The 57192-nt window shown below is 72.8% G+C and carries 46 protein-coding genes (1 of these 46 only partly in view); 30 read left to right on the forward strand and 16 right to left on the reverse strand.

All coding sequences use genetic code 11. The features are described from left to right. Positions 1-1105, reverse strand: a 1105-nt coding sequence (locus tag ABTZ54_RS08220) for a PucR family transcriptional regulator ligand-binding domain-containing protein (RefSeq protein WP_351658599.1), incomplete at its 3' end; no start/stop codon positions are given. A gap of 182 nt (positions 1106-1287) precedes the next feature. Between ABTZ54_RS08220 and ABTZ54_RS08225 the strand changes: the two genes are divergently transcribed. The 8 genes from ABTZ54_RS08225 (at position 1288) to ABTZ54_RS08260 (ending at position 12378) form a co-directional block, all read left to right on the forward strand. Next, entirely contained in the window at positions 1288-2760 is a 1473-nt protein-coding gene (locus tag ABTZ54_RS08225; RefSeq protein ID WP_351658601.1) for a sodium:solute symporter family protein, read from the forward strand. Between the two features lie 83 nt (positions 2761-2843). Beyond that, positions 2844-3821, forward strand: a complete 978-nt coding sequence (gene speB, locus ABTZ54_RS08230; protein WP_351658603.1) for an agmatinase — start codon at positions 2844-2846, stop codon at positions 3819-3821. A gap of 116 nt (positions 3822-3937) precedes the next feature. Further along, complete coding sequence (locus ABTZ54_RS08235) at positions 3938-5620, forward strand: thiamine pyrophosphate-binding protein (RefSeq protein WP_351658604.1); 1683 nt, start codon at positions 3938-3940, stop codon at positions 5618-5620. Positions 5621-5714: 94 nt separating this feature from the next. Further along, positions 5715-6008 (forward strand): lysine transporter LysE, encoded by a 294-nt coding sequence (locus ABTZ54_RS08240; RefSeq protein ID WP_351658606.1) that lies wholly within the window; start codon positions 5715-5717, stop codon positions 6006-6008. A gap of 120 nt (positions 6009-6128) precedes the next feature. Continuing rightward, positions 6129-9887: an ABC transporter ATP-binding protein gene (locus tag ABTZ54_RS08245; protein ID WP_351658608.1), complete on the forward strand. Its 3759-nt coding sequence runs from the start codon at positions 6129-6131 to the stop codon at positions 9885-9887. Positions 9888-9982: 95 nt separating this feature from the next. Continuing rightward, a complete protein-coding gene (locus ABTZ54_RS08250; RefSeq protein WP_351658610.1) occupies positions 9983-10312 on the forward strand; it encodes a hypothetical protein in 330 nt (109 codons plus the stop codon). An 89-nt stretch (positions 10313-10401) separates the two neighbouring features. Continuing rightward, the gene (locus ABTZ54_RS08255) at positions 10402-10845 is read left to right on the forward strand and encodes a hypothetical protein (RefSeq protein WP_351658612.1); all 444 of its coding nucleotides are present in this window, start codon (positions 10402-10404) and stop codon (positions 10843-10845) included. Between the two features lie 87 nt (positions 10846-10932). Next, positions 10933-12378 (forward strand): serine protease, encoded by a 1446-nt coding sequence (locus tag ABTZ54_RS08260; protein ID WP_351658613.1) that lies wholly within the window; start codon positions 10933-10935, stop codon positions 12376-12378. Between the two features lie 69 nt (positions 12379-12447). Here the strand turns inward: ABTZ54_RS08260 and ABTZ54_RS08265 are convergent, their stop codons facing one another. Then, positions 12448-14277 (reverse strand): glycoside hydrolase family 3 protein, encoded by a 1830-nt coding sequence (locus ABTZ54_RS08265; protein ID WP_351658615.1) that lies wholly within the window; start codon positions 14275-14277, stop codon positions 12448-12450. A gap of 223 nt (positions 14278-14500) precedes the next feature. Next, a complete protein-coding gene (locus tag ABTZ54_RS08270) occupies positions 14501-15412 on the reverse strand; it encodes a LysR family transcriptional regulator (RefSeq protein WP_351658617.1) in 912 nt (303 codons plus the stop codon). Positions 15413-15533: 121 nt separating this feature from the next. Between ABTZ54_RS08270 and ABTZ54_RS08275 the strand changes: the two genes are divergently transcribed. Then, positions 15534-16484: an EamA family transporter gene (locus ABTZ54_RS08275; RefSeq protein ID WP_351658619.1), complete on the forward strand. Its 951-nt coding sequence runs from the start codon at positions 15534-15536 to the stop codon at positions 16482-16484. Then, entirely contained in the window at positions 16481-17044 is a 564-nt protein-coding gene (locus ABTZ54_RS08280; protein ID WP_351658621.1) for an AAA family ATPase, read from the forward strand. Before ABTZ54_RS08275 ends, ABTZ54_RS08280 begins: the two co-directional genes overlap by 4 nt. 1 nt (position 17045) lies before the next feature. On the opposite strand, the gene ABTZ54_RS08285 is transcribed toward ABTZ54_RS08280, so the two are convergent. Both ABTZ54_RS08285 and ABTZ54_RS08290 read right to left on the reverse strand, forming a co-directional pair. Continuing rightward, positions 17046-17612: a Uma2 family endonuclease gene (locus ABTZ54_RS08285; RefSeq protein WP_351658623.1), complete on the reverse strand. Its 567-nt coding sequence runs from the start codon at positions 17610-17612 to the stop codon at positions 17046-17048. A 47-nt stretch (positions 17613-17659) separates the two neighbouring features. After that, complete coding sequence (locus ABTZ54_RS08290) at positions 17660-18706, reverse strand: LacI family DNA-binding transcriptional regulator (RefSeq protein WP_351658625.1); 1047 nt, start codon at positions 18704-18706, stop codon at positions 17660-17662. Between the two features lie 120 nt (positions 18707-18826). Here ABTZ54_RS08290 and ABTZ54_RS08295 point away from each other — a divergent pair, with 120 nt between their 5' ends. The 5 genes from ABTZ54_RS08295 to ABTZ54_RS08315 all read left to right on the forward strand — a co-directional run bounded on the left by ABTZ54_RS08295 (position 18827) and on the right by ABTZ54_RS08315 (position 23781). Beyond that, positions 18827-19984 carry a Gfo/Idh/MocA family protein gene (locus tag ABTZ54_RS08295; protein ID WP_351658626.1) on the forward strand — a complete coding sequence of 386 codons (1158 nt, stop codon included), beginning with the start codon at positions 18827-18829 and terminating at the stop codon, positions 19982-19984. Then, positions 19981-21165 carry a dihydrodipicolinate synthase family protein gene (locus ABTZ54_RS08300; protein WP_351658628.1) on the forward strand — a complete coding sequence of 395 codons (1185 nt, stop codon included), beginning with the start codon at positions 19981-19983 and terminating at the stop codon, positions 21163-21165. The genes ABTZ54_RS08295 and ABTZ54_RS08300 overlap by 4 nt, the downstream gene beginning before the upstream one ends. Then, positions 21162-21965 carry a sugar phosphate isomerase/epimerase family protein gene (locus ABTZ54_RS08305; protein WP_351658629.1) on the forward strand — a complete coding sequence of 268 codons (804 nt, stop codon included), beginning with the start codon at positions 21162-21164 and terminating at the stop codon, positions 21963-21965. The genes ABTZ54_RS08300 and ABTZ54_RS08305 overlap by 4 nt, the downstream gene beginning before the upstream one ends. Before the next feature lie 71 nt (positions 21966-22036). Beyond that, complete coding sequence (locus tag ABTZ54_RS08310; protein WP_351658631.1) at positions 22037-23035, forward strand: helix-turn-helix transcriptional regulator; 999 nt, start codon at positions 22037-22039, stop codon at positions 23033-23035. Continuing rightward, the gene (locus ABTZ54_RS08315; protein ID WP_351658633.1) at positions 23032-23781 is read left to right on the forward strand and encodes an SDR family oxidoreductase; all 750 of its coding nucleotides are present in this window, start codon (positions 23032-23034) and stop codon (positions 23779-23781) included. Before ABTZ54_RS08310 ends, ABTZ54_RS08315 begins: the two co-directional genes overlap by 4 nt. 214 nt (positions 23782-23995) lie before the next feature. Here the strand turns inward: ABTZ54_RS08315 and ABTZ54_RS08320 are convergent, their stop codons facing one another. Further along, positions 23996-24457, reverse strand: a complete 462-nt coding sequence (locus tag ABTZ54_RS08320) for a DUF937 domain-containing protein (protein ID WP_351658634.1) — start codon at positions 24455-24457, stop codon at positions 23996-23998. A 133-nt stretch (positions 24458-24590) separates the two neighbouring features. Between ABTZ54_RS08320 and recD2 the strand changes: the two genes are divergently transcribed. Further along, a complete protein-coding gene (gene recD2, locus ABTZ54_RS08325; protein ID WP_351658636.1) occupies positions 24591-26804 on the forward strand; it encodes an SF1B family DNA helicase RecD2 in 2214 nt (737 codons plus the stop codon). Between the two features lie 179 nt (positions 26805-26983). Further along, a complete protein-coding gene (locus ABTZ54_RS08330; RefSeq protein ID WP_351658638.1) occupies positions 26984-28273 on the forward strand; it encodes a citrate synthase in 1290 nt (429 codons plus the stop codon). A 393-nt stretch (positions 28274-28666) separates the two neighbouring features. Here the strand turns inward: ABTZ54_RS08330 and ABTZ54_RS08335 are convergent, their stop codons facing one another. The 3 genes from ABTZ54_RS08335 to ABTZ54_RS08345 form a co-directional block, all read right to left on the reverse strand. After that, positions 28667-30886: a heavy metal translocating P-type ATPase gene (locus ABTZ54_RS08335; RefSeq protein ID WP_351658640.1), complete on the reverse strand. Its 2220-nt coding sequence runs from the start codon at positions 30884-30886 to the stop codon at positions 28667-28669. 76 nt (positions 30887-30962) lie between these two features. Beyond that, complete coding sequence (locus ABTZ54_RS08340) at positions 30963-31262, reverse strand: heavy-metal-associated domain-containing protein (protein WP_502997210.1); 300 nt, start codon at positions 31260-31262, stop codon at positions 30963-30965. Positions 31263-31269: 7 nt separating this feature from the next. After that, positions 31270-32193: a PrsW family intramembrane metalloprotease gene (locus ABTZ54_RS08345; protein ID WP_502997205.1), complete on the reverse strand. Its 924-nt coding sequence runs from the start codon at positions 32191-32193 to the stop codon at positions 31270-31272. Between the two features lie 64 nt (positions 32194-32257). Between ABTZ54_RS08345 and ABTZ54_RS08350 the strand changes: the two genes are divergently transcribed. Beyond that, entirely contained in the window at positions 32258-33472 is a 1215-nt protein-coding gene (locus ABTZ54_RS08350; protein WP_351658643.1) for a cation:proton antiporter, read from the forward strand. On the opposite strand, the gene ABTZ54_RS08355 is transcribed toward ABTZ54_RS08350, so the two are convergent. Beyond that, on the reverse strand, positions 33450-34103 hold the full coding sequence (locus tag ABTZ54_RS08355; RefSeq protein ID WP_351658645.1) for a TetR/AcrR family transcriptional regulator: 654 nt from the start codon (positions 34101-34103) through the stop codon (positions 33450-33452). The genes ABTZ54_RS08350 and ABTZ54_RS08355 overlap by 23 nt on opposite strands. A 163-nt stretch (positions 34104-34266) precedes the next feature. Here ABTZ54_RS08355 and ABTZ54_RS08360 point away from each other — a divergent pair, with 163 nt between their 5' ends. After that, positions 34267-36546, forward strand: coding sequence for an MMPL family transporter (locus ABTZ54_RS08360; RefSeq protein ID WP_351658647.1), 2280 nt, complete (start codon positions 34267-34269; stop codon positions 36544-36546). A gap of 58 nt (positions 36547-36604) precedes the next feature. Here ABTZ54_RS08360 and ABTZ54_RS08365 read toward each other — a convergent pair whose 3' ends face one another. Next, positions 36605-36802 carry a helix-turn-helix transcriptional regulator gene (locus ABTZ54_RS08365; protein WP_351658649.1) on the reverse strand — a complete coding sequence of 66 codons (198 nt, stop codon included), beginning with the start codon at positions 36800-36802 and terminating at the stop codon, positions 36605-36607. 214 nt (positions 36803-37016) lie between these two features. Then, positions 37017-37937, reverse strand: coding sequence for a sugar phosphate isomerase/epimerase family protein (locus tag ABTZ54_RS08370; protein WP_351658651.1), 921 nt, complete (start codon positions 37935-37937; stop codon positions 37017-37019). A 112-nt stretch (positions 37938-38049) separates the two neighbouring features. On the opposite strand from ABTZ54_RS08370, the gene iolC reads away from it, so the two are divergent. The 4 genes from iolC to mmsA all read left to right on the forward strand — a co-directional run bounded on the left by iolC (position 38050) and on the right by mmsA (position 43360). Further along, positions 38050-39042 carry a 5-dehydro-2-deoxygluconokinase gene (iolC, locus tag ABTZ54_RS08375; protein ID WP_351658653.1) on the forward strand — a complete coding sequence of 331 codons (993 nt, stop codon included), beginning with the start codon at positions 38050-38052 and terminating at the stop codon, positions 39040-39042. Between the two features lie 73 nt (positions 39043-39115). Further along, entirely contained in the window at positions 39116-39979 is an 864-nt protein-coding gene (iolB, locus tag ABTZ54_RS08380) for a 5-deoxy-glucuronate isomerase (protein WP_351658655.1), read from the forward strand. Then, positions 39976-41835: a 3D-(3,5/4)-trihydroxycyclohexane-1,2-dione acylhydrolase (decyclizing) gene (gene iolD, locus ABTZ54_RS08385; RefSeq protein ID WP_351658657.1), complete on the forward strand. Its 1860-nt coding sequence runs from the start codon at positions 39976-39978 to the stop codon at positions 41833-41835. The genes iolB and iolD overlap by 4 nt, the downstream gene beginning before the upstream one ends. A gap of 22 nt (positions 41836-41857) precedes the next feature. After that, complete coding sequence (gene mmsA, locus ABTZ54_RS08390; protein WP_351658659.1) at positions 41858-43360, forward strand: CoA-acylating methylmalonate-semialdehyde dehydrogenase; 1503 nt, start codon at positions 41858-41860, stop codon at positions 43358-43360. 180 nt (positions 43361-43540) lie between these two features. On the opposite strand, the gene ABTZ54_RS08395 is transcribed toward mmsA, so the two are convergent. Both ABTZ54_RS08395 and ABTZ54_RS08400 read right to left on the reverse strand, forming a co-directional pair. Continuing rightward, positions 43541-44722 carry a S8 family peptidase gene (locus ABTZ54_RS08395; RefSeq protein ID WP_351658661.1) on the reverse strand — a complete coding sequence of 394 codons (1182 nt, stop codon included), beginning with the start codon at positions 44720-44722 and terminating at the stop codon, positions 43541-43543. 178 nt (positions 44723-44900) lie between these two features. Further along, on the reverse strand, positions 44901-45320 hold the full coding sequence (locus tag ABTZ54_RS08400; RefSeq protein ID WP_351658662.1) for a GNAT family N-acetyltransferase: 420 nt from the start codon (positions 45318-45320) through the stop codon (positions 44901-44903). A gap of 126 nt (positions 45321-45446) precedes the next feature. Here ABTZ54_RS08400 and ABTZ54_RS08405 point away from each other — a divergent pair, with 126 nt between their 5' ends. Both ABTZ54_RS08405 and ABTZ54_RS08410 read left to right on the forward strand, forming a co-directional pair. After that, positions 45447-48182: an alpha/beta fold hydrolase gene (locus ABTZ54_RS08405; protein WP_351658664.1), complete on the forward strand. Its 2736-nt coding sequence runs from the start codon at positions 45447-45449 to the stop codon at positions 48180-48182. Further along, positions 48179-49027, forward strand: a complete 849-nt coding sequence (locus ABTZ54_RS08410; RefSeq protein ID WP_351658666.1) for an ABC transporter permease — start codon at positions 48179-48181, stop codon at positions 49025-49027. The genes ABTZ54_RS08405 and ABTZ54_RS08410 overlap by 4 nt, the downstream gene beginning before the upstream one ends. Positions 49028-49668: 641 nt before the next feature. Here ABTZ54_RS08410 and ABTZ54_RS08415 read toward each other — a convergent pair. After that, positions 49669-50379, reverse strand: coding sequence for a helix-turn-helix transcriptional regulator (locus ABTZ54_RS08415; RefSeq protein WP_351658667.1), 711 nt, complete (start codon positions 50377-50379; stop codon positions 49669-49671). A gap of 232 nt (positions 50380-50611) precedes the next feature. On the opposite strand from ABTZ54_RS08415, the gene ABTZ54_RS08420 reads away from it, so the two are divergent. The 5 genes from ABTZ54_RS08420 to ABTZ54_RS08440 all read left to right on the forward strand — a co-directional run bounded on the left by ABTZ54_RS08420 (position 50612) and on the right by ABTZ54_RS08440 (position 57153). Then, complete coding sequence (locus ABTZ54_RS08420; protein ID WP_351658669.1) at positions 50612-52123, forward strand: vWA domain-containing protein; 1512 nt, start codon at positions 50612-50614, stop codon at positions 52121-52123. 105 nt (positions 52124-52228) lie between these two features. Beyond that, a complete protein-coding gene (locus tag ABTZ54_RS08425) occupies positions 52229-52702 on the forward strand; it encodes an anthrone oxygenase family protein (protein WP_351658671.1) in 474 nt (157 codons plus the stop codon). 307 nt (positions 52703-53009) lie between these two features. Beyond that, the gene (locus ABTZ54_RS08430; RefSeq protein ID WP_351658673.1) at positions 53010-53657 is read left to right on the forward strand and encodes a ScbR family autoregulator-binding transcription factor; all 648 of its coding nucleotides are present in this window, start codon (positions 53010-53012) and stop codon (positions 53655-53657) included. Between the two features lie 305 nt (positions 53658-53962). After that, positions 53963-54856 carry an AfsR/SARP family transcriptional regulator gene (locus ABTZ54_RS08435; RefSeq protein WP_351658675.1) on the forward strand — a complete coding sequence of 298 codons (894 nt, stop codon included), beginning with the start codon at positions 53963-53965 and terminating at the stop codon, positions 54854-54856. A 263-nt stretch (positions 54857-55119) separates the two neighbouring features. Then, the gene (locus ABTZ54_RS08440) at positions 55120-57153 is read left to right on the forward strand and encodes a helix-turn-helix domain-containing protein (RefSeq protein WP_351658677.1); all 2034 of its coding nucleotides are present in this window, start codon (positions 55120-55122) and stop codon (positions 57151-57153) included. 28 nt (positions 57154-57181) lie between these two features. Here the strand turns inward: ABTZ54_RS08440 and ABTZ54_RS08445 are convergent, their stop codons facing one another. Next, positions 57182-57192, reverse strand: partial view of an IS701 family transposase gene (locus ABTZ54_RS08445; RefSeq protein ID WP_351658679.1) — the end only. It continues 1219 nt past the right edge of the window; only the last 11 of its 1230 coding nucleotides appear in the window; its start codon lies off the right edge, out of view; it ends in the stop codon at positions 57182-57184.

The raw sequence follows: 57192 nt of genomic DNA on the forward strand, positions 1-57192 counted from the left end.
GGGGTGTCCGGACTGCGACCTCCACTTCGCTTCGCTCGTTCCGGGCGCCGCCACGTCCGGACACCCCCACCCCCGCTCCGGCCCCGAACCCCTCCCCGCCGTCGTCGGCCGTCCCGCCGGGATCCACCAGGGCCGTGCCCAGTGCTGCGGCGAGGCTTGCCGCCGCGAACGGGGTGCCGTCGCCGCCGCTCGCGTGGATCACTGTCCAGGGGCCCGGGCCGAGTGCCCGGGCCGCTTCCGTCGGGGAGGCGCCTAGGAGCAGGCGGACCAGGGCTGTGTCGCGGGCCGTGACGGCGGCTGCCCGGTGTGGGGCTGTCAGGAGGGAGAGGAGGACGACGGCTACGCCCGCGATCGTGTGGTCGCCCGGTTCGCGGGCCTCCGTCGCCACGCCGAGGGTGAGGCCGTCGCCGCCGCCCAGCGCGTACGCGGCGAGGCGGAGGCCGCCCCCGTCGCCGCTGGCCGTCGCCGGGCCGCCCGGGCGCGGGCCGAGCACCCCGGACAGTTCGGCGAGTGCCTGGGTGGCCTCGGGTGGGATCGCGCGGCCGGCCGCGGCCGACTCGGTGCCGTCGGGGGTGAAGAGGACCGCGCGCCCGGCCAGCCTGGCCGCGAGGGCGCCTAGGACCGCCGGGACCGGGGCCGGGCGGGCGGCCGCCGCGGCCAGGGACTGCTGGGCCTCGCTCACGCGGCGCAGCTCGTTCGTCCGGACCTCGGCCATCAGCCGCCACAGCGCCCGCGCCACCGCCGTGAACGGGGTCGCGGGCGGCACTTCCAGCAGCGGCAGACCGTGCCGCTCGCAGGCCTCGACGAGCGCCGCGGGCACCGTGTCGTACACCGGGGTCACCCCGAAGCCCAGCGCTGCGGCTCCTGCTGCCACGACCCGTTCCACGTACCGTGCCGGGTCCGTCAGCTGTACGCCTGCCGTCATGAGCAGCTCGCCGCCCAGCAGGTACGGGTAGGGGTCGGCCATCTCCGAGGTGTGGACCCAGTGGAGCGAGACGTCCGGGGAGCCCGCGAGGAGGCGCAGGCCCAGTTCGGTGCGGGCGAGCAGCGCGGCCAGCGGGACGGGCGGCGCTGGTGGGGTGGAGCCGGGCTCCGGTGCGGGCATGGCTGTGGACCCTTCGTACATCCGCCGTGTCGGTGGTGGAGGAAACGTACACTTCAGCGTTGCTTTCCGGCCACCTACTGTCGTGCCATCCGGAGGCCGCGGGTACGGGCGGATGTCCCCGCGACCAGCCTCCGGTCACATCCCCTGCACGACACGCCACCGAGGTGACCGGAGGAGGCCCCATGGCCGTCGACTACACAGTGATCGTCCTGTACTTGGCAGGCATGCTCGCGATGGGCTGGTGGGGCATGCGCCGCGCCAAGTCCAAGAGCGAGTTCCTGGTCGCGGGACGCCGCCTCGGGCCGTGGATGTACTCCGGCACCATGGCCGCGATCGTCCTCGGCGGCGCGTCCACCATCGGTGGCGTCGGCCTCGGCTACAAGTACGGGCTCTCCGGCGCCTGGATGGTCTTCACCATCGGGCTCGGGCTGCTCGCCCTTTCGGTGTTCTTCTCCGCGCGGATCGCGCGGCTCAAGGTCTACACCGTCTCCGAGATGCTCGACCTGCGCTACGGCGGCCGGGCTGGACTCATCACCGGCGTCGTCATGTGGGCTTACACCCTGATGCTCGCGGTCACCTCGACCATCGCGTACGCCACCATCTTCGATGTTCTCTTCGACCTGCCGCGTACGCTCGCGATCGTTCTCGGCGGCACCATCGTCGTGGCCTACTCGACGCTCGGCGGCATGTGGTCGATCACCATCACCGACATGGTGCAGTTCGTGGTGAAGACCATCGGCGTGCTGCTCCTGCTGCTGCCGATCGCCGTGTTCAAGGCGGGCGGCTTCGCCGAGATGAAGGCCGCGCTGCCGACCTCGTACTTCGAGCCCCTCGGCATCGGCGGCGAGACGATCTTCACGTACGTGCTGATCTACACCTTCGGCATGCTGATCGGCCAGGACATCTGGCAGCGGGTCTTCACCGCCCGCACCGACAAGGTCGCCAAGTGGGGCGGCACCGTCGCCGGCACCTACTGTCTGGTGTACGCGCTGGCCGGCGCCGTCATCGGCACCGCGGCCAAGGTCATGTACCCCAAGCTGCCCAGCGCCGACGATGCCTTCGCCACCATCGTCAAGGACGAGCTGCCCATGGGTGTGCGAGGTCTGGTCCTCGCCGCCGCCCTCGCCGCCGTCATGTCCACCTCCTCCGGCGCCCTCATCGCCTGCGCCACCGTCGCCAACAACGACATCTGGTCGCGTCTGCGGGGGACCGTGGTCAAGGAGGCCGGGGGTGAGCACGACGAGGTGAAGGGGAATCGGGTGTTCATCTTGGTGATGGGTGTTGCCGTCATCGGGATCGCCATCGCCCTCAACGATGTCGTCCAGGCCCTCACCGTTGCCTACAACCTGCTGGTCGCCGGGCTGCTCGTGCCGATTCTCGGTGGTCTGCTGTGGCGCCGGGGGACCGTCCAGGGCGCGCTCGCCGCGGTCGGTGTCGGTGGGCTGGCCGTGATCGGCCTGATGTGGACTTACGGAATCTTGGCAAATGAGCCTGTTTACTATGGTTTGTTGGCCTCGCTCGCCGCATATGTGATCGTTTCCCTGGCGACCCGCCCGACGGACGCCGCCGTGCTCGCGAACTGGCGCGCCCGGCTGACGGGCCAGGACACCCCCGCCGGGACCGACCCCTCGGTCCCGGCACCCGTGACCGCCTGACGGCGGCCGCACCGCAGACGTCCGGCGGGCCCCGCGATCCGGGGCCGGCCGGAGCCACCGATACACCCCAGGAGGACCCGACCATGAGCAGCAGCGACCAGAACGCCTTCCGCGGCCCGACCGACTCGTCCCGCATCCCGCGGTACGCCGGTCCCGCGACGTTCGCCCGGCTGCCGCGGCTCGACGAGGTCGGCACCGCCGACGTCGCCGTGGTCGGCATCCCCTTCGACAGCGGTGTCTCCTACCGCCCCGGCGCCCGCTTCGGCGGCAACGCCATCCGCGAGGCCTCCCGCCTGCTGCGCCCCTACAACCCGGCGCAGGACGCCTCCCCGTTCGCCCTCGCCCAGGTCGCGGACGCCGGTGACATCGCGGCCAACCCGTTCAACATCAACGAGGCCGTCGAGACCATCGAGGCCGCCGCCGACGACCTGCTCGCCACCGGCGCCCGCATGATGACCCTGGGCGGTGACCACACCGTCGCGCTGCCGCTGCTGCGCTCGGTCGCCAAGAAGCACGGCCCCGTCGCCCTGCTCCACTTCGACGCCCACCTCGACACCTGGGACACCTACTTCGGTGCCGAGTACACCCACGGCACGCCGTTCCGCCGGGCCGTCGAGGAGGGCATCCTCGACACCTCCGCGCTCTCCCACGTCGGCACCCGCGGCCCGCTGTACGGCAAGCAGGACCTGACCGACGACGAGAAGATGGGCTTCGGCATCGTCACCTCGGCGGACATCTACCGCCGTGGCGCCGACGAGGTCGCCGACCAGCTCCGCCAGCGCATCGGCGACCGCCCGCTCTACATCTCCATCGACATCGACTGCCTCGACCCGGCCCACGCCCCCGGCACCGGCACCCCCGAGGCGGGCGGCATGACCTCCCGCGAGCTCCTGGAGATCCTGCGCGGCCTCTCCTCCTGCAACCTGGTCTCCGCCGACGTCGTCGAGGTCGCCCCCGCGTACGACCACGCCGAGATCACCGCCGTCGCCGCCTCCCACACGGCGTACGAGCTGACGACGATCATGTCCCGCCAGATCGCGGCGGGCCGCGCGGCGAAGTAACCGCCGGCCCCGCCGTCGCCGTCGGGTTGTGGGCATGCGTTCCGCCGGGGCGGAACGGGTGGGCACAACCCGACCACCGGGCCGCACCTGACCGACCACGCCCAGAGGGACCACACATGACCCACGACCACGACCTGGTCCTGCGCCCCACGGCCGCCCAGACGGAAGCCGCGCTGAACCCGCCCAAGGGGCGGAACGGCGGCGACCTCGTCGTAGAGACCCTCGCGGGACTCGGCGCGACCACCGTCTTCGGCCTCCCCGGCCAGCACGCCCTCGGCATGTTCGACGCCCTGCGCCGCTCCGCGCTGCGCTACGTCGGACTGCGCGTCGAGAACAACGCGGGCTTCGCCGCCGACGCGTACGGCCGGATCACCGGCGAGGCGGCCCCGCTGCTGCTCTCGACCGGGCCCGGCGCCCTGATGTCGCTCGCCGCGCTCCAGGAGGCGGCCGCCGCCTCCGCGCCGGTGCTCGCCATCGGCAGCCAGATCCCGGTGGCCGGGCTCGGCGGCGGGCGGCACGGGTATCTGCACGAGCTGCGCGACCAGCAGGCCTCCTTCCGGGACGTCGTGAAGTCGGTCCACACGGTCCGTACGCAGTCCCAGATCCCGTCGGCCATCGCCGCCGCCTGGGAGTCGGCGCTCACCGCCCCGCACGGGCCGGTGTGGGTGGAGATCCCGCAGGACGTCCTCCTCGCCGAGACCGCGCTGCCGGTCGTCACGGCGATGGACGCGACGCCCGAGGAGGTCGTCCCGCGCCCCGAGCTGACGGCGGTCGCGGCCGATCTGCTGGCGAAGGCCGAGCGGCCCGCGATCATCGCGGGCGGTGGGGTCGTGCGGGCCGACGCGTCCGGGAAGCTGCTCGCGCTCGCGGAGCACCTGAACGCCCCCGTGGTCACCACCTTCGGCGGCAAGGGCGCCTTCCCCTGGGAGCACCCGCTGTCGCTCCAGTCCTGGCTGGAGGACCGGCACACCACCGACTTCCTGGAGGACGCGGACGTCCTGCTGGTGGTCGGCTCGGGGCTCGGCGAGCTGTCCTCGAACTACCACACCTTCGCCCCGCGCGGCCGGGTGATCCAGATCGAGGCGGACGCCGGGAAGCTGGAGTCGAACCACCCGGCGCTCGGCATCCACGCGGACGCCCGGCTCGCCCTCCAGGCGCTTCTGGAGACGGTGCCGGAGCGCGCCGACGCGACGGCGCCCGAGCGGGTGCGTACGGTCCTGGCGAAGGTGCGGGAGCGGCTCGACGCCCAGGAGCTCGGCCTGGAGCGGCGGATCGTGGACGCGGTGCGGGACGCGCTGCCGGACGCGGCGCCCAGCTTCTGGGACATGACGATCCTGGCCTACTGGGCGTGGTCCGCCTTCGACGCCCGCCGCCCCAACACCATGCACTCCGCCCAGGGCGCCGGCGGCCTCGGCTACGGCTTCCCGGCGGCGCTCGGCGCGGCGGCGGCGGATCCGACGCGGCCGGTGCTCGCGGTGTCGGGCGACGGTGGCGCGATGTACTCGATCGCGGAGCTGGCGACGGCGAAGCAGTACGGCTTCGACGTCACCTGGCTGATCGTCGACGACGGCGGCTACGGCATCCTGCGCGAGTACATGACGGACGCCTTCGGCGAGGCCACCGCGACCGAGCTCGCCCGCCCGGACTTCGTCGCCCTCGCCGAGTCCTTCGGCGTCCCGGCCACCCAGACCACCCCGGACACCCTGACCGAGGACCTGGCGGCCGCCCTGAAGACCCCGGGCCCGTCGGTGGTGGTCCTTCCGGCACTGCTGCGGATGTTCGAGCCGACGCACCTGTAAGGGGCGGCCTGGGCAACCATCCAGGCCCCGCGCGGGTCCTCCTTCCCGAGGACCCGCCCGGGGCCTTCGCGGTGTGCGGTACGGGGAGACGCGTATGAAGGCCTTGGCGGAGTTCATCGGCGATGCCGCGGTTGAACTGATCGTGCAGGTCCTGGCCTGCCTGCTCCTCGCCGGTCTGGTCGCGCTCGCCGTCTGGGGCTGGAGCATGAGCCCGCTCCTCACGGGCGGCGCGGGCGGCGCGCTCGTCATGGTCACGGGGTACGGGGCCTGGGAGACGCTCCGCGGCCGGGCCCGGCGCCGCAAGGGCCGCCTGGCCGCCGTCGCCGTCGTCACCTTCTCGGTCGTCGCCGTGTTCGGCTTCTACGCGCTCGGCTGCGGCTGCGTGTGAGGCGGCGCTCCCGGGGCCCCTGCCCGGTCCCGGTCCGGCGCCCGATTGTTGCGGCGGGATGAAATCGCAGGCCGCCCGCGTTGGCCCTTCCGGTAGAGCAGCACGGACGGGAGGCGCCACGTGGCGGCGGTGGGGCAGGAACAGGCGGGGGAGCGGGGCTGGGCGCGTCGGCTCGCCGGGTACGCGTGGCGTTACAAGGCGAACGTCGTGCTCGCGCTGGGGTCCTCCCTGGCGGGTATGGCCGTGCTCGCGCTCGTGCCCCTGATCACCAAGGTGATCATCGATGACGTCATCGGTGCGAAGACGGGATCCATTGGGCTTTGGACCGGGCTTCTCGTCGCCTCCGCTGTTGTCGTCTACGGCCTGACGTACGTGCGCCGCTACTACGGTGGGCGGCTCGCTCTCGACGTCCAGCACGATCTGCGGACCGAGATGTTCGGGACCATCACCCGGCTCGACGGGCGGCGGCAGGACGAGCTGTCCACGGGGCAGGTCGTCGGGCGGGCCACCAGCGACCTCCAGCTCATCCAGGGCCTGCTCTTCATGCTCCCGATGACCATCGGGAACGTGCTGCTGTTTCTCATATCGCTGGCCGTGATGGCCGTGCTCTCGCTGCCGCTGACCCTCGTCGCTCTCGCCGTCGCCCCCGCCCTGTGGTGGATCGCCCGCCGCAGCCGCACCCGCCTGCACCCCGCCACCTGGTACGCCCAGGCGCAGGCCGCGACCGTCGCGGGCGTCGTCGACGGGGCCGTGACCGGGGTCCGGGTCGTGAAGGGCTTCGGGCAGGAGGAGCAGGAGACCGGGAAGATACGGGAGGCCGGGCGGAGGCTGTTCGCCGGACGGCTCCGCACGATCCGGCTCAACGCCAGGTACACCCCGGCCCTCCAGGCCGTCCCCGCCCTCGGCCAGGTCGCCGTGCTCGCCCTCGGCGGCTGGCTGGCCTACCGGGGCCAGATCACCCTCGGCACCTTCGTCGCCTTCTCCTCGTACCTCGCCTCCCTCGTCGGCCCGGTCCGCATGCTCGCCATGGTGCTCACCGTCGGCCAGCAGGCCCGCGCCGGCGTCGAGCGGGTCCTGGAGCTGATCGACACCGAGCCGAGCCTCACGGACGGCACCAAGGAGCTCCCGGCCGACGTCCCCGCCGGCGTCGAGTTCGACGACGTCTCCTTCGCGTACGAGGACGGGCGCAACGTCCTCGACGGCTTCTCGCTGGAGATCCGCCCCGGCGAGACCGTCGCCGTCGTCGGCGCCTCCGGCTCCGGCAAGTCCACCGTCTCGCTGCTCCTTCCCCGCTTCTACGACGTGACGCACGGCGCCGTCCTCGTCGGCGGCCTCGACGTCCGCGAGCTCACCCTGGACTCGCTGCGCGCCGCCGTCGGCCTGGTCCCCGAGGACAGCTTCCTGTTCTCCGACTCGGTCCGCGCCAACATCGCGTACGGCGTGCCCGACGCCACCCAGGAGCAGATCGAGGCGGCCGCCCGCGCCGCCCAGGCGGACCGTTTCATCGCCGAGCTGCCCGCGGGCTACGACACCAAGGTCGGCGAGCACGGCCTCACCCTCTCCGGCGGCCAGCGCCAGCGCGTCGCGCTCGCCCGCGCCATCCTCACCGACCCGCGGCTGCTGCTCCTCGACGACGCGACCTCCGCCGTCGACGCCAAGGTCGAGCACGAGATCCACGAGGCCCTGAAGTCCGTCATGGCGGGCCGCACCACCCTGCTCATCGCCCACCGCCGCTCCACCCTCGGCCTCGCCGACCGCATCGCCGTCCTCGACGAGGGCCGGCTCGCCGACATCGGCACCCACGAGGAGCTGGAGGAGCGCTCCGCGCTCTACCGGCGGCTGCTCACCGACCCCGACGAGCTGGGCGCCGTCTCGCCGGGACACACTCTCCCGGCCGACGTCCCCGAGGACCGCACCCTGCGGGCCGAGCTGGACGCCGAGTTCGACGCCGAGCGGGGCATCACCCCGACCCTGTGGGTGCGCGAGGAGGCCGACGACCGGCGGACCGCCGCCCCCGGCGCCACCCCCGAGCTGCTGGCCGCCGTCGAGGCCCTGCCGCCCGCCGTCGACACCCCGGACATCGACGAGGCCCGCGCCGTCTCCGCCGAGGAGTCGTACGGGCTGCGCCGTCTGCTGCGCGGCTTCGGCGTGCCCCTGCTGATCAGCCTCGGCCTGGTCGCCCTCGACGCGGGCGCCGGCCTGCTCCTTCCGGTCCTGATCCGGCACGGCATCGACAAGGGCGTCAACCAGCTCGCCATCGGGGCCGTCTGGGCGGCCTCCGCGCTGGCCCTGCTGACCGTCCTCGTCCAGTGGGTCGCGCAGACCGCCGAGACGCGGATGACCGGCCGCACCGGCGAGCGGATCCTGTACGCGCTGCGGCTGAAGATCTTCGCCCAGCTCCAGCGGCTCGGCCTCGACTACTACGAGCGCGAGCTCACCGGCCGGATCATGACCCGGATGACCACGGACGTCGACGCCCTGTCGACCTTCCTCCAGACCGGTCTGGTCACCGCCTTCGTCTCCGTCGTCACCTTCTTCGGCATCATGGGCGTCCTGCTCGTCCTCGACGTCGAGCTCGCCCTGGTGGTCTTCGCGACCCTCCCGGTGCTCGCCGTCGCCACCTACTACTTCCGCCGTGCCAGCGTGAAGGCGTACGAGCTGGCCCGCGAGCGGATCAGCGGGGTCAACGCCGACCTCCAGGAGTCGGTCGCCGGACTGCGGATCGTGCAGGCCTTCCGGCGCGAGCGGGCGGGCGCCGAGCGCTTCGCGGCCCGCAGCGAGGAGTACCGCGAGGCCCGCGTCCACGGCCAGTGGCTGATATCGGTCTACTTCCCGTTCGTCACCCTGCTCTCCTCAGTGGCCGCCGCCGCCGTCCTGATCGTCGGCGCGAACCGTATCGAGGCCGGCTCCCTCACCACCGGCGCCCTGGTCGCCTACCTGCTCTACATCGACCTCTTCTTCGCCCCCGTGCAGCAGCTCTCCCAGGTCTTCGACGGCTACCAGCAGGCCGCCGTCTCCCTGAAGCGGATGCAGGAGCTGCTCCAGGAGCCGACCTCCACCGCCGCCGCGCCCGCCCCGCTCGACGTGCTCTCGCTGCGCGGCGAGATCGCCTTCGAGGACGTCTCCTTCGCGTACGGGGGAGAGGCCGGCGACGGCGAGGAGGCCGCGCTCACCGGCATCGACCTGCGGATACCCGCCGGCCAGACGGTCGCCTTCGTCGGCGAGACCGGCGCGGGCAAGTCCACGCTGGTCAAGCTGGTCGCCCGGTTCTACGACCCGACGGGCGGCCGGGTCACCGCCGACGGCACCGACCTGCGCGACCTCGACCTCACCGCGTACCGGCACCGGCTCGGCGTCGTCCCGCAGGAGGCGTACCTGTTCGCCGGGACGGTCCGCGACGCCATCGCGTACGGCCGCCCCGACGCCACCGACGCCGAGGTGGAGGCCGCGGCCCGCGCGGTGGGCGCCCACGACATGATCGCCACGCTCGACGGCGGCTACCTCCACGAGGTCGCCGAGCGTGGCCGAAACCTGTCGGCGGGCCAGCGCCAGCTGATCGCCCTGGCCCGCGCCGAGCTGGTCGACCCCGATGTGCTGCTGCTCGACGAGGCCACCGCCGCCCTGGACCTCGCCACCGAGGCGCAGGTCAACGCCGCCACCGACCGCCTCGCCGGCCGCCGGACCACCCTGGTGGTCGCCCACCGGCTCACCACGGCGGCCCGCGCCGACCGGGTGATCGTGATGGACCACGGCCGGGTCGCCGAGGACGGCACGCACGAGGAGCTGCTGGCCCTCGACGGGGTGTACGCCGCGCTGTGGCGCACCTTCATCGGCGAGGGCGCCGAGGGCGCCGACGAGGCGGAGCCCGAGCGGGTGTAGGGGCGACACCGTCAGGGGGGGCGGGCCGGCCGTACGGGGCGAAGATGAGTACCCGTGCCCATGCGCCGACGCCCCGGACGCGATGTGATCGGGGCATGAGCAACCCCGTCCCCACCGCCCCCGCCCCCGCCTCCGGCCGTCGTGTCCGCGTCTGGGCCCTGGTCTCGGCCGGTCTGCTGGTGCCCGCCACCGTCCTCTCCGGGATCCTCGCGCTCAGCGCGGACAACGCCGGCCGTTGCGTCGGCTATGCCGAGGACTGCGGCTCCAACCCCGGCTGGATGTACGCCGGAAGCCTCGTTCTCGCCGCCGTCGCCCTGGTCGTGGCGCTCGCCGCGCCCCGGGAGCCGGTCCGCAGGGCCGCCCTCGCCGCCCAGGTCGCCGCCGAACTGGTCTTCCTGCTCATGGTCGTCACCACGTTCGCGTAGCCGCCGGTGTCACCCCTTCGCGTAGGCAACCGAACGGGCTCGCGGCGCGTCGTATGCACGTACGGGGCAGGAGCAGGGGAGGGACGCGCATGCGCGGTGAGGTCCGCACGACCGGGGCGACCGGGGCGACCGGGCCGGGTCGGCGCCCGCCCGCGCCTCCCCGGTGGGCCGGGTACGTCCTCGCCCTGCTGCTCGCCGCCGGTGGCCTGGTGCTCGCCGGGCCCGCCGTGACTCCGGCCGACGCCGCGTCCGTCTGCCACGGGCGGGCCACCCGTACGGTCGCGTTCGCCACGGGCGAGCTCCGGCTCTACCGCACCCGCCACTACGTCTGCGCGCTCGCGGTGGCCAAGCGGCCGGGCGGCCTGCGGGCCATGACGGTCTCGCTCCAGCCGCGCGGCGGCCGGGCCGCCGTGAACGCGGGCCGCTTCGCCCGGCAGGCGGGGCCGGTCACCGTGCACGCCCTCAACCGCTGCGTACGGGCGTCCGCCACGATCGCCGGCCGGTCCGTCGCGAGGGGCTGGATCCTGTGCTGAACCGTATGTAATGCCCAACCAGGTCTGGCGGTCCCCACGTTGGCCGGGCTAGGTTCACGACACCGTTGTGAATCAAGGGGAGGGTGAATGCGTAAGTCGCTCAGATGGCTGGTGTCTCTCTCGGTGCTCATAGGCACCGTCGGATCCACGGGCGTGGCCACCGCCGCGGACACGGAGACCGGCAGCACGGCCGTCGCCGACGCGCAGAGCACGGACATCAAGGACCGCATCCTGGCGATCCCCGGGATGAGCCTGATAGAGGAGAAGCCGTACGCCGGCTACCGCTATTTCGTCCTGAACTACGAGCAGCCGATCGACCACCGCCGCCCCTGGGCGGGCACGTTCAAGCAGCGGATCTCGGTCCTCCACAAGGACACCGACCGCCCCACCGTCTTCCGCACCAGCGGGTACGGGCTGAGCACCACCCCGAGCCGGTCGGAGCCGACCCGGATCGTCGACGGCAACCAGATCTCCATGGAGTACCGGTTCTTCACGCCGTCCCGGCCGCAGCCCGCCGACTGGTCGAAGCTGGACATCTGGCAGGCCGCCAGCGACCAGCACCGCATCTTCACCGCGCTGAAGCCGATCTACGGCAAGAAGTGGCTCTCCACCGGCGCCTCCAAGGGCGGCATGACGGCCACCTACTACGAGCGCTTCTACCCACGTGACATGGACGGCGTCGTCGCCTACGTGGCCCCCAACGACGTGGTGAACAAGGAGGACTCGGCGTACGACCGGTTCTTCGAGAACGTCGGCACCAAGGACTGCCGCGACCGGCTGAACAACATGCAGCGCGAGGCGCTGGTGCGCCGCGAGCCGCTGGAGAAGAAGTACGAGGCCTGGGCGAAGGCCGAGGGCGCGACCTTCAACACCATCGGCTCGCTCGACAAGGCGTACGAGGCCGTCGTCCTCGACTTCGTGTGGGGCTTCTGGCAGTACTACGGCCAGGACGTCTGCGACCGGATCCCGGACGCGGCGACCGCGAGCGACGACGTCGTGTACGACACGATCGACGCCTACTCCGGCTGGTCCGCCTACACCGACCAGGGCCTGGAGCCGTACACGCCGTACTACTACCAGGCGGCGACCGAGCTCGGCTCGCCCAGCATCAAGCAGCCGCACCTGGACGGCCTGAGCCGCTACGGCTACCAGCCCGCCCGCAACTTCGTGCCGCGCGAGATCCCGATGAAGTTCAAGCCGTGGGTCATGCGGGACGTGGACCAGTGGGTCCGCAAGAACGCGAACCAGATGCTGTTCGTCTACGGCGGCAACGACCCGTGGGGCTCCGAGCCCTTCCACCTCGGCAAGGGCGCGCGCGACAGCTACGTGTACGTCGCGCCGGGCGCCAACCACGGTGCCAACGTGGCCGGGCTCGTCGAGGCCGAGAAGGCCAACGCCACCGCCCGCATCCTGGCCTGGGCCGGAGTGGACGCCCCCGCGGTGAAGGCGGCCAAGCCGCTGGCCCGCTTCGACGCCCGCATCGACCGCCCGGTCGACGAGGACGCGACCCGCGAGCACGGCCTGCGCCCGTAATCCGGTCCCGTACGGCCTGAGCCGGCACCCCCACTGTGCGGGGGTGCCGGCTCGTTCCTGTCCGGGCGGCTACCGGTACGAGAGCCCGTACCCGATCGGGTAGAGCACCCGGGTCGGGTCCTCGGCGCTCTGGACGGGGACGGGCAGCCGGCCGCGCGGCTTCGCGCGGCCCGCGATCACCCGTACGGCGGCGCGCAGTTCGACGTCCGTCCAGGAGTAGGTGGCGACGGTGGCGCGCTGTCCGGTGATCCGGGCGACGTCGTACGGGTTGCGCAGCGCGATCGTCACGACCGGGACCCCGGTCGCCGTCAGCCGGGCGAGCAGGGTGAGCTGGGCGGTGGTCGGCGTGAGGTTGTACGTGCCCACGACGACGACGTCCTGTCCGGCCGCGGCGGCCACCGCCTGCTCGATCAGGGCCGGGGTCGGGGCGGTGCCGGTGGACAAGGCCTGGGCGGTGTGGCCGAGTTCGGTGAAGGCGGCGGCGAGGACGCGGGTCGGCGGGCCGGTGGTGCCGGACGGCGAGGCCGGGTCGGCGCCGACGACCAGCACCTTCGGATGGGTGCGGCGGCTCAGCGGCAGGAAGCCCTCCTCGTTGACCAGCAGGGTCGTGGTCCGCTCCGCGATCCGGTCGGCGCGGGCCAGGTGGGCGCGGGTGCCGACGGTGCGGTCCACCCCGGCGGAGGTGACGTACGGGTCGTCGAAGAGGCCCACCCGCGCCTTCATCCGCAGGATCCGCAGGATCGATTCGTCGAGCCGGGCCTCGGTCAGTTCGCCGCCCTCGACGGCCTTCAGGACCGCGTTCCAGGCCACGTCCAGGTTCGGCGGGTTGAGCAGCTGGTCGGCGCCCGCCTTGAGGGCGAGGACGGGGACCCGGTCGTCGCCGTACTTGGTCCGTACGCCCTCCATGCTGAGCGAGTCGGTGACCACCACGCCGTCGAAGCCCAGCCGTTCGCGCAGGATGCCGGTGAGGATGGGCCGGGACAGGGTCGCCGGGTCGCCGCTCGGGTCGAGCGCGGGGACGACGATGTGCGCGGTCATGATCGACTCGATGCCGGCCCGGATCGCGGCCTGGAACGGCGGTGCGTCGACGGCCGCCCACTGCTCGGCGGTGTGGGTGATGACGGGCAGCCCGTTGTGGCTGTCGACGGCCGTGTCGCCGTGGCCGGGGAAGTGCTTGGAGGTCGCCGCGATCCCGGCCCGCTGGTAGCCCTTGACCTGCGCCGCGACCATTCCGGCGACGGCCTCGGGGTCGGCGCCGAAGGAGCGGACGCCGATGACCGGGTTGCCCGGGTTGACGTTGACGTCGGCGACCGGGGCGTAGTCCTGCCGGATGCCGAGGGCGGCGAGCTCGGCGCCCGCGATCCGGCCGGCCGCGCGGGCGTCCTCGTGCGAGCCGCCTGCGCCGAGCGCCATCGCGCCGGGCAGCAGGGTGGCGGGCGCGCCGACCCGGGCGACGATCCCGTGCTCCTGGTCGGTGGACAGGAGCAGCGGGACGGGGGTGTCCTGGGCGAGCGCGGCGCGCTGGATGCCGTTGGAGAGCTCGGCGATCTGGTGCGGGTCGCGGGTGTTGTGCGCCCAGGCGAAGTAGATGATGCCGCCGACGTGGTAGCGCTCGACGAGCTCGGCGGCGGTGCGGACGCCGATCTCCTTGAGGTTGGCGTCGATGTCGGCCTGGTCGGGGGCGGTGGCGGAGTGGCCGTACACCCGCATCACGAAGAGCTGGCCGACCTTCTCCGCCAGGGACATCCGGGAGAGGAGGTCCCGGAGCGCGCGGTCGCCGTGGCGCGGCGCGTCGGCGTGGGCGACGGGGACGGTCACGCCCGTGACGGCGGCGGCCGCTGCCGCGGCGGTCACCGTGAGGAGGGTGCGTCGGGACGGGGTGGGGGCGCGGTGGTGCAACTGATGCTCCTTCCGGCCGTGCAGGGTGGTGGGAGGAAGAGTGAAGGAAACTTCCAAGGAGCCACGGATAGCCGGAAAGTAACTGCCAGGTCAAGGACCCGCACAAGAAACGCGTGTGGTTGTAGTGCTTATGCCACCCTTCGCGGAGCCTTCGCGCGCCCCTTCGCCCGGGCCGCGCCGCCGGTCGCGTCGCGCTGTCGCCCGGGCCGCGCTCAGGTCGCGCTCAGGTCGCGGACGCCACCTCGGGCCACAGCTCCTGAAGGGTGCGGACGGTCTCGGTGATCGCGGGCCGCCGCGCCGCACCGGTCCGCCACAGCGCCCGCAGCCGCCGCGTCGGGACCGGGTCGAGGCGTACCGGGGCCACCTCGGGAGGCAGCTCCCCGCGCCCCAGGCGCGGCACCAGGGCGACCCCGAGTCCGGCGGCGACCAGCGCCACCTGGGTGTGGTTCTCCTCCGCCTGATGGGCGATCAGGGGCTCGCAGCCGGTCGCCCGCAGGGTCCGCATGAGCCAGTCGTGGCAGACCGTACCCGGCGGCTGGGTGATCCACCGCTCCCGGGTCAGATCCTCGCGGCGCACCGACTCCCGCGCCGCCAGGGGATGTTCCCGTGGTACGAGGACGTCGCACCGGTCGTCGCCGATCACCGCCTGCTCCACGCCGGGCGGTACGGGGAGCGGGGCGATGTCCCAGTCGTGCGCGACGGCCAGGTCGATCACGCCCCGGGCGACCAGGTCGACGGAGAGGTGCGGGTCCACCTCCGAGAGGCGGACGTCGAGGTCCGGGTGGCGGCGGGCCAGGTCGGTGAGCGCCCGGGGCATCAGACCGCGTGCCGCGCTCGCGAAGCAGGCGATGGTCAGCCGCCCGGCGGGCAGCCCCCGGCGCTCTTCGAGGCGTACCTCGGCCTCCTCCACGAGGGACATCAACGTCTGGGCCGTGTCGGCGAGTTGGCGGGCCTCGTCGGTGAGGCGGACGCCCCGGCCGCTGCGTTCGAGCAGGGTCGTGCGGGTCTCCCGCTCCAGCTTGCCGATCTGCTGGGAGACGGCCGAGGGTGTGTAGCCGAGGGCGGCGGCGGCCGCGCCGACGCTGCCGTGGACGGCGACGGCGTGCAGGGCGCGCAGACGTCCGAGATCGAGCACGGGAGCCTCCCGGGGGCTTCCCCGCCATCCTGGCGGTGACGGTGGATGTAGCGGTGCTTCATCCAACCATGAAGGAATCCGCGCTGGTGCTACATGGTCCGGCCGGGCGATCCTCATCCCCATGCGCCCCGTCCACATCGCCCTCGCCGCCCTGGTCGCCGCCGTCTGGGGAGTCAACTTCGTCGTCATCGAGATCGGCCTCGACCACTTCCCGCCGCTGCTCTTCTCCGCGCTCCGCTTCCTCGTCGCCGCGCTGCCGGCGGTCTTCCTTGTCGGGCGCCCCAAGGTGGCGTGGAAGTGGATCGTGGGCGTGGGACTGGCCCTCGGCGTCGCCAAGTTCGGCCTGCTCTTCACCGGCATGGACCTCGGCGCGCCGGCCGGCCTGTCCTCCCTGGTCCTCCAGGTCCAGGCCGTCTTCACCGCCCTGTTCGCCTTCCTCGCGCTTGGTGAACGCCCGGGGCGGGTCAAGGTGCTGGGCATGGGTGTCGCCCTGGCCGGCATCGGTGTCGCCGCCGTCGACGAGGGCGCCTCGGGCTCCCTCACCGGCTTCGCCCTGATCATCGCCGCCGCCGCGTGCTGGGGCGTCTCCAACGTCCTCACCCGCAGGGCGTCCCCGCCGGACGCCCTCAACTTCATGGTCTGGGTCAGCACCGTGCCGGTCCTGCCGCTGCTCGCCCTCTCCCTCCTGCTCGAAGGGCCGGACCGGGATCTGGCGGCGCTGCGGGGGCTCGACTGGACCGGCGCGGGCGTGATCGTCTACGTCGCCTGGATCACGACCGTCTTCGGCTTCGGCGCCTGGGGGTTTCTGCTGCGCCGCTACCCGGCCTCGTCGGTGGCCCCGTTCTCCCTCCTGGTCCCGGTCTTCGGGATGACCGCCGCCGCGCTGTTCCTGGACGAGAGCGTCAGCCCCCTGCGCTGGTGCGCCGCCGCGCTGCTCGTCGGGGGAGTGGCGCTGACGTCGCTGGCGCCGGGGAGGCGGGCGGGCGGTGAAACGACTGGCGCGGCCGCGCCGCCGGAACGTACCGTGCGCGTGGTCCCGACCGGGAACTCCGTACCGAGAGAGCGTGTATGACCTTCGAGAACGTCACCGTCGACAGCCCCGCCCCCGCCCCCGGCGCCCTCCTCCTCGTGGGCATCCCGGGCAGTGGCAAGAGCACCGTCGCGGCGGCTCTCGCGGCCCGGTTCGAGCGGTCCGCGCACATCGAGATCGACCACCTCCAGGAGCTGATCGTCCGGGGCTGCCACTGGCCGAGCCCGGACGGCGACCCGGAGGCGGACCGGCAGATCCTGCTGCGCGCCCGCAACGGCTGCCTCCTGGCGGACAGTTTCGCCGCCGCCGGCTTCCTGCCGGTCATGGACGACGTGGTCGTCCGCCGCTCCCACCTGGACTTCTACCGCGCCCACGTGAAGACGGGCCCGCTCCACGTGGTGGTCCTGGCCCCCGGCCCGGAGAAGGCCTGGGAACGCAACAACGCCCGCCACAAGAAGCTCACCACCAACTGGGCCTTCCTCGACGAGGCCATGCGCGAGGAGCTGACCGGCGAGGGCGTCTGGATCGACAACGCGGACCAGACGGTCGAGGAGACGGTGGCGGCGGTGCTTGAGGCGACGGGGCTGGCGCCGGGGAGGTAGCTCAGCCCTCCGACCGAGGAAAGCCCCCGGTCTTCACGACGATCTCGCGCCCGTCGAGGGGCAGCACCAGATCCTCGCCGAAGGGGACGCGGTGCTGCTCCGTGTAGGTGCCGGTGCGGGTCGGGCCGCTGTGGACGGTGCAGACGTTCTCGGACGGGTCGATGATCACGTAGAGCGGGATCGCGCACTCCGCGTACATCCGGAGCTTCTTCTCGAAGTCGTTGTCCCGGGTGCTGAGCGAGATGATCTCCAGCACCGCCTCCAGGCTGTGCCACTCGAACCGGCCGCGCCTGTTCCGCTCGGCGCCCGGGGCCACGATGGCCAGGTCGGGGGCGTAGCCGAAGAGGGTCGACGGGAAGTCGATCATGACGTCCGAAAGGATCTCACCGTGCCCGGCGAGCTGCTGTTCGATCTGGGGCGCGGCGCGAAGGATCACCTTCCACTGCTGCTCTCCCTGCGGCGTCATGATGATCTTTCCATCCGTGATCTCGACTCGGAAGCCGTTGGGCAGCGGGACGCCGTCCAGCGCATCCCAGGCGCTGGAAAGATCCATCACTATTGTCGCCATGCCGTCCTCCAGGTGCATGTGCCGCTCGTCACCACGATAGCGGTCGGCTACCCCCGTGGCCGCCCCGTCGACCCCCGCACCACCAGCTCCGCCGGGACCGTCGCGAGGCCGCCGGGCGGGGCTTCCTCGGTGCCGACGGCCAGGCGGCCGGCGCGGGCGCCCGCCTCGTGCAGGGGGAGGCGTACGGTCGTGAGGGCGGGGACCGCGTCGATCGTGAAGGGGAGGTCGTCGAAGCCCGCCACCGAGACGTCGTCCGGGATGCGCAGGCCCCGGTCCCGCAGGGCCGCGCAGACGCCCAGGGCGACCGTGTCGTTGGCGGCGACGATCGCGGTCAGGTCCGGGTCGAGGCGCAGGAGTTCGGCGGTCGCCTCGTAGCCGGACGCGCGGTCGTAGCGGCCGTGCGCGGCGGGGCCCTCGGGTACTCCCGCCGCCGCGAGCGCCGCGCGGTGGCCCTCCAGGCGGTGCCGGGTCGTCGTGCGGGCGGCCGGCCCGGCCACGTAACCGATCCGCCGGTGTCCGAGGTCGAGCAGGTGTGCGGTGAGTTGGCGCGCGCCCTCGCGGTTGTCGAAGGCGAGCGTGGCCGCCGTCGCGTCCCCGGGGACCGGGGGCCGCCCGCACAGCACCACCCGGGTGCCCGCGTCCGCGAGCCGCGCCAGCTTGGCCGCGGTGGCCGCCAGGTGCTCCGGGTCCTCCAGGGAGCCGCCGGTGAGGATCACGGCGGCGGCGCGCTGCCGCTGGAGCAGGGTGAGATAGGTGAGTTCACGCTCCGGGGAGCCGCCGGTGTTGCAGACGACGGCCAGTTTCTCGCCGCCGCCCCGGGCCGATCCGCTCTCGCCGATCGCGCTCTGCGCCGCCCCGGCCATGATCCCGAAGAAGGGGTCGGCGATGTCGTTGACGAGGATCCCGACCAGGTCGGACGTGGCGGCGGCGAGCGAGCTCGCGGGCCCGTTGGGTACGTAGTCGAGCTCGGCGACCGCGTGCAGCACCCGGTCCCGAGTGGCGGCGGCGACCGGGTAGTTGCCGTTCAGGACGCGCGAGACGGTCGCCGGGGAGACCCGCGCGCGGGCGGCCACGTCCGCCAGGGTGACGGTCATCGCGTACGTACCTCCAGGGCCTTGTCGGCGGTGATGTCGGCAGGCTAGCGTCACCGCCTGTAGAAAGCGCTTTCTACCGCGCTTTCCGCCCCCGCTTCCGCCGCTGAGAGGAAGAGCTCCGTGACACGCAGAACGGTCCGCATCGCCATGAACGGCGTCACCGGACGGATGGGCCACCGCCAGCACCTCGTCCGTTCGATCCTCGCCCTCCGCGAGCAGGGCGGCCTGGACCTGGGCGACGGCGACACCCTGTGGCCCGAGCCGGTGCTCGTCGGCCGCCGCGAGCCCGCCCTGCGGGCCCTCGCCGAGCGGCACGGGCTCACCGAGTGGTCCACCGACCTCGACGCGGTCCTCGCCGACGACACCGTCGAGATCTACTTCGACGCCCAGGTCACCTCCGCCCGCGTCGACGCGATCAAGAAGGCCATCGCCGCCGGCAAGCACGTCTACACCGAGAAGCCCACCGCCACCGGCCTCGACGGCGCCCTCGAACTCGCCCGGCTCGCCCGCGACGCCGGCATCCGCCACGGCGTCGTCCAGGACAAGCTCTTCCTCCCCGGACTGCGCAAGCTCAAGCGCCTGATCGACGGCGGCTTCTTCGGCGAGATCCTCTCCGTACGGGGCGAGTTCGGCTACTGGGTCTTCGAGGGCGACTGGCAGGAGGCCCAGCGCCCCAGCTGGAACTACCGCGCCGAGGACGGCGGCGGCATCGTCGTCGACATGTTCCCGCACTGGGAGTACGTGCTCCACGAGCTCTTCGGCCGGGTCACCACTGTCACCGCCCACGTCGCCACCCACGTCCCGCGCCGCTGGGACGAGCGGGGCACGCCCTACGAGGCCACCGCCGACGACGCCGCGTACGGCATCTTCCAGCTGGAGGGCGGCGCCGTCGCCCAGATCAACTCCTCCTGGGCGGTCCGCGTCCACCGCGACGAACTCGTCGAGTTCCAGGTCGACGGCACCCACGGCTCCGCCGTCGCCGGACTGCGCGGCTGCCGCGTCCAGCACCGCTCGGCCACCCCCAAGCCGGTCTGGAACCCCGACCTCCCGCTCGGCGCCGGAGACTCCTTCCGCTCGCAGTGGAGCGAGGTCCCCGACAACGCCGAGTTCGACAACGGCTTCAAGGCCCAGTGGGAGCTCTTCCTGCGCCATGTCGCCCTCGGCGAGCCCTACCACTGGGACCTGCTCGCGGGCGCCCGAGGCGTCCAGCTCGCCGAACTGGGCCTGCGCTCGGCCGCCGAGGGCCGCCGCCTGGACGTCCCGGAGGTGACCCTGTGAGCCCGGCCCCGATCCGGCTGCCCCAGGCGGGCGGCGGCGTACGGGAGTACCGGCCGCGCGCCGAACCGCTCCGGTACGAGCCGGGCGCCGCCCCCCTCCTCTCCCGTACGGTCTTCTCCGCCGCGCACGTCGTCGCCGACCCGTACGCCGACACCACCCCCGATTCCCCCGCCGCCGTCGACTGGGACGCCACCCTCGCCTTCCGCCGCCACCTGTGGGCGCACGGGCTCGGCGTCGCCGAGGCGATGGACACCGCCCAGCGGGGCATGGGCCTCGACTGGGCGGGCGCGGCCGAGCTGATCCGCCGCTCCGCCGCCGAGGCGAGGGCCGTCGGCGGCCGGATCGCCTGCGGCGTCGGCACCGACCAGCTCACCGGCCCCGACCGGCTCACCGGCCCCGCAGGACTCCCGGCGGTCGTCGCGGCCTACGAGGAGCAGCTCGCGCTGGTCGAGGAGACCGGCTCGCAGGCGATCCTGATGGCCTCCCGCGCGCTCGCCGCGGCCGCCCGGTCCGCCGAGGACTACCTGGACGTGTACGGACGGCTCCTGCGGCAGGCGGGCGAGCCGGTGATCCTGCACTGGCTCGGCCCGATGTTCGACCCCGCCCTCGACGGCTACTGGGGCTCCACCGACCTGGACACGGCCACGGAGACCTTTCTGGAGGTCGTCGCCGCCCACCCCGACAAGGTCGACGGCATCAAGGTCTCCCTCCTCGACGCCGGCCGCGAGGTCGCGCTGCGCCGCCGCCTGCCGGAGGGCGTGCGCTGCTACACGGGGGACGACTTCCACTACCCCGAGCTGATCGCGGGCGACGAGCACGGCTTCAGCCACGCGCTCCTCGGCGTCTTCGACCCGCTGGGCCCGCTGGCCGCCGAAGCGGTCAGAAACCTCGATTCGGGGGATCCGGCGGCTTTCCGCGCCCTGCTCGACCCCACCGTCGCGCTCTCCCGCCACCTCTTCCAGGCCCCGACCCGCTTCTACAAGACGGGTGTCGTCCTCCTCGCCTGGCTGGCCGGTCACCAGGAGCACTTCGCGATGGTCGGCGGCCTCCAGTCGGCCCGCTCCCTGCCGCACCTCGCCCGCGCCTACGAACTCGCCGACGGCCTCGGCCTGTTCCCCGACCCGGAGCTCGCCGCGGACCGGATGCGCTCCCTGCTCACGGTGTACGGAGTCCCCCGATGAACCGCGACCGCCTCTCCGTCAACCAGATGACGGTGAAACAGCTCCCGCTGCCCGAACTCGTCGCCCACTGCGTCCGGCTCGGCATCCCGGGCGTCGGCCTGTGGCGCGAACCGGTGCGCGCGTACGGGGTCGAGGCGGCCACCGCGCTGGTCCGGGACGCGGGGCTCGCCGTCACCACCCTGTGCCGGGGCGGCTTCTTCACCACCGACGGCTGGGAGGAGGACAACCGCGCGGCGATCGACGAGGCGGCGGCGCTCGGCACCGACACCCTCGTCCTCGTCTCGGGCGGCCTCCCCGAGGGCAGCCGCGACCTGCCCGGCGCCCGCGCCCGCATCGCCGACGCGATCGGAGTCCTCGCCCCGTACGCGGGGGAGCGGGGCGTGCGCCTGGCCATCGAGCCGCTGCACCCGATGTTCGCCTCGGACCGCTGCGCCGTCTCCACCCTGGACCAGGCCCTGGACATCGCCGAACGCTTCCCCGCCACGCAGGTGGGCGTCACCGTCGACACCTACCACCTGTGGTGGGACGACCGCGCCCCGGCGGCGGTGACCCGCGCGGGAGCGGCGGGCCGCATCCACTCCTTCCAGCTCGCCGACTGGACCACGCCGCTGCCCGCCGGAGTCCTCAACGGCAGGGGCCAGTTGGGCACGGGAGCGATCGACCTGGCCGCGTGGGCGGCCCTCGTGGAGAAGGCCGGGTACACCGGCCCGGTGGAGGTCGAACTCTTCAACGACGCACTGTGGGCGAGGGACGGGGTGGAGGTCCTGGAGGAGACGGTGGAGGCGTTCCTGGGGGTGTGAGGCCGGTGCCTCCGCGCGAGATGGCGTGATCGTTCAAGACGGGCAGGGATCGCCCGCATAGCGTTCCGGCCATGGACGATCTGGCGAGTACGACGCTGCTGGACGCGGTGCGGCGAGCGCTGGCCGAGGACGGCATCGAGGTGGGGGGCGGGGCGGTCTACGGGCCGGACTCCGCGGCGGACGGCTCGTACGGCACCTCCGGCACCTCCGGCACCCCGGGCGCTCCCGGCGCTCTGGTGCCCTTCGGCGCCAAACGGCGATTTCTCGCCGGGATCGCCCGGACGCACGGACTCCTCCCCCTGCTCCGGGTCGGCCTGGTGCTGCCGAGGATCGCGCACGACCCGGTCGTCACCGCGCTCCTGGGCGCCCGCACCCCTGTCGACCTGCTGGAACGATGGGGCCGCTGTGAGCGGTTCACCCACGCCCGGCATCGTGTGGTGGTGACGGGGGCCGGGGAGACCGGGCTGTCCGCCGAGCACCGGGGGCCGCCCGGGAAGCCGCCCGAAGCGGCGGAGGACGTGCTGGTCCTGGGTGTCCTGACCGTCCTGCTGACGCTGACCGGCGTCCGGGGGCTCACGGTCGAGGCGGGGCGCGCGGGGGCGTCGGCGGTGCTGTTCGCCCAGGGCGCGTTCAGCGCGCCGCCGGCCGGATGCGACACCGCGCGGTGGCGGTTCACCTGGACCGGGACCGCCCCACCGGCGCCGCTCGGTCCGGACGCGGGCTCGGACACGGTCTCGCGGGCCCGCCGGCTGCTCGCCGACGACCTCGTACGGCGCTGGACGCTCGACGCCCTGGCCGCCGCGCTCGGCACCTCGCCCCGCAGTCTGCAGCGTCGGCTGCGGGGCGTGGGCGGCTTCCAGGGGGTGCTGGGCGCCGTCCGCACCGAGGCCGCCGCCGGGCTGCTCCTGGAGGGCCGGCACCCGGTGGGCCTCGTGGGCTTCGCCTGCGGCTATGCCGACCAGCCCCATTTCACCCGCGACTTCCGACGCCGGACCGCCGTGACCCCGGCGGCCTACCGGGCGGCGTTCGCCCGCCCGGCGTCCCACACGACCGAGGAGAACCACCCATGAACCTGGCCGGCCGCACCATCCTCGTCACCGGAGGCGCCCGAGGCGTCGGACGGGAGCTGACCCGGCAACTGGCGGGCCGGGGCGCCCATGTGGTCGCGGTCGGCCGCGACCGCGAGCGGCTCGACGCCCTCGCCGCCGACCACGGCGACCGGGTCTCGACGTACGTCCTGGACCTCGCCGACCCGGAGGCGGTGGACGCGTTCGCCGACGCCCTGCCCGAGCGGCACCCCGAGCTGTCCGTCGTCATCAACAACGCGGGCGCGCAGTCGCTCACCGACTTCCTGCGCGACGATCCGCGCGCCACGCGGCCGGTCCTGCGCCGCGAGACGGCCGTCAACCTGGACGCCGTCATCGCCCTGTCGGCGGGCCTGCTGCCGCATCTGGCCGGGCGGCCGTCCGCCGCGCTCGTCAACATCACCAGCGGCCTGGCCCTCGCGCCCAAGCGGACGGCCCCGGTGTACTGCGCCGCCAAGGCGGGCCTTCGCACGTTCACCCGGGCCCTGCGCTACCAGTGCCAGGAGGGCGCGCCCGCGCTCCGCGTCGTCGATGCCGTACTGCCGCTGGTCGACACGGACATGACGCGCGGCCGGGGCAGCGGCAAGATCAGCGCGGCCCGCGCCGCCACCGCGGTGATCGAGGGGATCCGCCGGGACCGGCGGGAGATCTACGTGGGCACGACGAAGGTCCTGCGCGGGCTGATGCGGGTGTCCCCGACGCTGGGTCACAGGATCCTGCGCGACGGCTGACAGGGGGGCGGGACGCGGACGGCTCGGCGCCGGGACCGGGTCCCCCGCCGGGGCGCCGACCGCCCGGGCGCCGGGGCGCCGACTGCCCGGGGGCCGGGGCGCCGAACGCCCCCGCCGAGCACAGGCCGCCCCGCCGGGAGCACGGACCGTCGGGCGCCGGGAGCACGGGCCGTCGGGCGCCGGGAGCACGGACCGCCCGCCGTCGCGCCCCCGGCTACTTCTTCGTGCCGCCGCCGAGGATGTCCCCGAGGCCGCCGCCCTTCTTGGTGGCGGCGCGCTTGGTGATCACGGCCAGGACGACCGGGACCAGGATCTCGACCGCCCGGTTGACGGTCGGTGCCGGGATGCCGGTCTTCTTGGCGACCGCGTTGGCGGCGGGCTTGGCCAGTTTGGCGAGGACGCCGGCCATCAGGCCGCCGCCGACCAGGCCGCCGAAGGCGGCGACGCCCTGGAGCGGCGGCTCGGCGGTGGAGACCTCGGTGACGGCGGCCCGGACCTCGTCCGCGCCGGCCGGTTCGGCGGCGGCCGAGCGCAGTTCGCCGGAGAGCTCCGACACCGAGTCGCTCACCAGCCGCCGGGCCCCGTCGCCGTCCGTGCCGAGCACGCCGGCGATCTCCTGGAGCTGGTCGTCGCCGAGTTCGTTCAGGACGTCCTGCTCGAATGATTCGTCGCTCATGCCGGAAACGCTACGGTTCCTCCCCTGGCCCGGCATCCCGGAGCCGCCCGTTCGACGGGAGTTGTCCACAGGCCGGTGGGTCGTTCGTCCACAGGCCCGGCGGGATGTCGGAGGCCTTCGCTACCGTCGTGCCATGTCCCATCTGGCAGTGCTCGAAGGGGTCCTGGAGCGGATCACCTACGCCAACGAGGAGAGCGGCTACACCGTCGCCCGGGTCGACACCGGCCGTGGCTCCGCCGACCTGCTCACGGTCGTCGGGTCGCTGCTCGGCGCCCAGCCGGGGGAGTCGCTGCGGATGGAGGGCCGCTGGGGCTCCCACCCGCAGTACGGGCGGCAGTTCACCGTGGAGAACTACACGACCGTCCTGCCCGCCACGATCCAGGGCATCCGGCGCTATCTCGGCTCGGGCCTGGTCAAGGGCATCGGGCCGGTCTTCGCCGACCGCATCACCACCCACTTCGGCCTGGACACCCTCCAGATCCTGGAGGAGGCGCCCAAGCGCCTGATCGAGGTCCCCGGCCTTGGCCCGAAGCGTACGAAGAACATCACGGCGGCCTGGGAGGAGCAGAAGGCCATCAAGGAGGTCATGGTCTTCCTCCAGGGAGTCGGGGTATCCACCTCCATCGCCGTGCGGATCTACAAGAAGTACGGGGACTCCTCGATCTCCGTCGTGCGGAACCAGCCCTACCGCCTCGCCGCCGACGTCTGGGGCATCGGCTTCCTCACCGCCGACCGGATCGCCCAGGCCGTCGGCATCCCGCACGACAGCCCCGACCGGGTCCGCGCCGGTCTCCAGTACGCCCTCTCGCAGTCCACCGACCAGGGCCACTGCTATCTGCCCGAGGAGCGGCTCATCGCCGACGCGGTGAAGCTGCTCCAGGTCGATACGGGCCTGGTCATCGAGTGCCTGGCCGAGCTCGCCGAGGACCCGGAGGGGGTCGTCCGCGAGACGGTGCCGGGGCCCGAGGGACTGCCCGTCACGGCGGTGTTCCTGGTCCCCTTCCACCGCGCGGAGCTCTCCCTGGCCGGGCAGCTCCGGCGGCTGCTCGGGGCGGCGGAGGACCGGCTGCCGGCCTTCCGCGACGTGCCCTGGGACAAGGCGCTGGCCTGGCTCGCGGACCGTACGGGGGCGTCGCTGGCGCCCGAGCAGGAGGAGGCGGTGCGGATCGCTCTGACCCGCAAGGTCGCCGTGCTCACCGGCGGCCCCGGCTGCGGCAAGTCCTTCACGGTCCGCTCGATCGTGGAGCTGGCCCGCGCCAAGCGGGCCAAGGTGGTGCTCGCCGCGCCCACCGGCCGGGCCGCCAAGCGGCTCGCCGAGCTGACCGGCGCCGAGGCGTCCACCGTCCACCGCCTCCTGGAGCTGAAGCCGGGCGGCGACGCGGCCTACGACCGGGACCGGCCGCTCGACGCCGACCTGGTGGTGGTCGACGAGGCCTCCATGCTCGACCTGCTCCTGGCCAACAAGCTGGTCAAGGCGGTGGCACCGGGTGCCCATCTGCTCCTGGTCGGCGACGTGGACCAGCTGCCCTCGGTCGGCGCGGGCGAGGTCCTCGGCGATCTGCTCGCCCCGGGCAGTCCGGTCCCGGCCGTCCGGCTGACCCGGATCTTCCGCCAGGCCCAGCAGTCCGGGGTGGTCACCAACGCCCACCGGATCAACGAGGGCCTGCCGCCCGTCACGACCGGCCTGCCGGACTTCTTCCTCTTCGCCGAGGAGGAGACCGAGGACGCCGCGCGGGTCGCCGTGGAGGTCGCCGCCCAGCGGATTCCCGCCAAGTTCGGGCTCGACCCGCGCCGCGACGTCCAGGTCCTCGCCCCCATGCACCGGGGCCCCGCCGGGGCCGGCTCGCTCAACGGGCTGCTCCAGCAGGCGATCACCCCGGCCCGCCCGGATCTGGCCGAGAAGCGCTTCGGCGGCCGGGTCTTCCGGGTCGGCGACAAGGTCACCCAGATCCGCAACAACTACGAGAAGGGCGCCAACGGCGTCTTCAACGGCACCGTCGGCGTGGTGACCTCGCTCGACCCCGTCGAACAGCGGCTCGTCGTGCGCACCGACGAGGACGAGGAGGTCCCGTACGACTTCGACGAGCTGGACGAGCTGGCCCATGCCTACGCGGTGACCATCCATCGATCCCAGGGCAGCGAGTACCCGGCGGTGGTGATCCCGGTCACCACGAGCGCCTGGACCATGCTCCAGCGGAACCTGCTGTACACGGCCGTCACCCGGGCCCGGAAGCTGGTGGTGCTGGTCGGTTCGCGCCGGGCCATCGCCCAGGCCGTGCGTACGGTTTCGGCCGGACGGCGCTTTACCGCACTCGCGCATCGGCTCACAGGGGCCACTCTGGTGTGAAAGATCACGGAGGACTACCGCAACCGGGGCGAAGGGGGCAGGATGAGCAGGTTGGCGGCACTGAGTGCCGCCAAACGGCCCAATGGTCGACCCCGAGTGCACTCTCCTGAGCCAAATGGGGGATGGTAGAGACAGTCAGGGCACCTCGAAGAAGAGGCACTACGTCGGTGAGGGATGACGTGAGCGACAACTCTGTAGTACTGCGGTACGCGGACGGTGAATACACCTACCCGGTGGTCGAGAGCACCGTCGGCGACCAGGGCTTCGACATCGGGAAGCTCCGAGCCCAGACCGGTCTGGTCACCCTGGACAGCGGATACGGCAACACCGCCGCCTATAAATCCGCCATCACCTATCTCGATGGTGAGCAGGGGATTCTGCGGTACCGCGGCTACCCCATCGAGCAGCTGGCCGAGCAGTCCACCTTCCTTGAGGTGGCGTCGCTGCTGATCAACGGCGAGCTTCCGAAGGCCGACGAGCTCCAGGCCTTCCAGGACGAGATCACCCAGCACACGCTGCTGCACGAGGACGTCAAGCGCTTCTTCCAGGGCTTCCCGCGTGACGCCCACCCGATGGCGATGCTGTCCTCCGTGGTCTCCGCGCTGTCCACCTTCTACCAGGACAGCCACAACCCGTTCGACGAGAAGCAGCGTCACCTCTCCACGATCCGGCTCCTCGCGAAGCTGCCGACGATCGCGGCGTACGCGTACAAGAAGTCGATCGGCCACCCCTTCGTCTACCCGCGCAACGACCTCGGGTACGTCGAGAACTTCCTGCGCATGACCTTCTCGGTCCCGGCGCAGGAGTACGAGCTCGACCCGGTCGTGGTCTCGGCGCTGGACAAGCTGCTGATCCTGCACGCGGACCACGAGCAGAACTGCTCGACCTCCACCGTCCGTCTGGTCGGCTCCTCGCAGGCGAACATGTTCGCCTCGATCTCCGCCGGCATCTCGGCCCTGTGGGGCCCCCTGCACGGTGGCGCCAACCAGTCGGTCCTGGAGATGCTCGAAGGCATCCAGGCCAACGGCGGCGACGTCGACTCCTTCATCCGCAAGGTGAAGAACAAGGAGGACGGCGTCCGCCTGATGGGCTTCGGCCACCGGGTGTACAAGTCCTTCGACCCGCGCGCCAAGATCATCAAGGCCGCCGCGCACGACGTCCTCTCGGCGCTCGGCAAGGACGACGCGCTCCTGGACATCGCGCTGAAGCTGGAGGAGCACGCGCTCTCCGACGAGTACTTCGTCTCGCGCAACCTCTACCCGAACGTGGACTTCTACACGGGCCTCATCTACCGCGCGATGGGCTTCCCGACCGAGATGTTCACCGTGCTCTTCGCCCTCGGCCGCCTCCCGGGCTGGATCGCCCAGTGGCACGAGATGATCAAGGAGCCGGGCTCCCGCATCGGCCGCCCGCGCCAGATCTACACCGGCGTCGTCGAGCGCGACTTCGTCCCGGTCCAGTCCCGCTGACGCGAGACCGACCGACGCGAGTCCCGCTGACGCGAGGCCCGCTGCGTCGCGGCCCGCGCCGCGTCTGAGCGAAAAGCGCCCCGCCGTCGATCCCCCCACGGGTCGGCGGTCGGGGCGCTTTCCATTTCCCGGAGCGGATTCCCCCCACGGGATCCGGGCCGGGCGTCTGCTCGCGCGGTCTGCCGGGGTACGTACGGGAGGGCCGCTCAAAGCTCCCCGTGCACGTGCCCCGGCCGCGCTTGCCTGGAACGTCCCCCAAGACATTCCATGAACGTCCCCCAAGACGTTCTCGGCATCGCCCACTTAGACTCGCGAACAGCCCAGATGGTTACCCCCAAATATCTGTGATCTAGATCTCTTTGTGAAGGTCCTGTGCGTCACGTGTAGGTGAATTCAAGCGAAGCGACGGAGCCGCAGGCTGTTGGTCACGACGAAAACGGACGAAAACGCCATGGCCAGTCCGGCGATCATCGGATTGAGCAGGCCGGCCGCCGCCAGCGGCAGCGCGGCCACGTTGTAGCCGAAGGCCCAGCCCAGGTTTCCCTTGATCGTCGCCAGCGTGCGCCGGGAGAGCCGGATGGCGTCGGCCGCGACCCGCAGGTCCCCGCTGACCAGCGTGAGGTCGCTCGCCTCGATCGCCGCGTCCGTCCCCGTACCCATCGCCAGGCCCAGATCGGCCGTCGCCAGAGCGGCGGCGTCGTTCACCCCGTCGCCGACCATGGCGACCGAACGACCCTCGCCCTGAAGGCGCTTGACCACGTCGACCTTGTCCTGGGGCAGCACCTCGGCGATCACCTCGTCGATACCGACCTCCGCCGCCACCCGCTCGGCCGCCTCCCGGCCGTCCCCGGTCAGCAGCACCGGCCGCAGCCCGAGGCCGCGCAGCAGGGCGACGGCCTCCGCGCTGGTCTCCTTGACCGTGTCGGCGACCGTCAGCGTCCCGCGGGCGAGCCCGTCCCAGGCGACGTGCACGACCCCCGGCCCGGTCGCCCCGTCCGGCACCTCGATCTCCTCGGACGCCAGCAGGGCGGCGCGCCCGACGAGCACCAGATGCCCGTCGACGGAGCCGCGCACCCCGAGCCCCGGCACGTTCTCGAAGGACTTCGGTACGGGGAGCTCGCCCACCTTCTCGGCGGCGCCGGCCGCCACGGCGCGGGCGACCGGGTGCTCGGAGGAGTGCTCCAGGGCGCCCGCGAGCCGCAGCAGCTCGGCCTCGTCGACGCCCTCGTACGCGTACACCCGCGTCAGGCGCATCACGCCCGTGGTGACCGTGCCGGTCTTGTCGAGGACGACGGTGTCGACCCTGCGGGTGGACTCCAGGACCTCGGGGCCCTTGATCAGGATGCCGAGCTGGGCGCCCCGGCCGGTGCCGACCATGAGGGCGGTCGGGGTCGCGAGGCCGAGGGCGCACGGGCAGGCGATGATCAGGACGGCGACGGCGGCGGTGAACGCGGCCGTCGTGTCGCTGGTCGCGAGCAGCCAGCCCACCAGGGTGCCCAGGGCGATCAGGAGCACGACCGGCACGAAGACGGCGGAGATCCGGTCGGCGAGCCGCTGCACCTCCGCCTTGCCGTTCTGGGCGTCCTCGACCAGCTTGGCCATCCGGGCCAGCCGGGTGTCGGCGCCGACCCGGGTGGCCTCGACGACGAGGCGGCCCGAGACGTTGACGCAGCCGCCGGTGACGGGGTCGCCGGGGGTGACGTCGACGGGCACGGACTCGCCGGTGAGCATCGAGGCGTCGACGGCGGAGGCGCCCTCGGTGACGGTGCCGTCGGTGGCGATCTTCTCCCCGGGCCGTACGACGAAGAGGTCGCCGGTCCGCAGCGCGCCGACCGGGATCCGCGCCTCCGTCCCGCCGCGCAGGACGCCCACGTCCTTGGCGCCGAGGCGCAGCAGGGCGTGCAGGGCGGCGCCCGCCTTCCGCTTGGCGCGGGCCTCCAGGTAGCGGCCGAGGAGGATGAAGGTGACGACCCCGGCGGCGACCTCCAGGTAGATGGTGGAGGAGGCGTGGTCGCGGGTGACGGTGAGGTCGAAGCCGTGCCGCATGCCGGGCGTACCGGCGTCGCCCAGGAAGAGCGCCCACAGCGACCAGCCGAAGGCGGCGAGGGTGCCGACCGAGACGAGGGTGTCCATGGTGGCGGCGCCGTGCCTCAGGTTGGTCCAGGCGGCGCGGTGGAAGGGCAGCCCGCCCCAGACGACGACGGGGGCGGCGAGGGTGAGCGACAGCCACTGCCAGTTGTCGAACTGGAGGGCCGGGACCATCGCGAGCAGGACGACCGGCAGGGACAGCACGGCGCAGACGGTGAGCCGCTGCCGCAGCGCGGCGAGCGCGGGGTCCTCGGCCTCGGCGGCGGTCTCGGTCCCGGCGGCGGCCTCCGGCTCGGGCTCGGGCTCGGGCGGCGGGGGCTCCTCGGCGGTGTAGCCGGTCTTGACCACGGTGGCGATCAGGTCGTCGACGGTGACCCCGGCGGGGTGCTCGACGCGGGCCTTCTCCGTGGCGTAGTTGACCGTGGCGGTCACGCCGTCCATCCGGTTGAGCTTCTTCTCGACGCGGGCCGCACAGGAGGCGCAGGTCATCCCGCCGATCGTCAGCTCGGTGGTCGTGGAGGTCATCTGGGGTCCCGGGGCTTGGGGAACGAGTACAGGGCCGTACCGCAACGGTACGGCCCTGTACTCGGTGGCGCGTGGATCAGGCGGCGGGGCCGACCAGCTCGTAGCCGGCCTCGTCGACAGCGGCGCGGACGGCCTCCAGGTCGAGCGGGCCGGCGGAGGTCACGGTGACCTCGCCGGTGGCGGCGACGGCCTTGACGGAGGAGACTCCGGAGATCTCGGAGATCTCGCTGGAGACCGCGCCCTCGCAGTGCCCGCAGGTCATGCCCTTGACCTGGTAGACGGTGGTGAGTTCGGCCATGACGTTCTCCTCGTTCCGGGGTGGTGCGCTTCGGGGCGCCGATGCCGTACTAGCACATATTATACCCCTGGGGGGTATGAATCGGTTAAGCGCCCCGCCCGGCTCTCGCGAGCGATCTCAGCCAGACCAGTCCGACCGCCGTCACCAGCACGAGGCCGCCCACCGAGAAGAGGGTGAAGAGGTGCTCCTGCCGGGTGGTCGGGTCGGGCAGATAGCCCTGGGCGAAGAGCGAGCGGTCCAGGCTCGTCGTGGTCAGCTGGAGCACCAGCCACAGCGCGATGCCGTGCATCGAGTCCCACAGGGCGTGCAGGGCGGCCACCCCGAGGTACGTGACGATCACCGGTCCGGCGAAGCGGAAGCGTCCGTCGGGCCGCCGGTAGGCCAGCAGGGCGCCGCCCGCGATGGCCGTCCACAGGCCGTGCCCGAACGGGGCGAGGACCCCGCGCAGGATCTCGGTCTCCAGGAGCGAGCGCAGGTCGATGCCCTCCATGGTCACGGCCGCGTTGAACGCGTATCCGGCGCTCTCGAAGGCGGCGAAGCCGAAACCGACCGTGCCGCCGAGCACCAGCCCGGCCCGCACCCCGCGCAGCCACGGCCGGTGGCGCACCACGAACATCAGCGCCACCAGCTTCACCGCCTCCTCGATGAGCCCGACGCCCAGGAACATCCACAGGGAGGGGTGCAGCAGGTAGTACTCCATGACCGAGGCGCCCAGCACCCCGAGCACCCCGCCGGTGACGAAGCAGCCGAGGATCACCGGCACCCCGAAGTCCTGGCCGTGCCGCTCGTAGGCCCACAGGACGAAGACCGCGGGCACCAGGAAGCTGCCGAGCAGGATCAGCGTCGGCAGCAGGGTCGTGTTCTCCGTGGCGTACGTGACGACCGCGGTGAGCGCCCACAGTGCGAGCCCGCCCCACAGGCAGCGGCGCCAGAGGCCCGGGCGGGGCGTCTCGACGGGCGGGCGCGCGGGCGGGGGCGGTGTCTGCGTGCGGGGTTGCTGGTCGTACACCGGGAGACCTCCAAGTCCCTCCGCCGACAGGGCATCTGACCGGAGCTTATGGTAGATACCCGATATGTCGCATTCGGGGACCACGCTGATCCTGATCATGACGATCGCCGTCCTGGCGCCGTTGCTCGCCTATGGAGCCGGTCGCTGGCTCCCCGTACCGCTCGTCATCTTCGAGATCCTGCTCGGCATCGTCATCGGCCCGGACGTCCTGGGCTGGGCGAAGCCCGACGCGCTGATCGACGGCCTCTCGCAGCTCGGCCTCACGATGCTGATCTTCCTGGCGGGGTACGAGATCGAGTTCGGCAAGGTCCGCGGCGACACGCTCAGGCGCTCGGTGTGGGCCTGGGTGGCGGCCCTCGCGCTCGGCCTCGGCGCCGGGATGCTGCTCGGCGACGGCTACGGCAAGGGCGTCTTCATCGGCGTGGCCCTGACCAGCACCGCGCTCGGCACGGTCCTGCCGGTGCTGCGCGACGCGGGGGACCTGCACGGCCGCTTCGGGTCGGTGGTCATGGCCTTCGGCGCGGTGGGCGAGTTCGGGCCGATCATCGCCATGGCGCTGCTGCTGAGCGGCCGCAACCCGGCCGAGTCGACCGCCCTGCTCGCCGCCTTCGCCGCGCTCACCGCGGGGGCCGTCCTCTGGGCGCTGAAGCCGCGTAAACCCTGGTTCTCCCGGATCATCGCCAAGACCCTGCACAGCAGCGGGCAGTTCGCGGTCCGCTTCGTCTTCCTGCTGCTCGCCCTGATGCTGGGCGCCTCCACGGCGCTGGGGCTCGACGTGCTGCTCGGCGCGTTCGCCGCCGGTCTGATCACCCGTCTGGTCCTGACCGGGGCCGCGCCCGAGTCGGGGCCGCAGATCCTGGAGAAGGTCGAGGGGGTCGGCTTCGGCTTCCTCGTCCCCGTCTTCTTCGTCGTCACCGGCATCGAGTTCGACCTCGACTCGCTGCTCGCCGGCGGCCGTACGCTGCTGCTCCTGCCGCTGTTCCTGGTGCTGTTCCTGGTGGTCCGGGGGGCTCCGGTCTGGTTCCTCGCCCCGCGCGACCTGGCCCGGCGCGACCGGGGCGCGCTGGTCCTCTACAGCTCCACGGCGCTGCCGCTCGTCGTCGCCATCACCACCATCGGCGTGGACGACGAGGCGCTGACGGCGGGCGAGGCGGCGGCGCTGGTGGGGGCCGGGATGGTCTCGGTGCTCGCCTTCCCGCTGCTCGCCCTGAAGCTGCGGGCGCGGGCGGGCGGGAAGGCGCTGCCGGGCGAGCAGGTCACGGGCTCGGAATCGTGGTGAGCGCCTCGCCGACGAGCGGGTCCAGGTAGCGCAGCACGACCCTCTTCAGCTCGACGACCACCGCGTCCCGCTCGGCTCCCTCGGGCGCGGCGAGCACCAGCGCGAGACCGCCCTTGACGACGGCGAAGGTCATGTCGGCGATCCGGGCGCGCTCGGCGGGCCCGCTGTCCGGGAGGTAGTGGGCGAGCAGGTCGCCGACCTGGGCGAGCAGCGAGGCGTGCAGGGCGTCGTGCTCCTCGGCGATCCGGCCGGGGATGTCCGAGCCCTGCATGAGGGCGAGGAAGGCCGGGTTCTGGCAGTTGAACTCGATCATCGGGTCGAGCACGGCGTCGAGCAGCAGCGGCAGCGGCAGCGCCAGGTTCTCGGGCGTGAAGGCCTGTCCGTGGGCCTCCCGCATCTCGGTGAGCAGCCGCTCGCCGAGTTCGAGGGCGATGGCCTCCTTGTTGGGGAAGTACTGGTAGAGCGTGCCGGGGGAGACGCTGGCCTCGCGGGCGATGGCGTTGGTGCTGGTGGCCGTGTAGCCGTAGGCGCAGAAGACGTTGGCGGCGGCTTGCAGCAGCTGCGCTATCCGGCGTTCGCCGCGGGCCTGGCGGCGGCGCGGCTTCTGCTCTTCCGACGTGTCTTCGGACATGACTGTCCCCAGCTCTCTCAACGCGTTTGACAAATACGAGAGGTCGCTCGCATTCTTGTGAAACGCGAGCGATCACTCGTGTTTGCCAGTCTATGGCAATGGGCGACCCATGCGACCTGCCGGGAAGCGAGCGCCTGGGTCACGGTGAAGGGGACACCGCGTCATGGCCGAAGTCAAGAAAGCGCCTTCCGTCGGGGGGTGGACGCGATTCGTGACGGCCAGGCCACGCCTCTCGCTCCTCGTCGCCCTCGTGATCACCGCGCTCGCCGTCCTCGCGGGCAGCGGCGTCGGCGACCGGATGGGCAGCGGCGGCTGGGAGGACCCGGACGCCGAGTCCACGTACGCCCTGGAGGTCCTGGAGCGCGAGTTCCCCGCCTCCCAGCCCAATCTGCTGCTCCTCGTCGACGCGGGCCCGGCCGGGGTCGACTCCCCGGCCGTCGCCGCCGAGGCCCGGCGCCTGGCCGAGCGGCTCGACGCCGAGCCGGGCGTCGGCGGGGTCGGCTCCTACTGGGGGACCCGCTCCCCGGCCCTGCGCTCCGAGGACGGGCGCCAGGCCGTGATCGCCGCCCGGATCGACGGCGACGAGAAGGCCGCGGGCGAGATCCTGGAGCGCCTCGCCCCCGAGTTCCGGGGCACCCACGGGCCGGTGAAGGTCTCCGTCGGCGGCCCGCTCGCCGTGCGCCACGAGATGCAGACGATCATCCAGGAGGACCTGCTCAGGGCCGAGATGATCGCCCTGCCGATCACCCTCGTCCTGCTCGTCATGGTCTTCGGCAGCGCCGTCGCCGCCGTCCTCCCGCTCGGCATCGGCATCGTCGCCATCCTCGGCACCAACGCCGTGCTGCGCGGCATCACCGAGCTCACGGACGTCTCCGTCTTCGCCCAGAACCTCACCACCGCCCTCGGCCTCGGACTCGCCATCGACTACGCCCTGTTCGTGGTCCGGCGCTTCCGCGAGGAGCTGGCCGCCGGGGCCGACACCCGGACGGCCGTCGCCACCACCCTGCGCACCGCCGGGCGGACCGTGCTCTTCTCCGCCCTCACCGTCGCCGTCTCGCTCGCCGCGATGCTGGTCTTCCCGCAGTACTTCCTCCGCTCCTTCGCCTACGCGGGGATAGCGGTCGTCCTGCTGGCCGCCGCGGCCGCCCTCATCCTGCTGCCGGCCGCGCTGCTCCTGCTCGGGGACCGGGTCAACGCGCTGGACCTGCGACGGCTCTTCCGGCGCCGGTCGGGTGCCGGGGCCGGGGCCGGATCCGCCGACGGTGCCGGGCGCGCCGAGCCGGAGACCGGGGCCGGCTGGGCGCGCACGGCGGCTCTGGTGATGCGGCGGGCGCCGCTCTTCGCCGTGGCCACGGCCACCGGGCTCGTCCTCCTCGGTCTGCCCTTCCTCGGCGTGCGGTTCGGCACCGCCGACGACCGCCAGCTGCCGACGAGCGCCGAGTCCCGGGTGGTCCAGGACCGGCTGCGGGACGGCTTCCCCGGCAACCCCGGCGGCGGGATCACCGTCCTCGCCGAGGGCGCCGCCACCCCCGCGCAGTACGCCGGGTACCGCGAGCGGATCGAGGGCCTGGACGGCGTCGTCCGGGTCGAGGGCCCGGTGACCTCACCGGCCGGCGGCCGGGGCCACGCCTACTTCACCGTCGTCCCCGAGGGCGAGACCGTCGGCGGCGACGCCCAGCGCGTGGTCGGCGAGCTGCGCGCGGAGCGGGCCCCGTTCGACACCTCGGTGACCGGTGCCGCCGCCGTCCTCGTCGACTCCAAGGACGCCATCGGCGAGCGGCTGCCCTGGGCCGCCGCCATCGTCGCCGTCGTCACCCTGGTCCTGGTCTTCCTGCTCACCGGCAGCCTGCTCATCCCGATCCAGGCCGTCGTGCTCAACGCGCTCAGCCTCACCGCCATGTTCGGCGCGGTCGTCTGGGTCTTCCAGGAGGGGCACCTGTCCGGCCTCCTCGGCTTCACGTCCACCGGGGACATCGAGACCACCCTGCCGGTGCTGATGTTCTGCGTGGCCTTCGGACTCTCCATGGACTACGGGGTGTTCCTGCTCTCCCGGATCAAGGAGGAGTACGACGCCACGGGCGACCACGAGCACGCGGTCCGCTTCGGACTGCGGCGCACCGGCGGGCTGATCACCGCCGCCGCCGTCATCCTCGCGGTGGTGATGGTCGCGATCGGCACCTCCCGGGTCACCAACACCAAGATGCTGGGCCTCGGCGTCGCCCTGGCCGTCCTCATGGACGCGATGGTGGTGCGGAGCCTGCTCGTGCCGTCGGTCATGAAGCTGACCGGCCGCCTCACCTGGTGGGCGCCGGGGCCGCTGCGCCGCTTCCACGACCGCTTCGGGATCAGCGAGGGCGGGGCGCCCGGGGCCGCCGGGATACCGGGGACGCCGGAGCCGGAGCCGGGCCCGGACGCCGCCCGGGAGAAGGAGCGGGTGGGATGACCGAGGGCCCCGCACCACGGTTCGGGGGGTGCGGGGCCCTGGAGGGAGGGGGAGGGCGTCAGTCCCGGCGGCTCCGGTTTCCGGGACGGTTCGCGACCCAGGCACGGATGGTGTCCGCGTACCAGTAGGGCTTGCCCGACTCGACGTGGTCGGGGGCCGGCAGCAGACCGTGCTTCCGGTAGGAGCGGACCGTGTCCGGCTGCACCTTGATGTGGGCGGCGATGTCCTTGTACGACCAGAGTCGTCTGTCCGTCATGCGTGGCACCTCCCTGCGTGCCCGGCAGCGGCGGCGGAAGTGCCGTGTGGGGAGCTGCCGGGTGTGCGCGCTGGCGATCACTGAGCCTGTGCCCGGTGAACGACCCCTTCTGACGGGAGGGGAGCGCCTGTCGAACGCCTGTGACGGAAAACCCGCGTAACGGAGACATGTGTGACGAAGGGGCGATGGACGTGACGTAAGTGACACATAGTCATCAGGCGCCGCAGGAGCGGAGGAAACGCCGGGTGCGCAGCGCGATGGGGTAGGGCCGGTCCGGCTCGCACGGGTACATGTCCTGCTCCACGATGGCGAACAGGTCCACGTCCAGCGCCCCCGCCGCCGCCAGGACCGGTTCGAGGGCCGGGACCCCGGCGGGCGGCTCGCACATCACGCCCCGCGCCACCGCGGGGCCGAACGGCAGCTCCTCGGCGACCACCTGGGCCAGCACCTCGGGGTCGACCTGCTTGAGATGGAGGTAGCCGATCCGCTCGCCGTAGGTCTCGATCAGCTTGACGCTGTCGCCGCCGCAGTAGGCGTAGTGCCCGGTGTCCAGGCAGAGCGCGACCAGGTCGGGGTCGGTGGCGTCGAGGAAGCGGGTGACGTTCTCCTCGCTGTCGACATGGGTGTCCGCGTGCGGATGCACGACCACCTGGAGCCCGTAGCGCTCCCGGACCTCGTGGCCGAGGCGCTCGGTCAGCCCGGTCAGGTGCCGCCACTGCGCGGGGGTGAGCGTGCGGTCCTCCAGGACCTCGCCCGTCTTGTCGTCGCGCCAGAACGAGGGGATGACCACCAGGTGCCGGGCCCCCATGGCCTGGGCGAGGGCCGCGTTCTCGGCCACATGGGCCCAGGTGCGCTCCCAGACCTCCGGGCCGTGGTGGAGCCCGGTGAAGACGGTCGCCGCGGACACCTTCAGGCCCCGGCGGGCGGTCTCCTCGGCGAGCACGGCCGGGTCGGTCGGCAGATAGCCGTACGGGCCGAGCTCGATCCACTCGTAACCGGCGCCCGCCACCTCGTCGAGGAAGCGCTGCCAGGGCACCTGCCGGGGATCGTCCGGGAACCAGACGCCCCAGGAGTCCGGGGCCGAGCCGACCCGGATGCGGGAGAGGGGCGACGGAGGCTGCGACGGCTTCGTCATGACCGCCACGATGACACACGTCCGAATGTAAGGACATGCCGTTGACAGCCTTCCGGGCCGGAGACTAGACCTGGGTGCGGGGCGGGGGCGCCGAGGCGAGAGGTGACGTGGCATGACGTCGGAGCCGTACGACCTGATCGCGATGGGCCGGATCGGGGTGGACCTCTATCCGCTCCAGAACGGGGTGGAGCTGGACCGGGTCGACAGCTTCGGGAAGTTTCTCGGCGGCTCCCCGGCGAACGTGGCCGTCGCCGCCGCGCGCCTGGGCAGCAGGACCGCCCTCGTCAGCCGGACCGGGGCGGATCCCTTCGGCAGGTACCTGCACCGCGAACTGCGGGCGTTCGGGGTGGACGACCGCTGGGTCACCGACGTCGCCGCGTATCCGACGCCCGTCACCTTCTGCGAGATCTTCCCGCCCGACCACTTCCCGATCCACTTCTACCGCCGCCCCAAGGCGCCCGACCTGGAGATCCACGCCCACGAGCTCGACCTGCCCGCGCTCCGCGCCGCCCGCGCCGTGTGGGTGACGGGCACCGGGCTGAGCGCCGAGCCCAGCAGGACCGCGACGCTCGCGGCGCTGTGGGAGCGGTCCGAACGGCTCGACCCCGCCGGCGCGCTCACCGTCTTCGACCTGGACTGGCGGCCCGCCCTCTGGGACACGCCCGGCGAGGCGCCGCCGCTCTACCGGGAGGCCCTGCGGCACGCCACGGTCGCCGTCGGCAACCTCGACGAGTGCGAGGTCGCCACCGGGGAGCGCGAACCGCACGCCGCCGCCCGCGCGCTGCTCGCCGCGGGCGTCCGGCTCGCCGTCGTCAAGCAGGGCCCCAAGGGCGTGCTCGCGCTGGCCGCCGACGGCTCCGTCGCCGAGGTGCCGCCGCTGCCGGTGGAGGTGGTCAACGGCCTCGGCGCGGGCGACGCGTTCGGCGGGGCGCTCGCCCACGGGCTGCTCGCCGGCCGGGACCTGGAACACGTCCTGCGCCACGCCAACGCGGCGGGCGCCATCGTCGCGGGCCGGCTCGCCTGCTCGCCCGCGATGCCGTACGAGGACGAGATCACCCTCGCCCTGACCACCGGCACCGGCTCGATCCCGGAGCGGACGCCATGACCTGCGGCGCGGGCGACACGACGTCCGGCCCGTCACCCGTATGGGTACCAGGTCCCGGGGTAAGGACCTGATCATGGAATCGTCGCGCTCCCTCCACCTTCCCGCGGGCTCCGCCGCCCGGGGGCCGTATGCCGTCGACATCGACCCCGAGCGGGCCGGGTGGGCCCACAGCGCGCTGCGGGTGCTGGACATTCCGCCGGGCGGAACCCACCGGTTCGAGACAGGTGGGAGTGAATGGGTGGTGCTTCCGCTGTCCGGTGGCGGTACGGTGCGCGTCGACGGGGAAATCCTCGAACTCGTAGGCCGCGCCAGTGTGTTCGACGGCGTCTCGGACTTCGCCTATGTGCCAAGGGACGCCCACGTCCAGATCGCCTCCGGCGCGGGAGGCCGCTTCGCTTTGGCAGGAGCGAGGTGCGAGCGACGACTCCCCGCCCGCTACGGCCCCGCGCCGGAGGTACCCGTCGAGACCCGCGGCAGCGGCAACCGCAGCCGCGAGGTGCGCAACTTCGCCGCGGCGGGCGCCTTCGACTGCGACCGGCTGATCGCCGTCGAGGTGATCACCCCCGGCGGCAACTGGTCCTCCTACCCGCCCCACAAGCACGACGAGCACCGCCCCGGCGAGGAGTCCGTCCTGGAGGAGATCTACTACTACGAGGTGGCCGAGCCCCCCGGCAGCGGCCCCGACGGCTCCGACGGCCCCGGCGGCCCCCGCCGCGCCTACGGCTACCAGCGGATCTCCCCCTCCCGGCCCGGCGGCGCCGAGCTCCTCGCCGAGGTCCGCGGCGGCGACGCCGTCCTCGTACCCGACGGGTGGCACGGCCCGTCGATCGCCCAGCCAGGCCATCCGCTGTACTACCTGAACGTCATGGCGGGACCCGGCCCCGAACGGGAATGGAAGATCTGCTTCCACCCCGACCACACGGAGGGATACGCATGAGCGTCCGGCTCACCGTCGCCCAGGCCCTGGTGCGCTTCCTCGCCGCCCAGCACACCGAGCGCGACGGCGTGCGGCAGCGGCTCGTCACCGCCACCTGGGGCATCTTCGGGCACGGCAACGTCGCCGGCATCGGCCAGGCGCTCGTCGAGTACCCCGAGCTCATGCCGTACCACCAGGGGCGCAACGAACAGGCCATGGTGCACGCCGCCGTCGGCTACGCCCGCCAGTCCCGCAGGCTCCGGATCCACGCCGTCACGACCTCCATCGGCCCCGGCGCCACCAACCTCGTCACCGGCGCCGCCCTCGCCACCGTCAACCGGCTGCCCGTGCTCCTGCTGCCCGGCGACACCTTCGCCACCCGCCCCGCCGACCCGGTCCTCCAGCAGCTCGAAGTGCCCTACGCGGGCGAGGTGTCCGTCAACGACTGCCTGCGGCCGGTGTCGAAGTACTTCGACCGGATCACCCGGCCCGAGGCGCTGATCCCGGCCGCCCTCGCCGCCGTACGGGTCCTCACCGACCCCGCCGAGACCGGCGCCGTCACCCTCGCCCTGCCCCAGGACGTGCAGGCGGAGGCGTACGACTGGCCCGAGGAGTTCCTCGCCGAGCGGACCTGGACCGTGCGCCGTCCCCGCCCCGACCGGGCCGAGCTCGACGCGGCGGTGCGGGCGCTCCGGGACGCCGAGCGGCCGCTGATCGTCGCGGGCGGGGGAGTGAAGTACAGCGGCGCCGAGGACGCCCTGCGGACCCTCGCCGAGCGGGCCGGGCTGCCCGTCGCCACCACCCAGGCGGGCAAGGGCGTCCTGCCGTACGACCACCCCTGCGACGTCGGCGGCATCGGCCACACCGGCACCGCCACCGCCGACGAGCTGGCCCGCGCCGCCGACCTGGTCATCGGCGTCGGCACCCGCCACACCGACTTCACCACCGCCTCCGGCACCCTCTTCCACCCCGCCGCCCGCTTCCTCAACCTCAACATCACCGGCTTCGACGCCCACAAGCAGGCCGCCCTGCCGCTCGTCGCCGACGCCCGTGAGGGCCTCACCGCCCTCACCGAGGCGCTCGGCGACCCGCGCCCGGGCCCCGCGCGGTGGGCCGGCTCCAAGCGCGCCTGGCAGGCCCGCACCGACGCCGCGTACACCCCGGAGAGCGAGGACGCCCGCCCCACCCAGGCGCAGGTCCTCGGCGCACTCGACACTCTGGTCACCGGGGACGACATCCTGATCAACGCGGCCGGTTCGCTCCCCGGCGACCTGCACAAGCTGTGGCGGGCCCGGTCCGCCGACCAGTACCACGTCGAGTACGGCTACTCGTGCATGGGATACGAGATCCCGGCGGCCGTCGGCGTCGCCCTGGCCGCACCCGGCCGGCCCGTCTGGGCGCTGGTCGGAGACGGTACGTACCTGATGAATCCCACCGAGATCGTCACCGCCGTCCAGGAGGGACTGCCCATCAAGGTGGTCGTCCTGCAGAACCACGGCTACGCGTCGATCGGCGGTCTCTCGGAGGCCGTCGGCGCCGAGCGCTTCGGCACCGACTACCGGCTGCGGGACCCCGACGGCGGCTTCACCGGGCCGCCGCTCCCCGTCGACCTGGCCGCCAACGCCGCCTCCCTCGGCATGCGGGTGCTACGCGCCCACACCATGCGTGACCTGCGAGAAGCCCTCGCGGACGCCCGTGAGGCGACGGTTCCCACATGTGTCTACGTCGAGACCGAAACGGCAGACAGTGTGTCGGGCCCGCCCCCCGCCCAGGCGTGGTGGGATGTGCCCGTGGCCGCGACGTCGACCCGCCCGTCGGCGGTCAAGGCCCGCGAGGAGTACGACCGGCACGTCACCGCCCGACGCCGCCACCTGTAGCAGCCAGAAGGAGCATTCCGTCATGACGAAGACCGTCAACCACTGGATCGGTGGCAAGAGCGTCGAGGGCACGTCGGGCAACTGGGGCCCGGTCACCGACCCGGCCACCGGCGCCGTGACCACCCGGGTCGCCCTCGCCTCGGTGGAGGAGGTCGACGCCGCGGTCGCCGCCGCGAAGGACGCCTTCGCGACCTGGGGCACCTCCTCCCTGGCGCAGCGCACCACGATCCTCTTCCGCTTCCGCGCGCTGCTCGACGCCAACCGCGACGCCATCGCCGAGCTGATCGTCGCCGAGCACGGCAAGGTGCACTCCGACGCCCTCGGCGAGGTCGCCCGCGGCCTGGAGATCGTCGACCTGGCCTGCGGCATCACGACCCAGCTCAAGGGCGAGCTGTCCACCCAGGTGTCCAGCCGCGTGGACGTCGCCTCGATCCGCCAGGCCGTCGGCGTCGTGGCCGGCATCACCCCGTTCAACTTCCCGGCGATGGTGCCGATGTGGATGTTCCCGCTCGCCATCGCGTGCGGCAACACCTTCATCCTCAAGCCGAGCGAGAAGGACCCGTCGCCGGCCATGAAGATCGCCGAGCTGCTCGCCGAGGCGGGCCTGCCGGACGGTGTCTTCAACGTCCTGCACGGTGACAAGGTCTCCGTGGACCGCCTCCTGGAGCACCCGGACGTCGCCGCGATCTCCTTCGTCGGCTCGACCCCGATCGCCCGCCACATCCACACCACCGCGGCCGCCAACGGCAAGCGCGTGCAGGCGCTTGGCGGCGCCAAGAACCACATGCTGGTGCTGCCCGACGCCGACCTCGACGCGGCCGCCGACGCGGCCGTCTCGGCGGCGTACGGCTCCGCCGGTGAGCGCTGCATGGCGATCTCCGCGGTCGTCGCGGTCGGCTCCATCGGCGACGAGCTCGTCGAGAAGATCCGCGAGCGCGCCGAGAAGATCAAGATCGGCCCCGGCAACGACCCGACCTCCGAGATGGGCCCGCTCATCACGGCCGTCCACCGCGACAAGGTCGCCTCCTACGTGCACGGCGCGGCGGCCGAGGGCTGCGAGGTCGTCCTCGACGGCACCGGCTACACGGTCGAGGGCTTCGAGGACGGCCACTGGATCGGCCTCTCCCTCCTGGACCACGTGCCGACCACGGCCAAGGCGTACCAGGACGAGATCTTCGGCCCGGTCCTGTGCGTGCTGCGCGCCGACACCTACGAGGAGGGCCTGGCGCTCATCAACGCCTCGAAGTTCGGCAACGGCACCGCGATCTTCACCCGCGACGGCGGCGCCGCCCGCCGCTTCCAGCTGGAGGTCGAGGCCGGCATGGTCGGCGTCAACGTGCCGATCCCGGTGCCGGTGGGCTACCACTCCTTCGGTGGCTGGAAGGACTCGCTCTTCGGCGACCACCACATCTACGGCAACGACGGCATCCACTTCTACACCCGCGGCAAGGTCGTCACGACCCGCTGGCCGGACCCGTCCGAGGGCCCGACCGGCGTCGACCTGGGCTTCCCGCGCAACCACTGATCGCGGCCCGGATCCCGCATAAACGAGTGGCCCCCAGGGCGCGTTCACACGCACCCTGGGGGCCATGTCCGTACCACCGAAGCACCAGATCAGGGGAGGCCTCGCGCCGTTACGCGGACGAGTGGACGGTCGGCATCCGCGACGGGCGCGTCATCGCCCCGGGCGCGGTCTAGCGGGTCGTCACCAGCGCGAGTGGAGGAGCTTGTTCGGGGAGCCGGTCTTCGGGTCCTGGACCTTGCCGTTGGTCGCGTTGTTCACCAGGGCGGTGGACACCTGTGCCGGGGTGGACGCCGGGTTGGCGGCGAGGTAGAGGGCCGCGACGCCCGCTGTGTGCGGGGTGGCCATCGAGGTGCCGGAGATCGTGTTGGTCGCCGCGTCGTTGTCCTTCCACGCCGAGGTGACCGAGACGCCCGGGGCGAACAGGTCCACGCAGGTGCCGTAGTTGGAGAACGAGGCCCGCTTGTCGGCGGAGTCCGTCGCGCCGACCGTGATCGCCTCGGGGACGCGGGCGGGGGAGTAGTTGCAGGCGTTCGCGGGGAGGCCGAGGAAGTTGCCGTTGCCCGCCGCGATGGCGTACGTGACGCCCGAGGCGATCGAGCGCTTCACGGCCGCGTCGAGCGAGGTGTTCGCCCCGCCGCCCAGGCTCATGTTGGCGACGGCCGGCTTGACCGCGTTCGCCGTCACCCAGTCGACGCCCGCGATGACCTGCGCGTTCGTACCGGAGCCGTTGCAGTCCAGGACCCGTACGGCCACCAGCTTCACGCCCTTGGCCACGCCGTACGTGGCGCCGCCGACCGTGCCCGCCACGTGCGTGCCGTGCCCCTGGCAGTCCTGGCCGTTCTGCCCGCCGCCGACCGTGTCCGTACCGACCGAGGCCCGGCCGCCGAACTCGCCGTGCGAGGTGCGGATTCCGGTGTCGATGATGTACGCGGTGACGTTCGAGGCCGTCGTGTCGTACGTGTACGTCGTCGACAGCGGCAGGTCCCGCTGGTCGACCCGGTCGATCCCCCAGGTCGCGCCGGTCTGGGTGTCGGCGACCCGGACGGTCGCGTCCTGCTCGACGTACGCGACCCGCGGGTCGGCCGCGAGCGCGGCGGCCTTCGCCCGGGGCATCGAGGCGGCGAAGCCCTTGAGCGCGGCGCGGTACTCGAACCGGGGCGTGACGCCCAGGTCGGCGGCGCGGGTCGAGCCGTCCTTGAGGACGACGATCCAGCCGTTCTCGACGGCGGTGGCGGCGGGCGCGAGCCGCAGATCACCTGCGGGCGCGCCCTGCGCGGCGGGGGAGCCGGCGAACTGGAGACCGGCGGCGAGGGCGAGGGCGAGCACGGGGGCGAGGGCGCCTGTGCGGGATATCCGCTTCATGGGGGTGGGCACCTGAACCTTTCGTTGTCCGGACGGGGCACGGGCAAGTACGGGTACGCGTGTGATGCGGCGGTGCGGAGTGGTTCCACAGTCGCGGCTTGGCATGAACGACACAAGAGGGTGGTTCGGACGCCGTAGGGGCGCGTTTTTCGGTCGCTTCCGCCGGGGCCCGCGTTCCTCAGTCCGTGCCGAACCCCCAGCCCCGCATCGCGAAGACCCCCTCGTCCACCGCCCCCGCCGACCCGTACGTCCGCAGCGCCGCCTCGTTGTCGGTGTCGACCCCCACCCACATTCCGTAGCAGCCCCGCTCCCGCGCCTCCGCGGCCAGCGCCTCCGTGAGCGCGCGCCCGATGCCCCGGCGCCGGTGGGACTCGGCCACGGACAGCTCGTACAGGCACAGCTCCACGCCCTTGTCGGGGTGGCGCATCTCGATGCCCGACACGAAACCGACGGGGCTGCCGTCCGGCGCGTACGCGAGGAGCATCAGATGGCCGGGCGCCCCGAGGAACCCCTCCGCCCACTCCTCCCGTGGCGGCCCGTCGTACAGCGGTGCCGCCGCCATGAGCTCCGCCACCGTCGTCGCCCGCCGGATCTCCATGCCCTACCCCGTTCTCGTATACCGCGGTTGGTGTACGCGGACCGTACTGCGTACGACCTGAGAAGGCCGCCGAGTTCCGCCCCGGGCAGCCGAGTCGCCGCCCTCCGGCCGCCTAGGCTCGGCAGCATGCAGCTGCGACTTCCCTGGAGGGGCCTCCCGCGACCCGGCCTGCCGCGGTGGGCGGCGGTCGCCGCCGTCCTCGCCGTACTCGTGGGCGGCGGGACGTGGACCGCCGTCGCCTCCGACGACCCGCCGCCCGTGCACCGCGCGGACCGGATGCTCGACCTCGACGGCGTACGGATCGACACCTCGTACTTCACCGCCGGCGGGTCAGGACGCCGCCCCGCCGTCCTCCTCGGGCACGGCTTCGGCGGCTCCAAGGACGACGTCCGCCCGCAGGCCGAACGGCTCGCCCAGGACGGGTACGCGGTGCTGACCTGGTCCGCGCGCGGCTTCGGCGCGTCCACCGGGCAGATCGGCCTGAACGACCCGGACCGCGAGGTGAAGGACGTCCGAGGGCTCGTCGACTGGCTGGCGGGGCGTCCCGAGGTGCTGCTCGACAAGGCCGGTGACCCGCGCGTCGGCGTCACCGGCGCCTCCTACGGCGGCGCGATCTCGCTGCTCGCCGCCGGGTACGACCCGCGCGTGGACGCCATCGCCCCGCAGATCACGTACTGGAACCTGGCCGACGCCCTGTTCCCGAACGGCGTGTTCAAGAAGCTGTGGGCGGGGGTCTTCTTCACGAGCGGGGCGCAGCCGGGCCCGGGCGCGGGGGAGCCGACGGGCCGGGGCGCGGGGGAGCCGACGGGCCGGGGCGCGGGGGAGCCGACGGGCCGGGGGAGCGCGGACGCGGTCGCCGCCTGTGGGCGCTTCAGCCCCGAGGTGTGCGCCCTCTACCAGCGCGTCGCCGTCGCCGGGAAGCCCGACGCGGCCGCCCGCGCGCTCCTGGAGGCGCGCAGCCCGTCCGCCGTCGGCGCCCGTATCAAGGTGCCCGCGCTCATCGTCCAGGGCCAGTCCGACTCGCTCTTCACCCTCGCCCAGTCCGACGCCATGGCCCGGACCATCGCCGCGAACGGCGCCCCGGTGGCCGTCGACTGGACGGCGGGCGGCCACGACGGCGGCGACCGCGAGACGGACCGGATCGACGCCCGGATCACGGCCTGGTTCGACCGCCACCTCAAGCGGGACACGTCGGTCCCGACCGGCCCCGCCTTCCGCGTGAGCCGCACCGGCGGCGTCGACTCCACCGACGGCCGCGCGACCCTGCGCGGCGCGACGGCCGACACGTATCCGGGGCTCGCGGCGGGCCCGGTCCGGGTGGCGCTCGCGGGCCCGGCGCGCACCTTCGCCAACCCGGCGGGCGCGAATCCGCCCGCGATCTCCGCCGTCCCCGGCCTCGGCGGCGGACTCGCGCAGCTCTCCTCGCTCGGCGTGGGCCTGTCCGTGGACTTCCCCGGCCAGTTCGCCGCCTTCGACGCCCGCCCGCAGACCGCGCCGGTGCGGATCACCGGTGCGCCGACGGTCAGGGTCCGGGTCACGTCGACCGCGCCCGACGGCTCGGCGGTCCTCTTCGCCAAGGTGTACGACGTGGGGCCGGACGGACGGCAGCAGGTGCTGCCCGCCCAGCTCGTGACGCCGGTACGGGTGACCGACGCCGGACGCGGGCGCACCGTCGACCTGACGCTGCCCGCCGTGGACCACGAGGTGGCCGCCGGCCACCGGCTGCGGCTCGTCCTCGCCGCCACGGACCTCGGCTACGCGTCGCCCGCCGCCCCCGCCACGTACACCGTCGGCGTCGAGGGCGCCCTGACCGTGCCGACCGCGCCCGGCGTGACGACGCAGGCGGCGGGCCTGCCGTGGTGGGTCTGGGGCCTGCCGCTCGCCGGCGTCCTCGTGGCGGCGGCCCTGCTCCTGACGGCCCGCCGCAAGGTGACACCGCCCGCGCCGGACCCGGCGCTGGCCGAGGTCCCCCTCCAGATCACCGCCCTCTCCAAGAAGTACAAGGGCGGCGACCGGTACAGCGTCCAAGAGCTCACCTTCCGCGTCGAACAGGGCCAGGTCCTGGGCCTGTTGGGGCCCAACGGCGCGGGCAAGACCACGACTCTCCGCATGCTGATGGGCCTGATCACCCCCGACGAGGGCGAGATCCGGGTCTTCGGCCAGGCGATCCGGCCGGGCGCCCCGGTGCTGTCGCGGGTCGGCGCGTTCGTGGAGGGCGCGGGCTTCCTGCCGCACCTGTCGGGGCGGGAGAACCTGGAGCTGTACTGGCGGGCCACCGGCCGCCCCGCCGAGGACGCGCACCTCGACGAGGCGCTGCGCATCGCCAACCTGGGCGGCGCCCTCGAACGGGCCGTCCGCACCTACTCGCAGGGCATGCGGCAGCGGCTCGCCATCGCCCAGGCCATGCTGGGCCTGCCCGACCTGCTGATCCTGGACGAGCCGACGAACGGCCTCGACCCGCCGCAGATCCGCGAGATGCGGGAGGTGATGATCCGGTACGCGGCCGGCGGCCGGACCGTGATCGTCTCCAGCCACCTCCTCGCCGAGGTCGAACAGTCCTGCACCCACCTCGTGGTGATGGACCGGGGCCGGCTGGTGCAGGCGGGCCCGGTCGAGGAGATCACCGGCTCCGACGACACGCTCCTGGTCACGCTGGGCGGGCCCGTCCCGGACGCGGTCGTGGAGAAGCTGGGCGCGGTACGCACCGATGCCGGCCTCCTGGTCCGCCTGGGCGCCTCGACGGCGCCGACCGCCACCGCGCTGATCGCCGAACTCGTCCGCCTGGAGGTGCCGGTGACGGGCGTAGGGCCGCACCGGCGCCTGGAGGACGCGTTCCTGACCCTGATCGGAGAGACCGCATGACCGCCGCCGCCCTCGGCTACGCGCCCGCCCGCACCCTGCCGTTCCGCGTCGAGGCCCTGCGCCAGCTGAAGCGCCGCCGCACGCTGGTGATGGGCCTGATCCTGGCCGCCCTCCCCTTCGTCCTGATCGCGGCGTTCGCGATCGGCGGCGGTCCGGACGGCACGGAGAACAACCGCATCACCCTGATGGACACGGCGACGGCCTCGGGCGCCAACTTCGCGGCGACCTGCCTCTTCGTCTCGGCCGGCTTCCTCCTGGTCATCCCGGTCGCGCTGTTCTGCGGCGACACGGTCGCCTCGGAGGCCGGCTGGTCGTCCCTCCGCTACCTCCTGGCGGCCCCCGTCCCGCGCGCCCGCCTCCTCTGGTCGAAGCTGGCGGTCGCCCTGGCCTTCAGCGCGGCCGCGATGGCGCTCCTGCCCCTGATCGCCCTGGCCGCGGGCACGGTCGCCTACGGCTGGGGCGACCTGAGACTCCCCACCGGCGGCACCCTCCCCGCCACCGACGCCCTCCTCCGCCTGGCCCTGGCGACGGCCTTCGTCTACGTCTCCCAACTGGTCACGGCCGCCCTGGCCTTCTGGCTCTCCACCCGCACCGACGCCCCCCTGGGCGCGGTCGGCGGCGCCGTGGGCCTCACGATCATCGGCAACGTCCTGGACGCGGTCACCGCCCTCGGCGACTGGCGCGCCTTCCTCCCGGCCCACTGGCAATTCGCCTGGGCCGACGCCCTCCAGCCCCAACTGGAGTGGTCGGGCATGGTGAAAGGGGCGGCGATCTCGGTGACGTACGCGGTGGTGCTGTTCGCCTTGGCATTCCGAGGCTTCGCCCGTAAGGACATCGTTTCGTAGGCGACTTGACGGATCCGGTGGCGCGGGCGTAGGAGCAGGAGCGTGTTGATGTCCGGCTTCCAAGGGAAGGCTCAGGCCGTGGTCGAAGTTCTCCGCCGTAGGTCCATGCTTGCGGCGGCATGGATCTGTCTTCCTCTGCTTGGTGTGGGGACGATCTTGGCTGGGGTCAGGGTGAGCTCGATCCACGGCCTCGGCGAAGGGTGGAAGGGCATACCTGTCTACCTTGTCTGCTGGGCTGTCTTGGGGAGGATCGCCTCCTGCCGAGTGGTCCTCGCATCCGACCGCGTAACCGTGGTGAACCCATTGCGCACTTATGTCTGCCATCGGTCCGCAGTGCGATATGCGCTCGTGAATGCTCGTGGGACGCTTCAGGTCACGTGCAGCCAGGGCCAGGTCATCGACGTGTTCGCGTTCAGCGGTTCGCTGCTCGATCGACTCGTCAAGAGCTCTCCTCGTGCTGCTGGGAGGATGGCGGAGTGGCTCGGCGAGCCATCGCGCGCCGAGACGACTGAGCGTGTGGTTTCAACGAGTTGGACACACTGTCGTTGGCCGGATGGTGCGCTGCTTGTCGGCGTAGGCCTGACAGTGATCGGGGTCGTCCACAGCATCGCCGTCCCGTAATTCGTAGGCGCAGACCGCCCTCACACCCACCCCCTCCGAGCCGCTTCCGCCCCCGCGCGGAAGCGGCTCGTCGTGCCCAGGGCGGCCATCAGGTCGCAGACGCGGCGGCTGTATGTGCGGGGGGACATGCCCAGGCGGGTGGCGGCGGCTTCGTCGGTGAGGCCTGAGAGGAGGGCTTCCAGGACGGGGCGGAGTTGTGGGGGGAGGTCGCGGGTGGGGGTGGTGAGGCCGGTGAGGTCCTGGCCGGTGTCCCAGGAGGTGTGGTGGGCACGGACCAGGGCCTGGATCACGACGGGGTCGCGGATCAGGAGCAGGCCGTTGTAGTGGAGCTCCAGGTCCAGGGGGACGGCCGCCACCGTGCGGTCGACGACGATCATCTTGAACGGGATCGCGTCCGTGACCCTGGCCCGGCCGGGGATCCGCAGCGCTCCCGCGAGCTGGGGCAGGGCGTGGCGCGGGACGATGCGGCGGACCTCGCCCGCCCGCTCCGCCGCCGCCCGCATGCACGCTCCCGCCAGCTCCAGGAACGGCTCGGGGATCGCGCGCGACGCGGAGGCGGCCGGGTCGTCGAAGGTCAGCAGCTCGTGCCGCGCCGAGGCGGCCAGGCCCGCCAGGGCCGCGCTGACCCGGCGGGTGCCACGCACCGGGCGGCCGGGAGGGCGCTGTATCTCGGGACCGGCCCGGCCCATCGCCGAGCGGGCCAGCATCACGGAGCCCGCAGTCTCTGTCACTGCTCACCACCCCCGCCCGTTCGGTGTGCCACTCCATGTACGCATGTGACTGCGTACGGTGACAACCCCTGTTGACAAAGCTGGCGAGTCCCTGCCACTGCGGTGTGCCCCAGGCGCCGTTGCCGCATTGAGATCCATCCGCAACTCCTTCGTCTGCACCTTCCCGCCTGCTCGCGAGTCACATTCACAGGACGTGAAGTGAGCAAGTCGCATTGATCCAGGGGGAGATGGCATGAGATTGAGAGTGAAGTCCGCGGCCGGAGCGGTGGTCGGCGCGCTGCTTCTCGCCGGGTGCAGCGCGGGGTCGCCCGGGGGTGTGCGGCAGGGGAGCGAGGACCGGGCCGGAGCGGCGAGGTCGGCCGCGCCCGCGCCTCCCGCGCGGGAGAGCGCGCCCGCGCGCCTCTCCACCTTCGCGCTCGACGTCGACACCGCCTCGTACGGGTACGTCCGCCGGACGCTGTCCGAAGGGCGGCTGCCCGCCCCCGACGACGTACGGCCCGAGGAGTTCGTCAACAGCTTCAAGCCCGGGTATCCGCGACCCACGGACAACGGGTTCAGCGTCACCCTCGACGGCGCCCGGACCGAGGCGGACGGGTGGTCCCTCCTCCGGGTCGGGCTCGCCACCCGGGCCGGTGCGGGCGTACGGCCGCCCGCCTCGCTCACCTTCGTCGTCGACGTCTCCGGCTCCATGGGCGAGCCCGGCCGCCTCGACCTGGTCAAGGAGTCCCTCGGGCTGCTCGTCAACCGGCTCCGTGACGACGACGACATCGCCCTCGTCACCTTCAGCGCCGAGGCCGAGACCGTGCTGCCCATGACCCGGGTCGGTGGGGCGCGCGAGCGGATCCGCCGTGTCGTCGACACCCTGGACACCTCCTCCTCCACCAACGTCGAGGCCGGCGTCAGGACCGGGTACGACGTCGCCGTCGCCGGGCACCGCGAGGGCGCCACCAACCGGGTCGTCCTCCTCTCCGACGCCCTCGCCAACACCGGCGACACCGACGCCGACGGCATCCTGGAGCGCATCGACCGGGAGCGGCGCGAGTACGGGATCACCCTCTTCGGTGTCGGGGTGGGCAGCGAGTACGGCGACGCCTTCATGGAGCGGCTCGCCGACAAGGGCGACGGGCACACCACGTACGTCTCCACCTCGGAACAGGCCCGCAAGGTCTTCGTCGACCAACTGCCCTCCCACATCGAGCTGCGCGCCCGCGACGCCAAGGCGCAGGTCGACTTCGACCCGAAGACCGTGGAGGAGTTCCGGCTCGTCGGCTACGACAACCGGAAGGTCGCCGACGAGGACTTCCGCGACGACCGCGTCGACGGCGGCGAGATCGGCGCCGGACACACCGTCACCGCGCTGTACGCGGTCAGGCTCCGGCCCGGGAAGAGCGGGCGGGTCGCCACCGCCACCGTCCGCTGGCTCGACCCCGTCACCCGCGCCCCGCACGAGCGCTCCGGGTCCGTGGACTCCGCCGCCCTCGCCGCGCCCCTCTGGGGTGCCGGGCACGACAGCCTCCAAGTGAGCGCCCTCGCCGGGTACTTCGCCGACCGGCTCCGTGGCGGCCGACTCCCGGGTGCCCCCGCTCTCCCGCTGCTCGCCTCGCGCGCGGAAGCGCTCGCCGAACGGGCCCGGTCGGCGTCCGTCCGGGAGCTCGCCCAGGCGATCCGGCAGGCGGAGTCGCTGGGGGGCGGGGACGGGGGCGAGGACGAGGGCGAGGGCAGCGGGGATCCCTACGGCGGCTGACCCTGTGGAGGGGGCGAGGGGGTGCGGGGGCAACTGGGCTTGGTTGCCCCGTACTTCTCCCGTCGCCTCCGCCCCTTCCGCCCCTCCGTCCGTCATCATGGGCCCATGGCCGCCCTGCTGCTCGCCCTCGCCGTCGTCTCCACCGGGCTCTACGCCGGATTCATGCTGATCTTCCAGACCGGTGTCATGCCCGCCCTCGCGCGGCTCTCGGACGAGGAGTTCGTCGGGGCCATGCGGCGGATCAACGAGGCCGTGCCGCGGGCGGTGTTCCTGCTCGTCTTCCTGGGGGTCGTCGCCTTCCCGGCGGCGGCCCTGTTCGTCCCCGTCGACGGGCGGACGGACACTCAGAAGTGGCTGGTCCTGGGCGGGCTCGTGTGTGCCGTGGTCAATCATCTGGTGACCGTCGGCGGCAACATCCCGCTCAACTCCGCCCTCGCCGCCTCCGAGGCGAGTGGTGAGCCGGCGGGTGACGTCCGGGCGGCCTTCGAGGGGCGCTGGAACGGGTTCCACCGGGTCCGCACCCTGCTCGTCCTCGTCTCCTTCGGGCTTCTCACCGCCTCCGCCGTCGTCGGCGGCTGAGGCGGCCGTCTCCCCGCGCGCGGCCCTTCGCGGACCGAAAGGTCTGTTTTTACGTCGCCCTGAGTGACGATGATGGGGTGTCAGGGGGCGGGAGTGGTGGAGGTCGTGAGGAGACCTGACGTTGTGTCTCCTGTCTGGGTGGGTATACCCGCAGGTCGGAACGGGTCGCGTCCATGACGTGAGATGGTTGGGTTCACTGCGAACAAGGCTTCGGGTATCTTCCAGCTGCCGGAAAATTGGTACCCCCAGGTTTGTTTTCTCGGGCCACCGGGATGCCGGTTCGGGCGATGAGAGGGACGTGACTGCCATGGCGAAGCAGGATCGGGCGATCCGTACCCGTCAGGCGATCCTGGAGGCGGCCGCCGCCGTCTTCGACGAGCGGGGCTACGAGGCCGCCAAGCTGTCCGACATCCTCCAGCTCGCCCAGGTGACCAAGGGCGCGCTCTACTTCCACTTCGACTCCAAGGAAGACCTCGCGCACGCGGTGATCGACGCGCAGGTGTCGGTCGTGCCCACGGCCCCGCCGCAGATCTCCAAGGTGCAGGAGTTCGTCGACATCGGCATGGTGTTCGCACACCGGCTGACCTGCGACCGGGTGCTGAGCGGCAGTGTGCGGCTCACCCTCGACCAGGGCGGGCACGAGCTCAACCGGAGCGGTCCCTACCGGGAGTGGACCGACATCAATCTGCGGCTGCTCAAGGCGGCGAAGGAGGGCGGCGAGCTGCTGCCCCACGCCGATCCCGAGGAGATCGCGCCGCTGGTCGTCGGCTCCTACGCGGGGCTGAATCTGATGTCGCACGCCCTGGAGGGGCACCGCTCGTCGATGGACCGCTGGGCCTCGGCGCTCTACCACCACCTGCTCCCCAGCATCGTCGTTCCCTCCGTGCTGACGATGCTCGATCTGGAGCCGGGCCGGGGTGCGCGTGCACTCGGAGTACCCGACAACTGCGCCTGAGGGCGCTTTCGGCACGTCAAATCAAACCGCCATGGCGGTTTGTTCGAGTCCCTGGCCGGATGGCACCTGCATCACTGCCTGAAAACGATCCACAAATCATACCCGTGGGTCCAGTATCTGGATTCGCGGGTACGTTTCCCTGGTCGCTGACGCTTCGTTGATGGGGATGGATCGGGATGAAAGGGACGAAAATGGAGTCCCTTGGGTCCAGCGATTCCGTACCGTCCGGTTTCTTATTGACATGCATCGCGGTCTCTTTTCTAATCATCGAGGGTCATCCCGTGCACAGACGCTGAGGGGGCAAAGTGGACGTCCGGATCCTGGGAGGGTTGTCGGTACGCGAGAACGGGGTGTCGATCACCCCGACCGCCGCCGCGCCACGACAACTTCTCGCCCTGCTCGCCGCCAGTGCCGACCAGGTCGTACCGGTCACCGTCCTCATGGAGGAGGTGTGGCCGTCCGGCGCGCCGCGCGGCGCCCGGGTCGAGCTCCACTCGCACGTCCTCGGGCTGCGGGCGCTCATCGCCGCCGCGCTCACGGAGGGTCCGACCGCCGCCGGCGGCAGGGCCGACGAGGACGCCGACGGGCGCACCGCCGAGACCGTGCTCGCCGCCCAGTCCGGCGGCTACCGCCTGGACACCGGCGGCGGCTCCCACGACGTCTGGCAGTTCGAGCGCGCGGCCGGCGCCGGATACCGCGCGATGGAGGCGGGCGACCTCTCCCGTGCCGCGCTCCGCCTCGGCGAGGCCCTCGCCCTGTGGCGCGGCGAGCCGTACGCGGGGGTCGACGCGGGGCCCCGGCTGCGCGCCGAGACCGAGCGCCTCGAAGCCTCCCGGCTCAGCGTGCTCGACCAGTGGGTCGAGGCGCAGCTGGGCCTCGGCCGGCACGTCGAGATGGTGCCCGAGCTCGCCGTCCTCGCCGCACGGCACCCCGTCGACGAGTCGCTGCACGGCCAGTTCATGGTCGCCCTGCTGCGCTCCGGGCGCGCCGACGACGCCCTGGAGGCCTATCGCAGGCTCTGCGCCGGCCTCCAGCGGGACGGCGGCCGTGAGCCCTCGGCGCGGCTGCGCCGCCTGCACCGCTCGGTCCTGACCGTCCGGGACGCCGGGCTGCCCCGTATCCCGACCCAGTCGAGCGGCCTCTGGCTCCAGCCCCGGGTCGAACCGGCCGTGGCGGGGCTGGCGGGCAGCCTGGTCTGACCGGGCGTCCGGCAGGCGCCCGACCGGCGCCCGGCAGGTGCCCGGGGGGCGCTCGACGGGTGCTCGACGGTGCTTGGCAGGGGCCCGACCGGCGTCCGACCGGCGTCCGACCGGGCGCCCGGCAGGCGCCCGTCCGGCCTCCGTCAGGCGCCCGTCAGGCCCCTGACGTGCAGTCGGACCCAAACGGGAATGAAGTGGTCGATCTCACCGTTGACCGAACGTCGACGACCGAATTACTTTCGGCCAGCGGAGGGAGTTGAGGCATGTCCTACGACAGCGCGGACGAGGACGGGGGCGTCGACGCGCTCACCGTGCTGGAGCTGCTGGCCCGCCAGGCCCCGCCGGGCCGGTTCGCGGAGCTGCTCGACCAGGCCAGAGTGGCAGGCCGCCCGGAGAGTGAACTCGCCTCTCTGGAAAGGGCCGTTCACCTCGCCACCGGCGTCAGCTGCTCCCTCGCCCGCCGCGAGCAGCGCGAGGAGGGGCTCGCCGCGCTCCTCGACACCACGCGGGACCTGACCCTCCCGTACGACCTGGACGGCCTGCTGCGGGTCATCACCCGCCGGGCCAAGCGCCTCCTCGGCCTCGACCTGGCCTGCGTCACCCTCCGCGGCCCGCACGGCGGCCGCCTCCTGCACAGCGCCGAAGGCGCCCTCACCGCACACGACCCGGCGAGCTGCCCCACCCTCTTCGAAGGGGACGGACTCGGCGACCTGGTCCACGCGCTCGGTGAGCCCGCCTGGACCGAGGACTACCTCGACGACGCGCGTTTCGCGCACTCCGCCGCCATCGACGAGCTCGTACGGTCCGAGGGCCTGCGCGGCGTCCTCGCCGTGCCGCTGCGCACCGGCGACTCCACCCTCGGCGTGCTCTACGGGGCCGACCGCAGCACCCGCCGGTACACCGCCGACGAGATCGCCCTCGTCGCCGCGCTCGCCGACCTCGCCGCCGTCGCCACCGAGAAGGCCGGGCTCCTCGACCAGACCAGGGCCGAGGTCAGCGAGCTCGAACGGGACAGCTCCCGCGCCCGCACCCGGCTCACCCGGATGCGCTACATCGGCGAGGCGCACAGCCGCATCATGAACCTGATCCTGGCCGGCGGCGACCTGCGCAACGTCGCCACCGCCGCCGGGGACGCGCTCGACGGCGCCGTCCTCGTCCGCGACCCCGGGGGCCGGACGCTCGCGCAGGCCGGGGAGCTGCCCGGCTTCGACGAGGACGCCGTCGCGAAGGCCTCGCTCGACGCGCACGCCGGGCGCCGCCCCGTCCTCACCGGGAGCGGGACGGGGGAGCGCGGATACGAAGAGGGCGCCGGCGACGGCGACCAGACCTGGGTCGCCCCGGTCCTCGCCGGCTCCGAGGACCTGGGCGTGCTCGTCGTCCGCGCCGCCACCCCGCTCACCGGCGAGGACGAGCGCCTGCTCGAACTGGCGGCCCAGTCCGTCGCGTTCCTGCTCCTGATGCAGCGCTCCACCGCCGTCGCCGAGGGCCCGGTCCGCGACGAGCTCCTCGACGACCTGCTCGCCGAGCCGCAGCACGCCCCGCAGCAGATCGCCCAGCGGGCCCGCCGCCTCGGCCTCGACCTGCGCAAGCCGCATGTCGTCGTGGTGGCCCGCCCGGAGGGCGGCGAGCAGGGCCGCGCCGTCGTGTGGGCGTCCTCGTACGCGTACCGCATGTCCGGTCTGAAGACCGTGCACGGCGGCGCCATCGTGCTGCTGCTGCCCGGCGTGGACGCCTCGGCCGCCGCGAAGGCCGTCTCCGGCGAGCTCTCCCCACTGCTCGGGCATCCCGTCTCCGTCGGCGCGGCCGGTCCCGGCTGGAGCGCGGAGAGCGTCAGCCGGCTCTATCTGGAGGCCATGCGCTGCCTGGACGCGATGGGCGCGCTGGGCGGTTCGGGCGCGGCGGCGTCCGTGCAGGACCTCGGGTTCCTCGGGCTGCTGCTCTCGGACGACCACGACGTGGACGGGTTCATCGAGTCGGCGATCGGGCCCGTGCTCGACTACGACGCCGAGCGCTTCACCGACCTGACCCGCACCCTGGAGGCGTACTTCGCCTCCGGCGGCAGCCCCACCAACGCGGCCGAGGCGCTGCACGTGCACCCCAACACCGTCTCCCGCCGCCTGGAGCGGATCGGCGAACTCCTCGGCGCGGAGTGGCAGAAGCCGGGCCATGTCCTGGAGGTGCAACTGGCGCTGCGGCTCCAGCGCACCCGTGACGTCCTGGCCCGCCAGCGCGCCGACCTCCGGGACAGCCGCTCCACCACGACGGCCGCGCAGTCCTGCGAGCGGCCCGGGGGGTGAGGGAGAGCCCCTCCCTCACCCCCCGCCGTCACCCGGCCG

The sequence above is a fragment of the Streptomyces sp. NPDC094032 genome (genome assembly GCF_040303965.1).
Classification (GTDB): domain Bacteria; phylum Actinomycetota; class Actinomycetes; order Streptomycetales; family Streptomycetaceae; genus Streptomyces.

What these genes read in the sequence shown, in the direction of transcription:
- ABTZ54_RS08225 (WP_351658601.1), top strand. Translation starts at nt 1,288, where the DNA reads ATGGCCGTCGACTACACAGTGATCGTCCTGTACTTGGCAGGCATGCTC.
- speB (WP_351658603.1), top strand. Translation starts at nt 2,844, where the DNA reads ATGAGCAGCAGCGACCAGAACGCCTTCCGCGGCCCGACCGACTCGTCC.
- ABTZ54_RS08235 (WP_351658604.1), top strand. Translation starts at nt 3,938, where the DNA reads ATGACCCACGACCACGACCTGGTCCTGCGCCCCACGGCCGCCCAGACG.
- ABTZ54_RS08240 (WP_351658606.1), top strand. Translation starts at nt 5,715, where the DNA reads ATGAAGGCCTTGGCGGAGTTCATCGGCGATGCCGCGGTTGAACTGATC.
- ABTZ54_RS08250 (WP_351658610.1), top strand. Translation starts at nt 9,983, where the DNA reads ATGAGCAACCCCGTCCCCACCGCCCCCGCCCCCGCCTCCGGCCGTCGT.
- ABTZ54_RS08255 (WP_351658612.1), top strand. Translation starts at nt 10,402, where the DNA reads ATGCGCGGTGAGGTCCGCACGACCGGGGCGACCGGGGCGACCGGGCCG.
- ABTZ54_RS08260 (WP_351658613.1), top strand. Translation starts at nt 10,933, where the DNA reads ATGCGTAAGTCGCTCAGATGGCTGGTGTCTCTCTCGGTGCTCATAGGC.
- ABTZ54_RS08275 (WP_351658619.1), top strand. Translation starts at nt 15,534, where the DNA reads ATGCGCCCCGTCCACATCGCCCTCGCCGCCCTGGTCGCCGCCGTCTGG.
- ABTZ54_RS08280 (WP_351658621.1), top strand. Translation starts at nt 16,481, where the DNA reads ATGACCTTCGAGAACGTCACCGTCGACAGCCCCGCCCCCGCCCCCGGC.
- ABTZ54_RS08285 (WP_351658623.1), bottom strand. Translation starts at nt 17,612, where the DNA reads ATGGCGACAATAGTGATGGATCTTTCCAGCGCCTGGGATGCGCTGGAC.
- ABTZ54_RS08290 (WP_351658625.1), bottom strand. Translation starts at nt 18,706, where the DNA reads ATGACCGTCACCCTGGCGGACGTGGCCGCCCGCGCGCGGGTCTCCCCG.
- ABTZ54_RS08305 (WP_351658629.1), top strand. Translation starts at nt 21,162, where the DNA reads ATGAACCGCGACCGCCTCTCCGTCAACCAGATGACGGTGAAACAGCTC.
- ABTZ54_RS08310 (WP_351658631.1), top strand. Translation starts at nt 22,037, where the DNA reads ATGGACGATCTGGCGAGTACGACGCTGCTGGACGCGGTGCGGCGAGCG.
- ABTZ54_RS08315 (WP_351658633.1), top strand. Translation starts at nt 23,032, where the DNA reads ATGAACCTGGCCGGCCGCACCATCCTCGTCACCGGAGGCGCCCGAGGC.
- ABTZ54_RS08320 (WP_351658634.1), bottom strand. Translation starts at nt 24,457, where the DNA reads ATGAGCGACGAATCATTCGAGCAGGACGTCCTGAACGAACTCGGCGAC.
- recD2 (WP_351658636.1), top strand. Translation starts at nt 24,591, where the DNA reads ATGTCCCATCTGGCAGTGCTCGAAGGGGTCCTGGAGCGGATCACCTAC.
- ABTZ54_RS08335 (WP_351658640.1), bottom strand. Translation starts at nt 30,886, where the DNA reads ATGACCTCCACGACCACCGAGCTGACGATCGGCGGGATGACCTGCGCC.
- ABTZ54_RS08350 (WP_351658643.1), top strand. Translation starts at nt 32,258, where the DNA reads ATGTCGCATTCGGGGACCACGCTGATCCTGATCATGACGATCGCCGTC.
- ABTZ54_RS08355 (WP_351658645.1), bottom strand. Translation starts at nt 34,103, where the DNA reads ATGTCCGAAGACACGTCGGAAGAGCAGAAGCCGCGCCGCCGCCAGGCC.
- ABTZ54_RS08360 (WP_351658647.1), top strand. Translation starts at nt 34,267, where the DNA reads ATGGCCGAAGTCAAGAAAGCGCCTTCCGTCGGGGGGTGGACGCGATTC.
- ABTZ54_RS08365 (WP_351658649.1), bottom strand. Translation starts at nt 36,802, where the DNA reads ATGACGGACAGACGACTCTGGTCGTACAAGGACATCGCCGCCCACATC.
- ABTZ54_RS08370 (WP_351658651.1), bottom strand. Translation starts at nt 37,937, where the DNA reads ATGACGAAGCCGTCGCAGCCTCCGTCGCCCCTCTCCCGCATCCGGGTC.
- iolC (WP_351658653.1), top strand. Translation starts at nt 38,050, where the DNA reads ATGACGTCGGAGCCGTACGACCTGATCGCGATGGGCCGGATCGGGGTG.
- iolB (WP_351658655.1), top strand. Translation starts at nt 39,116, where the DNA reads ATGGAATCGTCGCGCTCCCTCCACCTTCCCGCGGGCTCCGCCGCCCGG.
- iolD (WP_351658657.1), top strand. Translation starts at nt 39,976, where the DNA reads ATGAGCGTCCGGCTCACCGTCGCCCAGGCCCTGGTGCGCTTCCTCGCC.
- mmsA (WP_351658659.1), top strand. Translation starts at nt 41,858, where the DNA reads ATGACGAAGACCGTCAACCACTGGATCGGTGGCAAGAGCGTCGAGGGC.
- ABTZ54_RS08395 (WP_351658661.1), bottom strand. Translation starts at nt 44,722, where the DNA reads ATGAAGCGGATATCCCGCACAGGCGCCCTCGCCCCCGTGCTCGCCCTC.
- ABTZ54_RS08400 (WP_351658662.1), bottom strand. Translation starts at nt 45,320, where the DNA reads ATGGAGATCCGGCGGGCGACGACGGTGGCGGAGCTCATGGCGGCGGCA.
- ABTZ54_RS08405 (WP_351658664.1), top strand. Translation starts at nt 45,447, where the DNA reads ATGCAGCTGCGACTTCCCTGGAGGGGCCTCCCGCGACCCGGCCTGCCG.
- ABTZ54_RS08410 (WP_351658666.1), top strand. Translation starts at nt 48,179, where the DNA reads ATGACCGCCGCCGCCCTCGGCTACGCGCCCGCCCGCACCCTGCCGTTC.
- ABTZ54_RS08420 (WP_351658669.1), top strand. Translation starts at nt 50,612, where the DNA reads ATGAGATTGAGAGTGAAGTCCGCGGCCGGAGCGGTGGTCGGCGCGCTG.
- ABTZ54_RS08425 (WP_351658671.1), top strand. Translation starts at nt 52,229, where the DNA reads ATGGCCGCCCTGCTGCTCGCCCTCGCCGTCGTCTCCACCGGGCTCTAC.
- ABTZ54_RS08430 (WP_351658673.1), top strand. Translation starts at nt 53,010, where the DNA reads ATGGCGAAGCAGGATCGGGCGATCCGTACCCGTCAGGCGATCCTGGAG.
- ABTZ54_RS08440 (WP_351658677.1), top strand. Translation starts at nt 55,120, where the DNA reads ATGTCCTACGACAGCGCGGACGAGGACGGGGGCGTCGACGCGCTCACC.